We start from the raw sequence: 57671 nt of genomic DNA, 5'->3' as shown, positions 1-57671 counted from the left end.
TCGGCTGCGTGGCGGCCGCGGCGGTTGAACCGCAGGATGTCGGCGATCATTCGCCAGAACGATGGACTCAGGGCATTGGTTCGTTGGGCGAATAGCCCACGCAGGCCGCTGCCCTGGTACTCGAAATCTCGCTGGGGGTCGCGGACGCTGAAGCTCATATCGCTCGGCCGCGAGGCCACGTTCAGCATGTCGAGTAGCCGGCAGAAGTTGGGATACGTTTTGGTGTTGAACACCATGAACCCGACATCCACCGCGGCTACGCTACCCGCGTGTTCGACCTCCACCGTCAGGGCATGTCCGCCGGGCGAGGGGCTGCCGTCGTATAGCACTACCTCGTGACGGGTGGCCAGGAGCCGCGCCGCGACCGCGCCGCTCACTCCCAGGCCGATTACTGCGATCCGCATCTACGAGACCTCCCCGAGATGCATGAGGTCGTCAGTCCGCGGTAGGTCGTTCGTGCTTCGCATGGAGTCCCCATCGATAAAGAGCGTCAGTGGGAGACTTTAGGCGTGGCTGGTAGTTTGACCACATCATGGTTGCGAAAAACTCGCAGCTCAGGTTTACTAACTCTCTGCTTACGATTTGGGGAACCACGGAAAGAAGGTGTTGGTGCGGCGGGCGTAGTCTTCGTAACCCGGTTTGCGGGACTTGAGCGACTTCTCCAGCAGCGTGACACCGGAGACCTTCAATAGTAGCAAGCTCATCACCACCGGCCCGATCAGCGTCCACCACAGGAAACCGGCCTCGAGCGTCGCGGTGTAGATGCCCCACCAGACGAGGAACTCGCCAAAGTAATTGGGATGGCGGGTGTAGCGCCATAGCCCCTGGTCCATTACTTTGCCGCGGTTCTCCGCAGCGGCTTTGAAACGGCTCAGTTGCCAGTCGGCTACGGTCTCAAATACTAGCCCCACGGCCCAGATTGCCAACCCCAGGGTCGCGAAAATGCCGAAGTTTCCACCGCGGGGGATACTCGTTTGCACCGGCATCGCTACGATCCAAGTGAGTAAAGCCTGCAGCCAGAACACCGTGAGCAGACTCACCAACCAAAACGACCGACCCCAGGAGTCACGCATTGCGCCATAGCGGCGATCTTCGGGCTCACCCCAATTGCGCCAGGTGAGGTAACCACTGAGCCGTACCGCCCAGACGGTCACCATGGCGACCAGCACCCACGAGAGTGGCGTCCAATCACAAGTCAACGCGGTACGCCATGCGACTACCGCAAACCCCACTGCCCAAAACAAGTCGACGATGCTCACATCGCGCTTCGCCAGACTCACGAGCCACACCGCGGTGTGCAGGCAGGCGACGGTCAGCAGGTTCCATAGCAGTAACGACAACATTAATAGTTCTCCAGTGTCTCCCAGAGATTCTAGGTTTTCAATCCATAACGCAAAGCTCACTTGCCATGAACTTGATCGATGCAGCAGAACGACGATGGCTGCCCGATAGTGTAATTCGCCTGGGGATTCGCCGTCTGCTTGGCAAACGTGCCGACCTTGAGTCCAACCGCGCGGCGAGCCTACAATCGTTTGTGCAGACGCTCCGCGAGTCGCCGCTGGCCGTGCATACCGAGGCCGCCAATCAGCAGCACTACGAGGAACGCCCGCAGTTCTTCGAGCGCGTGCTCGGTCCGCGGCTAAAGTACAGTTGCTGCCTTTATCCCACGCCCGATTCAACGCTGGCAGAAGCCGAACTAGCCATGTTACGACTGACTTGCGAGCGGGCCGGGCTGGCTGGCGGACAGCGGATTCTCGAACTCGGTTGCGGCTGGGGTTCCCTTTCGCTGTGGATGGCCGAGCAGTATCCGACGGCGGAGATCCTGGCCATCTCCAACTCGCATCGCCAACGTCAGTTCATTCAGGCCAGGGCGGAGCAGCTCGGCATCGAGAACCTTACCGTCGAGACGGCCAACATCATCGATTATTCACCGCCTGGTCAGTTCGACCGCATCGTGTCGGTCGAGATGTTCGAGCATCTGCGTAACTACGAACTGCTGTTCAAGCGGATCGCCACATGGCTGCGGCCAAGTGGTAAACTGTTCGCCCATGTCTTCTGCCATCGCGACGAGCCCTACGTTTTCGAGACCGACGGCAAGGACGACTGGATGGGGCGGCATTTCTTCACCGGTGGCACGATGCCCTCGGTCGATCTGTTCGCCCAGTTCGATCGGCACCTCCGCGTCGCCCAGCAGTGGCAGGTCGATGGGATGCACTACTGGCGGACCTGCGAACATTGGCTCGCAAACCTCGACAGCAATTGGGACGAACTGGTCAGCGTGCTGGCCGAAGATCTCTCCACTCGAGAGGCCAAAGTCATGCTACAGCGGTGGCGAATGTTCTTCATGGCCTGTGGCGAACTGTTCCGTTTCGAAGGGGGCAAACGGTGGTTCGTCGGGCACTACCTGTTCGAACCACAGGCCGTGACTTCGCCATCCGTAGCTTCCGAGCAAACAGCGGAACCAGAACTCGTTCCGCAAAGCAGCTAGCCACGCCACCCGTATAAAGAAGGACCCAATGTTAGTCGCTCGAATCTTCCTGGCAGTTGTGGCAGTGCTTTACGTGTGCCTTGGCATCTGGTGCGCCGCGGCTCCCGAGACGACCTCGGCCAAGGTGGGGCTCAGCCGGGTGGGGGAGGGCGGTAAATCCGAGTTCTTCACCGTCTACGGCGGGCTCGAGGTCGGCATCGGCCTGGCCCTGCTCGCGCTCGCGGCCACCAGCGGGACGGCTATGGCGGGATTGATGGCCTGTCTAGCGATTCACGGCGGGCTGGTCCTGTTCCGCTCCATCAGCTTCGCCCTGTACGATGCCGCCCATGGTTTCACGCTCCGCCTGGCGATCGGCGAATGGGTGATCTTTCTGGTCAGCCTGGGATTGTACTTCTTTCTCCGCCAGCTAAGTCGATAGCCACGGCTTCCTAGTGCGTCGCCCGATTCATGTACTCCGCGCGCCACTTTTCAAAATCGCGACCTACGCTTTTGGGGTCGGGCGTGAGTGTGGCAAGATCGTCGGCCGTCGCACCGTGCCACACTTCGACCACACCGTCCGACCACGCCGCCACGATGTCTCGGCCATCCGGAGCCCAGTGGGCCTGAATCAGCTTTGCCTTGCGGTCGCGAAGCACCAGTAGCTGGTTGGCTTGGGGACTGGTGAGGTCCCAGATCATGGCTTTGTTGTCCATGGCCCACGTCAGAATCCGCGTGCCGTCCGGACTGATGCTTACTCCGCGGATACGCTGGCTATGCCCTGCTAGCGTAGTGAGCAGTTCGCCCGATTCGGTATTCCAGATACGTACCTTGCTGTCAGCATAACCGACTAGGATGTACCGACCGTCGCCCGAGAAAGAGCAACTCGTGGCGTTGCCGGCCGGGTCGATCATCTCGTGCAGTTTGGTGCCGCTGTCGGCGTCCCAAACAATGATCTCCGAACCCATCGCAGACGTTACGATTCGATGGTCGACGGGGCTGAAGTCGATCATTACCAGAGGCTTGCCATGTGTAAGGCGACTCTCCAACTTGCCGGTCTGAATGTTCCATACGCCCAGGCTCTTGGCGTTCATCTCAAGAATGGCCACCAGCTTCGAATCGTGACTATAGACTGGCCAGCCGCACGCGTCGGCACCCTTGAGCGATAGAAGCTCTTTGCCGGTGGAGACGTCAAACACCCGCATGGCGTCCCGCTGAAAGGCGACCAAGCGTGAGCCATCTGGCGTAAAAATGCCCGAGGAAAGCACCGATGGAAAGTTCAAGACGTTCGACCGCAACCCGCCACCGGCGCCGCTGATGAGGCTCGCAAAATCATCCGACTCCGGATCGATCGAGATACTTGACACACCTGTGACGGTGTCCCAAACGTGCAACACGCCCTCGGCGTCGAGCGTGGCGGCGCGGCGGTCATCGGGATGCAGGTCAACCGCCACTATCTCGGCTTCGTGCTGGGTGAACTCGATGAGGCGTCGATGGTCACTGAGACTCCACACCGAGGCGGTCGTGTCGTACGATCCCGTCAGTATTCTGGAGCTCGATGCATCGATGTCCATTTGGTAGACCACGTCGTCGTGTGCCTGGAACTCGTCGGCCTTCTGCTCGGGTACGCAACTCCAGATCTTGGCACGGCCATCTTCCGAAGTCGTCAGCAACATCGTTCCATCATCGGAGAAGTCGAGGCTGTTGAGCCACACACCATGCCCGTCGAACTCGTTGATTAGGCGGCCGCTGGCGACATCGTAGACATTCAACCCCTTGTCCCCGGTCATTACCGCGAGGCAGCTTTCGTCCTTGCTGAATCGACACTGAGGAAACTGGGGGCCTTTGAAAGGTTCGCCATCACCCGGCAACTGATGGGTCACCTCCTGCGAATCAATCTCCCATAGGTAGTGATGACCATCGGCCGTCAGAGTGGCGGCCAGCTTACCCGAGGGCGAGATCTTTTGATAAGCGACTTTGCCCTCACCCGGCGCACGATATGTCGCGAGCCGTTCTCCCTCGGGCAGCGACCACTTCTGAATGGTACCGTCGTTCGAGGCCGACCAGACCGAATCGCCCGAAGGCGGAAAGTAGATGTCCACCGTGTTGCTTTCGTGCCCCTTGCATTTGTGCAGCAGGTCGACTGTCGGCGAGCGAGCGTCCCACACGCGCAGCGTCCCATCCATGTGACCAGTCACGAGATACATCTCGTTGGGGCTCCAGCTGCAGGTCCAGGGCGGACTCAGCTCCAGGTCGTCGCGGCCGCGACCCACGACGTCTTCGGAATCTACGTCGTACACTATCGCAGCGTTGGAGAATGGGAAGCTGGCGAGTTTCGATCCGGTGGGACTGAGAGCCACCGTGATGGAGGTTTCGCTGCGTCCCGTGTAACGGGCCTGCTCCTCGCCGTATGCGACCGAAAAGCGTTTGATCTCCTCCCGCGCATAGTAAAAGTAGACCGACGCGTTGTCGGCAAAGAACCCTCCGTACAGGCCGCCGGGAAGGTCCCAAGGCAGAAATTCCGTTGCCACCACCGCGGGTCGCAACGCCCAGAATTCAGTTGTGGAGGAGGGAGCGGCAGTTATTTTTTGCGGAGCGTTGTGACGCCGCCAGGCAAGATCGGCCAACCGTGCCCATTCCCAATTGCGATATTTGGCCGGCGCCGCCGTGAGCTTCATGCGTGCCTGGCTTGGCTTGTCCTCCTGCAGCAGCTGATTGGCCCGCGGAATGTCGGAGTTGTACTGCGATCGCTGCGCGTCCTGCTTGGCTCGATCGGCACGCTTCTCGGCCTCCAGGGCGAGTTGTGTCAGATGGTCGTTTCGAATCGCCGCAAACGCTGCGCCGAGGAAGCCCAGCACCAGGAATGAGGCGATTAACGCGGCGATCCCAAACGACAGGCGGTGACGCTTCACCATCTTTTTCAAGCGATAGCTGGTACTCGGTGGTGCCGCGATCACTGGGTCGCCGTCCAGGTGACGCTGGATGTCCATCCTCAGGCCATTGGCCGTCTCGTAGCGTCGCGTTCTGTCCTTCTCGAGCGCCTTCATCACAATCCAGTCGAGCTCACCGCGTAGCAGGCAGCCGAGTTCCTTGGGTTCGGTCTTGCGTTTACTGGCAATGGTTGGCAGCGATAGACTCTTGCTCAACCGAGTGCTTGGCTGGGGAGGGTCTTCTTCGCGGATGATGCGCATCAACTCGTCGATGGCCGCGCTGCGAAGCCGTTGGCGATCGAAGGGTGTCTCGCCCGAAAGTAGCTCGTACAAAAGGACTCCCAACGAGTAGATGTCGGTCCTGGTGTCGACGTCCCATTGGTTGAACCGCGCCTGCTCAGGACTCATGTACTCGAACGTGCCCAACACCTGGCCGAACTCGGTGAACATCGTCTTCTCGGTCAGCCGCTGGTCGATCGCCTTTGCCACGCCAAAGTCGATCACTTTTGGCACCGGCACATCGTCGTAGTGGGCGACCAGCACGTTCGATGGTTTGATATCGCGATGGATGATCCCTTTCTGATGGGCGTGTTGCACCGCCTGGCAGACCGGGACGAACAGCTTCAAACGCTCCTGGGGCGATAACTGATGGTTGTCGCAGTACTCCGTGATGGGCACCCCTTTAACCAGTTCCATCACAAAGTAAGGCCGGCCCGTGTCAGTCATGCCGGCCTCGAGTGCCCGAGCGATGTTCGGATGGTCCATCATCGCCAGGGCTTGTCGTTCGGCCTCAAATCGGGCGATCACTTGCCGGCTGTCCATGCCGGGCTTGATGATCTTCAGGGCCACCCGGCGTTCGATGGGTTCGGCCTGCTCGGCCATGTAGACGATGCCCATCCCGCCCTCGCCAATCTGCTGCAGCAGCTTATAGGGCCCGATGGTGTCGCCGACCGTCTCGGTGACCGCAGGCAGGTCGACCGTACCGGAGTTCGTTGAGCCGCCCCCCAGAAAGTCGCCTGCCTTGGCGTCCGCGTCCAGCAGTCGCTCGACACGTTGTCGCAGGGCAGAATCTTCCCGGCAAGCACTATCCAGGCAGGCTGCTACGTCTCCAGGTGTGCACTTTTCCCGCGCCGCGAGAAAGATTTCCTGGGCTCTAAGACTAGTGTCGCTCACGTTACTCCCCCTCAGAAGTCGCATAGAGGATCGCCTACTCTTCAATGCCCCGTTTCAACGCTTCGTGCGCCAGAGTTCCTCCAAGATTCTGTAAGTTCTCTGCTCGAATGTCAGTTGCCGTGCTCGCCGTTTTGCAGGCGATCGTAAAGCCACGCCCTGGCAAAGGCCCAATGTCGATCGGCCGTTCGGCGAGGAATCTCCAGCGCCGAGGCCGCCTCCCCCTGCGTCAGCCCAGCGAAGAACCGCAGTTTGACGAGCTTGGCCGCCACGGTGTCTTCCTCTGCGAGCGCGCTGATTGCTTCGTCCAAGTCGAGGAGAATCTCGTCGGGTGTCGAAAGGGCCAGTTCCACCTGGTCCAAGTCGACCTTCTGCCAACCGCCGCCGCACTTGAGGCGATCCTTGTCGCGGGCTCGATTAATGAGGATCCGCCGCATTGCTTCGGCGGCCGCGGCGAAGAAGTGTCCTCGGCTGTCCCACGAAGGTGATTGGCCGTCGCCCACCAGCCGCAGGTATGCATCATGCACCAGCGCTGTTGCTTGCAAGGTCTGCCCAGGCTTCTCTCGCGCAAGCCGCACTTTGGCAAGTTTACGCAACTCGTCGTATACCAACGGCAATAGTTCGTCCGATGCAGTTGGATCACCCGACACCATTCGCGACAAGATTTGCGTCACTTCGGCCATGCGGGCGATTATAGCCGATTGCTCTCGCCAGCAAGGCACTTCCCCGGTATCGGGCTTGATGGAGCAATCGTGGCGATGCATTTGCTACACGCGATCTGCGTGATCGCGGAACTCCGCCGAGTTGGCGGTTAAGTGCAGGTGGTGGGTGTCGTTTTGGGCAGCGGGCTGGCTTTGCTGCTGCGCTCGAAGAAAAGAGCTCCAGCCACGACGGCGGCGATCACTCGGCGGATTCGTTGGTAATCGACTCCGCCCGTTGCACCGTGACGTGCAGGCCCCACTCCTGCTTACCGCCAAACGAGGCAGTGGCCTTCTCGCCAATCGGCACCGTCTTGGCAAAACGCCCCTCGAGCGTATTCACTTTCACTTCCATCGGTTGCCCCGCATCTTCGGGCTTCGAAGCGTCGACGAAGCGTAGCTTGGCGGCCACGTCCACCAGCACTCGGTTCTCGTCGATGGAAAGCACCGTGACTTCGAACTCCGAGCCTTCGGTAAGCTTCCTCGTGATAGGCAGTGCCACGTCACCATCGTGTACGACGGCCACGGTGTAGGTCTCATCTTTGGAGTCCGACAACCACAGTCGTTCGCCATCGCGAGTGGTTAACTTGGGCGTATTGAACGACAACGTCTCCGAGGCCACCCCGACCACGACCGTGTATCGGTTGTCGGAAGGGGAGAGCGACGACAAATCGGGCTCTCTGGTAATCTGCACCGAGTCGGGCAGTTGTTGTTTGTTGGCCCCCACGGGCGCGGCTACTGTCTCCGGTGCTTCCTCCATATCGGGAAGGCTCGCGCAACTCACCCACACGACACCCAGGTGCAATGATCCGTAGAGAAGAACGCTTTTCATGTTGACCTCGCCAGGTGGTGCAAGCTTGGGGTGGGCGAACAGTGCAGAGTCCGTACTGGACTGCAATTACTCGTTCCCACAAGCAAGGGCAAGATCATCCCGCAATGCATCACGCCGGCAGTGCTTGCTTGCAAGCCCGGCGAGCCCTTTGGCTGGCCGTCGCTCCAAATCGCAGCAGCGCCAGGCTACCAAGGCCCAGCAGTACCAGCGACGAGGGTTCCGGAACCAGCACCACCTGCACGGGGGCACCGCGGCCGGTGGCCACGTGCAGGACTTCGCGGCCCGCGGCGGCCGATTCCAGGTAAGCCTTCTGTGCGTCGGTAGCCAAAGCGTACGAGATCGTGGCGCCATCCACCGCGTTCATGGTGACCAGGCCATTTGCCTTCGTTCCGGTGAAGCTGAGTCCAATCCCGTCGTCGGCCAGGTAGATTCCCTCGCTGCCGGTGGTGCCGCCCCCAAGTGCTCGCAAAATGGGCTGGAAGCTAAGCTGCTCGGATGTGCTGCCATCGCCGATGCCGTTGCCATTGGTCAGCAAGAACTGACCCCTGTGGTCGAGCGTGTAATCGAACGAGCCCGTCGCGGTAATCGTTTCGGTCGCGGGATCGACTCGCAGTCTGATCGGCTCGAACGTGGTGTAGATGTTCTCAAAAGCCAGGTCGAGATTCGGTTGCACCAGGCTAAGAACTGCTCCCGGCGATCCTTCGTGCATTATTCGACCCTCGCCGTAGGGATTGCCAATGGCGGTGCCGTAATCGACATAGCCTGGCGGACCCGTTTCTTGGTGCGTCAGTACCAGGCCGTAGTCCAACCAACGCATGACTTGAACCGGCGAGTCGAACTGAATGTATCGCCACTCGGGCGTAGAGGTCGAGATTTCGGAGGCTGCCAGTGTGCCTTCGGCAACGACCGTGGTCGAAAGCCTGCCATCGTACAGCAGCCGGCGTACCTGCACGGTGACATCCCGGCCCGACCCGTGCCCCTTGAGCAGTAGCGACACTCCACCGAAGGAGGCCGACTGCTCGGTAACGAACGTTTGCACCGTGTTGTCGCCGAGGTCATCGAGCCGGTTGTAGGTCGTCTGGCTCTGCGCCGCGGCAAACCCGTGGGCAGCGACCCCGGCCAGCAGTCCTATACAACAAAGCCTCGAGTTCATCGTTCTGCGCGAAAGGAGAGATACAGGACCCATATGTTCAAATTGTCGCCTCACGCGGCGACGGATGATGCCAGTATAACTCGATCAAGCGGCCGCCGTCCCCAGGCCGCACAGCTTCTGCCGAGCGCGACTCGCCCCCGTCTATGGATGGAAGTATTGGTACAAGTTCCACCATCTACATTCATGGGCCCAAAACTCCCCCCGTGTCGGTGCTCCGAAAATCGAAAATCCACTTGTTTTGCCGGCCAAACCACTCGGGGGGGCGACAAAACCCCGCGAGTTGTTCCACACATGGTCAGCGAGCTGTCCCAAAACTCGGAGTGGTACCAAAACGTGTCCCAAAAATCGGGGAGGGATCCGAGAGACGGAAACTCACCAATTCACTCTAATCCAACCCGACCCCAGGCCCCGCACTCTGGACGTACGCAACCTAAAGCAACTCCATTGGAACACACCCACGAATGAATGCAACGGCGACTTTCTTACAGAGGACTGGCGGCCATGAGCTCGCCCAATCGACGGGTGAAGATTGGATGAAGATTCAGGCGCTTCGCTCGCAAGTCGAATAAACTCCCTGTACCGCGCGAACCTAGGGGCGCAACTCATGGGTAGACGTGGGCGGTACTGATTCGATTTACGGAGGAGAGTAATGCGAGCTTTAACAATCACCCAAAACCTTGCGCGGGTCGTGCGCATTCAGGATCATCTTTGGCTGCTTGCCGTGATGGGCTCTGCCCTGGCAGTTGGTGTGTTGGGTACAAGTACTGCGAGGGCGGAACGCGTGACGCTGAGCTTCAGCGCCGAGCGACCGGAGGCAACCTCTGGCGGGTACAACTTGAGCAGCTTGGTTTCAATGCACCTATTGGGACAGTATACGGTGACCAACCAACTCACCGCCTTCCCCGACATTTCGGCGGACTCTGGACTGGCGACCTGGGCCGACGCCAATCCACTGGTGACAGGCGAGCTCACCTACGATACCTCGCAGCCAGCTGACGTGCTGATCGAGTCTCTCGGGGTGTATGAGTCCGAATACTTCGGTTTGGACTTCGATATGCCGGGACTCGGAGCGGTGAACGAGTCGGAAAGCAACGGACCGATCCGAATCTCAAATTACATGGTTGGCGATGGCATTACGGATCGACTGTTGGCCACGCTGGCAACACTGGACGATCTGCCAGCCCTGCCCAACGAGGTACCTCCGTCATCGAGCGTCAACTTGAGCCAAACGTTCGCCGGCACCGCGATCGCTGCGCAGCTCCCCCCATTCCCGCTAATAATCAAGGTCACCAAATCGCCGGAGGTGCACCTCGAGGAAGCCAGCCTACTGATGGTTGCCAACGACAACTCGATGTTCGAAACGGCCGAACTGCCACTCGAACTGAATCCGGACGACTTTCAGACGCTGTTCAGGATGTCCACGGTATCGGACTTCAACTACGAGGTCCTTCCCGAGCACTACAGCGACCTGGCCCAGTTCGAGATTGCTGAGCAATTTGTGGCCGACCACCTCACCAGCCTGTCGCTCACCAGCATGATCGACTGTCGCGTCACCTCGTTGGCCGTGTCGGCGGTGCCCGAGCCCAACCCGCTGTGGCTGCTCCTCGGGGTGGCGATACCACCGCTCTGTCGGCGAAACCTCGCGGCACTAGTCCACGACTAACTGCGATATCCCGTCTCCGTAACCTCACCACACCGCGTCGATTGGCAAGCTGCGGCTCCGCGGCAGTAGAAACCTGTGTCGGACGACGTGGTTCAGCTTGCTTCAGGTCTTCTCGAAGCTGGTGAGGAGAGCTGCCCCGACTGCGCGTTCGGAAGTTCCCAATCCGACAGAGGTTGTGACAACCTCAGCGGCCTAGATGCCAGCGCGTTTGCGGGAGGAGAGTTCCAGTGCTGTCGCGAAGCACCTAGCTTGAGATCACATTCGGCAACCCGCTACAATAGGATTCTGCTTTACTGAAGGTCTCCTTCAGTATGCCAGGATTACTGAAGAAGTGTCTGTCTAATAACAAGTTCTGTCACCAAGGAGTCATCCACATTGCATCGCATCATTTTGTATGCAGCGACGCTCGTGCCCGTCGTCGGGTGCAGCTCTAAGTCTTCCGACACAACATCTGAGGCAACAGAGGATTCGGCAATGGTGAACATTGACCTCGCTGACGACACGTTCAAGAGAATCCTGAAAAAGCACGGTGAAGACGTGGATCCGTCAAAGATACCAAAGCCGCAGCAGACCGTGATGCTTGTCTACCATTCTTACGGCATACTCGGAAACGGCGGCTTTCAGTATCTCTTCGAGGGCGACTTTCCTGGTGATCCCGAATTTCTACTCACTCGGCAAGCTTATAAGACGATTGGTGCGTCAGACGCGTCGGCCGCTTTCGAGAAGGCGTTTGCAGTCTTTCCGAATTCAACGCCGCCGGCGGATATTGATCGCCGGCTCGAAATGTGGCAATCGAAATACAACCTTCTCGATTCCATGAAGGATAAGAGTTCGCCGGATTCAATGTACTTTAGCGCGATGGACGGCGTGATGGAAAAACTCAACGGATATATCAAGGCAAACGAAGCAGAATTTGCGTCGTTGCCCAAATAGGTGACAGAACAATCGCATGCACCCGACCGGAATGGGCCGTCGGGCTTTTTTTCGCGAAATCAAAGTCACTCGCGCCCATTTCGGCGGGTGATGCTGGTCGTTATGGGTCTCGTCGACAGCTCTTCAACTCCCCGCGGTGTGAAGATTTAGGAAGCCGGGGCCTCGAGGTTACATTTTGGGTGTTTAGCAGCATCCCATCATGTGCCCCCAGGAGGCCCCGTCCTGTCGCTCTTTAGCTCCCAGAAACGCTTGAATAGGCCGGGTGTAAAAACTTCGCCGTAGAATTCACCCTGCAGTTTGATCTAATGGAACTGCCGGGCGTTGCGTGGCTCGTTGTTTGGCAATTGGGAGGTGAGTAGGTCGGCGGGGGGCCGAAGAGTTTTTGTCCCACCTGCGGGCCACCCTGGGGGAAACTCTTGCTGTGGTTTCATGGATGCGAGCGGTAAGTCGTTTGTATCAAAAGACTTATGCAATTGCTTGTCGTGAAGCCCTGCCGGGTTTTGGTACCACCAATGGAAGTTCCCCTGCGAGACATCGGGACCAAAACTCTAAGTGGCTTGAGGGGAAGGGTTTAGGGCGAAGGGGGTCTATCCCCCCTGGGGACAACGGGTGGTTGCGATTCGGCTGGATCGGAAGCTGCCCATCCAGCTTGGCGCCCCGGGTGCTAGCACCGCGGGCGAATCGCTCTTTAGTGGGATCTGTGAATCTGATACTACCCGCAGCAGCAACTAGCGCGGCGACGGACCGTTGCGCTGACTCGAATAATGAATTCCAACTGACCCAACGGAATTGGGAACCCTGAGCCATGTCCAAACCGAAGTCGCGACGTCGTGTACTGCTTCCAGCAATTCTGGCAACGACCCTGTTGGCGGGTGGCGGCGTGGGAGGTTTTCTGTGGCTGGGGACCGGTGGTTCGTCGTTGAGCGAAGAAACCCAAAACGACCTGGACGCCGGGTTTGCATCGGCCCAGGAAGAGCAGACAGAGGAGCAGGGGAACGACACGCTGGAAGGCCTGGCCGGGGCGTTCAAACGCGAACAAGCAACCAAGGCCCAACCGACGGAGGTAGAACAACCGGTCGAGAACGACTCGGCCGAGAGTCTGGCAGTGGATACCAGTATGGGTGAGCTCGACGCAGTGCCCGAAGTGCCAGCCGATCGCTATGCAGCGGCCGACGCGCCGGTGGAACCGGCTCCGGTACCTCCGTTGCCTGCAGTCGATGACCGCTACGCGGCATTGGAGCCCACCGAGGCGGCCGATGCATCGCTCGAGGAGATGTCGGACGAGCCGCACGGCGCCGACGAACTGGTGGCCCGAGGTCAATCGCCAGTAGGTGCTTTGCCTGCAGCCGAGCCGATGGCGTCAACCAACCCGCTGCGCGGAGGTAGCGAGAGTGCGAGTCCCTTTGGCAACGATGCACCGACGAGTGCAGCACCGAGCGATGGCGGCCAGGCGTTGCCGGCCAACAATCAGGCGGCACAGAACGCTTTCACTACTCCCGTAGCGATGCCCATGGAGCAGACGCAGGGCGGTTACCGTCAACTGGAAACCCCGGTGGAAGCACCGGCGCCGGCCGACAATCCGCTCCGCACGGCTTCGGTGCAGCCCGAGCCGGCTGGTTTCGATGGTGCTCAACCGCTGGCGGCGGCGCAACCAATTGGTGCACCGCCTGCCGAGGACGGCTACGAGCCCGCCCCCATGGACTCGGCTCCCATTCAGTCGGCTCCCATCGAGCCGATGGTCGCTGAGCAAGACAACTATCGTGGTGGAGGTTTCTCGGAGCCCGCGGCAGATGCGTTTGCTGCGTCGGCGCCGGTCGAACGTGCTCCGGAGGGAGCTTCGTCCCCCATGGAAGCGTACGACGCCCAACCCAGCTACGGCCAATCTGGTGGTGCACAACCGGTTGAAGCTCAACCCAGCTATGAATCGCAGAATTCGTTCACTTCGCAACCGGCCACGATGCCCAGTGGTGCGGCGATCGATGAAGGAACCGGCCGACCCGGCGAGCGCGCGTTGGAAGGTCCGCAGCGTCCGTCGCTGGTGTTGCAGAAGTTTGCTCCGGAAGAGATTCAGGTTGGCAAGCAGTGCAAGTTTGTGATCAAGGTTCGCAACATCGGGCAGCGTCCCGCCGACAACGTGGTGGTCGAAGACGAGGTGCCGCAGGGCACTCGACTGGTGGCCGCGCAGCCGCAGGCCGAGACAAGTGGTCCGAGCCTGGCCTGGCAGTTGGGCACGCTGTCGCCCGGTGAAGAGCGGACCATGGAAGTGGAATTGATGCCGACCGAGGAAGGCGAAATCGGCAGCGTTGCCAAGGTAACGTTTGCTTCGCACGCGTCGGCCAAGACACGCTGCACGCGGCCACAACTGGCACTGCGCATGAGTGCCCCCGGCGAGGTGCTGATCGGCCGCCAGCAACGCATCACCATTGAACTACATAACCCCGGAACCGGCGACGCCACGAACGTGATGCTGCTGGAAAACGTGCCGGAGAACGTCCGTCACCAGGCTGGCCCAGCGCTGGAACTGGAGGTCGGTACGCTGCGTGCCGGCGAGACACGTCGGCTGGAACTGGTGCTGACCGCCGAGAAGCCTGGCGTGGTGCAGAACGTGCTCACGGCCCGTGCCGATGGCAACTTGCAGGTACAGCAACAGGTGGACTTCGAAGTGATTTCGCCCGCCCTGTCCGTGTCGGTCGATGGACCTTCGCGACGCTACCTCGAGCGACAAGCCACCTACACGGTAAATGTCGACAATCCCGGCACCGCCCCGGCGAAAGACGTGCAATTGGTAACCAAGCTGCCCAAGGGTATGCAGTTTGTACGGGCCAACAACTTGGGTGAGTACGATGTCGCGACGCACAGTGTGTATTGGTCGCTGGCCGAGCTACCCCAGGGACAGCAAGGCTCGGTAGAGTTGGTCGCCATGCCAATTCAGTCGGGCGATCACGCCATTGAAGTGGAAGGCCGAGCCCGCGAAGGTTTGGAAGATCGTACCACGCAGCCGGTGCGGATCGAAGGTCTGGCGGCCATCATGTTCGAAGTGCACGACGCCCAGGACCCGATCGAGGTTGGCGGCTCGACCAGCTACGAAATTCGCGTGGTGAATCAAGGTTCGAAGGCCGCTTCTAATGTTCAAGTGACCGCACTGATTCCGCCCGGCATGACGGTGACCGGCGCCCAGGGCGAGACGCGTCACCACGTGGAAGCCGAGGGCGTGGTGTTCGAGCCCCTGGCGCGACTGGCGCCGAAGGCCGATACCGTGTACCGTGTCGACGTGCAGGGTAAGAAGCCCGGCGATCAACGGGTGTTGGTCGAAGTTCGCACCGACGACATTACCCAGCCGGTCCGCAAGGAAGAGAGCACCCGCGTGTTCGGCGAAGAGTAGGGGCTACGCGACATCGCGCTCGCGCAAGGCGGCAAGATGGTATCCCACACTTTCGGCCAGCATGTCGGGGTGATATCCCCCTTCCAGCAAACTGACGATGCGCCCGCCGGCATGCACGGCGGCCACGTCTTGCACCGCGAAGGTGAGCGACTCGAAGTCCTCGCTTTCCAATCCGAGTGAACCGACGGGATCGAGCCGATGGGCATCGAATCCCGCGCTCACCAGCACGAGCTGGGGCTTATGTCGATCGGCGTAGTCGCTCAGCGCATGCGTGAAGTCGGCCAGGTAGCGATCACGCGAAGTGCCATACGCGATGGGCAGGTTGAGCGTCGTGCCGAGGCCATCGCCGGTGCCCGTTTCGTCCGCCGCCCCCGTGCCGGGATAGAACGGCGAGCGGTGGATCGAGAAGAATGCCACGCGGGGATCGTCGTAAAACAGGTCCTGCGTGCCGTTGCCGTGGTGGACGTCCCAGTCCACGACGAGCACCCGTTCGAGCCCGTGATTCTCGATGGCCTCGCGGGCGGCCACGGCCACGTTGTTCACCAGGCAGAAGCCCATGGCGTGAGAATGTACGGCGTGGTGGCCCGGCGGTCGGGTGAGGCAAAGCGCCTGCGTCGTTTCGCCAGCCAAAACGCGCTGCACGGCGTCGACGGCTGCCCCCGCGGTGAGCATCGCCACCCGGTACGAGGCCGGGGAGACCAGCGTGTCGGGGTCGGGCTGGCCACCTCCCTGGGCGCAGAGCTGCTGGATGCTCTGCAGGTATTCGGCATCATGCACCTGGGCGACCAGCTCGAGCTCGGCGGGCTGCCAGGCGTCGATTCGGTCGCCCCGCCAAATGTCCCGCGAGTCGAGATAATCGGAGACCGTGGCCAGGCGTTTGGCGTTTTCGGGGTGGGCCCCGGTGTGGTGATCGAGGACCTGGAGATTGTAGTAGATGAGTGTCATGAGACCGTGTGCGCCCGCAATAAAACCAGGGTAGGCCAACGATTTGCTGATAGAACCGGCTTTTTCGCACCCTCCGAGGGCGTTGCCTGCCGGCGACGTGCTAGCTCAATTCTTGATTTTAGGCGGTTTGGTTGCTAGTCTGGAAGGAGTGGCAGCCGGCGTAAGTGGTTGCCATTTTTCACTTTATCGTGCCTGTCCGGGGAATACGACACCCTGGGGCGGGGCACCCCTGTTCGAGGAACTGCCGTGCTATTTGTTCGCCATCTTGCCGCTCGCACTTTGTCCGGTCGGTTGTCGGTATACTCGCTCGCGCTCATCGCTGCAGTGGTGGCCGCACCGTGTGCCCGGGCTCAGTTCCAGTCGTTGCCGATCGACGAGTCGGCCAAGCGACTCGGCATGACCCGCGCAAAGAGCTATGCCCGAAGCCCGACGGATGATGCCGAACGCAGAAGAGAGTTCGGTCTATTTATTAAGAACTACTACTTGCCACTGATGACTCAATACGACGCGGCGTCGTTGGGCGAGTTGGCGAGGCTTCGCAGCGACTATGTTCGCAGCTTCCTGCGCAATGCCGATCCAACCGTGGCGAAGGGGGTGACCACCGTTACCCTTCCCGTCGTCAAGCAAGTCGTGGAGGCCAGGTGCCATCCCGCGGTGCGATACAATGCAATGCTGCTGATCGGCGAACTCGATGCGGAGTACGCGAGTCGCGGAGGCAGTAGCGAACCGAAGCCACTGCCAGAAGCCAACGAGTACCTCACGAAATACGTTTCGGATGGCATCAACGACGCTGGTACCCCGGCACCATTGATTGTGGGCGCGCTGATCGGGCTGGAGCGTCATGCCGCCGCGTACGAGGGATTGCCCCCAGCGAATCGTACCGCCACGGCGAACGCTCTGCTGGCTGTGCTGGAGAAAGACGACATGCCGCACGACATTCAGCCAAGCGTCGCGCAATGGATGAAAGTAATTGCCGCCCGCGGTTTGGCAGGATTTGGTGCACTAGGCGATGGCAATAAAGTGCACCTGGCCATGATGAAGGCCATTGGCGATGAGGATACGCGACTGAACACGCGAGTTCGCATCGCCGAGCAACTGGAAGCCTATAAGGCTGCATACCAGTCGGCCACTGGCATCGACGAGCAAAAGACCGCCCAGACCATGCTGCAGTTGGCCACGGACATCACGTCGGACGAGCAGGAGAGGGCCGTGGAATTCGAAGAGAGTGTCTTGGGCCCCGGTGGTGGCATGGGCGGCATGCGAGGCGGATACCGCGGCGGATTTGGGGGAGGATTCAGCGGCGATGCCGAACTGCCCAGCGAATATCAGGCCCGTCGCGTACTGCTGCGTCTGAGCGGCTTGAAGAAGGGCATCGAAGCCGTGAAGCCCACGGTAAAAGATGCCCGTTTGGTTGGCATGCTGGATGACGTGGTGAAGGCCATCAACCCGGTGATCAGCCAGGCCGCCGATCGCGACATCGTCGAACTGACACTGGCCGACAACATCAAGCAAATGGCCGCTTCCGTTGCCGACACCACGGCCGCACTTGGCGTGGAGGCCGTCGAGGCACCACCCGAAAGTGACGAGGAAGCCGCTGAAGAGATGATGGAAGAAGGCGCGGCCCAGCCCGGGGCATAGACTGCCTCGCAAACTTCTACTGCTCCAGCCCGCAGGGCTCTGCGGTCCGACCGTGTTTGCCGTTCGGCAGCCCTACAGCGAGGGCTGCGTGGAAGCCGGCTGCCGTGTAGCGCTGGTAACCAGTGCGTAGGCACCGAACAGCAGCGACATGTAGAACAAGTCGCCGGCAATCATCTTGGCGTAGAACGGAATGCCCGCGGCGTAGCACGCTGCCAGGCCCGTCAGGTTCGACGAGTAAAGCATGTTGCTCCCGCCCAACGCATCTACGGCCCACACGGCGAAGTTGGTGGTCAGGAAGAACAAGGCCGAAGGCGCCAGCGCGCCGACCGTACCACGCGTAATGGCTTGAAGCTTAGTTTGGCTGGATCGCAACCAAGGACCAAGTACCGCTGGCAACAACATGGCTGCCCACACGGTGGCCATCACCCAGCGGCTGCTGTGCACCGGCTCGGCGAAGTCGCTGATCGCGAGCGCCGCCAGCGGCACCATCGCGGCGATCAGCCGATTGCGAAAGTAGAACCCGGCGAACAACGCGGTCGCGGCCACTGGCGTGAAGTTCCAGTCGGGGCGGCCCATCCGGCCAACCACGGCGATGACAACGAGAAGAACGAAGACCAAGTGATCGCTGTTGAGTTGCAAGAACCGTCGCACGGCAGAATCCTCTTAAAAATCAGGTGCCAAAAAGCTGTTAGCCAGCTTTCCCTATTATTCGTATGTGGCGAACTTCCACAAGACACGGTCGCCCGGCTTCACGGGCTCGACACCGATACTTCGCTGGGCGAGTTCGCCGTTGACTTCATACAGCCAGTTTCGACCGTCCGAGCCCTGGCTCTCCAATCCCGCTAAGCTGATCAACAATGCAGAATCCCCTGTGCCCTGGTAGCTGAACTGCCACCGCGAGTCGGCTTGCTCAGCGGCCACCAACGCGTCGAGCACTACCATTCCAGGCTGAAACGCGACCGTAACGGTTGGCAGGGAAGGTTCGCCCGAGGTGAGCAGCGTGATGCCCTCGGCGGGGGCGATGTCCGTTTTTGCGGGCTGGGCGTTGCCGTCGGTGCTCACCCGAGTGACCGACTGCTTGGCGAAAAAATTCACGGCCAGCACGATGCCCAGCACCCCCAGCAGCAAAACGGCGATCAGCCAGTTTTGCTTGTTAGAAGGGGAGGTTTCGGCAGCTTGGGGCGACTCGGCCATGACAACTAGTTGGCCATACATGGTGGACCCTGTCAATCGACCCATGCGTAAAATGGAACTGCAGCCAGACGCAGCACAAACTCGCAAAGGGCCGTTGCCTCCTAGTTCCCGCGATCGTTGTAGGTTACCTTGAACATCACATTGGCGAGTGTGGAGGAATGACTCGCCCCGGTCCTTGTCGAAGCAATCGCCATGACGGCTTTTCGCCATACCAAGCTCGACTTTCCGCTGACAGGCATTGCACGTTTGTCGCTCGACCATGCCGAGCACAGTCTGAACGTGCTCTCCCGCGATCTGCTGGAGGAAATCGACGCGCACCTCGACGCACTTTCTGAGCGAACGGATATCGTAGGCCTGGTGATTACCAGTGCCAAGCCTGGCAGTTTTATTGCCGGCGCCGATCTGAAAGAGTTCGCGGCGTCGCTGGATCAGCCGGCCGATGTGATCATTGCTGTCAGCCAGGAAGGCAAGGACCTGTTTCGCCGCTTGTCGACCTGCAGCTACGTAACGGTGGCCTGCATCGATGGCATTTGCGTTGGCGGCGGTTTGGAACTGGCCATATGGTGCGATCGTCGCATCGTCACCGATAACCCCAAGACACAGCTCGGCTTCCCCGAAGTGAAACTCGGACTGTTCCCCGGCTGGGGGGGCACCGTCCGCACGCCGCGCGTCATTGGATTGGCCAATGCCGTGGAGATGATCACCAGCACGGCGAACTCCAGCGGCGTGGAAGCCTACAAGATGGGGCTGGCCGACGATATCGTGCCGGCCGGCGAAAAGGTGGAGGACCATCTGTTGGAAGCGGCAGCGCGGATGATTCACGCCGACCGCGCAGCGGGCACCTATCTTGCCAATCGCGAGAGGTGGAACCAGCCGATCGCGATGACCGAAACCGAACTCGCCTTCCTGGGCGCGACGGCCGTGGCCATGATCCAGAAGGAGACAGGCGGCCACTACCCGGCCCCCGTGGTGGCGTTGGAGTTGCTGCTCGAGTCTTCCATGGTCGATGCCGATGCGGCGTCGAAGATGGAATCGGAGCAGTTTGCCCCGCTGTTTGGTTCGCCCATCAATCGATCGCTGCTGAACGTGTTTTTCCTGCAGGATCGCAATAAAAACGGAGCGGGAGCAAGTCGCAAGACGAAGGAGCAGAGCCTGGGAGTGATTGGCGCCGGCACCATGGGCCAGGGCATTGCAGCGGTTGGTTTGCGGCGCGGCGTGGACGTGCTTCTGGCCGACAACCGCTCCGATGCCCTGGCGGCCGGTGAAAAGTCGGTGCTGAAGGAAGCCGCCTACGATCGCGAGAAAAAAGGTCCCGACCTGGAGAAGGTGCTCGACCTGGGCCAACACCTGGGGACCGTAACCGAGTCTACCGAAGTCGGTGGGTGCGACATTGTGGTCGAGGCGATCATCGAAGACGCGGCCATCAAGCAGAAGTTGTTCGCCGGAATCGAACCGATCGCCAAGGACAGCACCGTGCTTTGCTCGAACACGTCGACGATTCCCATCACGAAGCTGGCTTCGGGCTTGAAACACCCCGAGCGGTTCTGCGGACTGCACTTCTTCAACCCAGTGCGGAAGATGCCGTTGATCGAAGTGATTCGGGGCGAGAAGTCGAGCGACGAGACCATCGAACGCGCTGCGGCATTTGCCCGGCAGCTGGGCAAGTTTCCCGTGGTGGTGAATGATGGTCCAGGCTTTCTCGTCAATCGGCTGTTGCTGCCCTACATGAACGAAGCAGCCGTGCTGCTGGGCGAAGGCGCTACGATCAAGGCGATCGACAAAACGGCCAAAGAGTTCGGAATGCCGATGGGCCCCATCGAGTTGCACGACGTCGTGGGGCTGGATGTCTGTCTGCACGCTGGCAAGGTATTGCAGGAAGCCTTCAGCGATCGCGTGGTGCCCACGCCCGTGGTCGACAAGTTGGTTTCGGCCGGTCGGTTGGGGCAGAAGAACGGCAAGGGCTTTTTCGACTGGAAGAAAGATAAACGTGGCCGCTGGAAGAAAGAGCCCAGTGCCGAAGCCGATGCCATCATCGCCCAGCTGGCCGATTCGGCGAGCCAATCCCACGATTTGACCGATCGACTGTTGTTGCCGATGCTGGTGGAAGCAACCCGCGCCGTGGAAGAGGGCATCGTGGACGACGTTCGCGATGTCGACCTGGCCTTGATCATGGGCATTGGCTTCCCGCCATTCCTGGGGGGCTTGTTCTTCTGGGCCGACCAGGTGGGCGCCGACACGATTGTTGAAAAGCTCGAGCAACTCAAGTCGCTCGGCAAACGCTACGAACCAACCAAGATGATACTCAACCGAGCCAAAGAGGGTTCGAAGTTCTACGCCCGTTGAATCCGAATCGCTGATCCTGAAACCTGACCCACGCTCCTGTCCCCGATGCCTACTCCCGTCGTTATTGATGCTTGTCGAACCGCGATTGGACGGTCGCACGCCGAGATCGGTATGTTTCGCGATGTGCGAAGCGACGACCTGGCAACGGCGGTGGTGCGGGCGTTGGTCGAGCGAACGGGTATCGACCCCGCGGCGGTCGAAGACGTTTTGATCGGCAACACACAGCAGCAAGGCGAGCAAGGCCTCAACATGGGGCGCATCGTTGGGCTGATGGCCGATCTGCCGTTCGAGACCGGTGGGGCCACGATCAACCGGTTGTGCGGCAGCAGTTTGCAGGCGCTCAATCAAGCCGCGCATTCGATCATTGCCGAAGCCGAAGACGTGCACATCATCGGCGGCACCGAGCACATGCACCACATTCCGATGGACGCTGGTGTGGATCTCAATCCGCGGTTGTTCAAGAACACCAGCAAGGGGACCTTGCTGATGGGAGTAACCGCCGAGTTCCTCGCGCAGTCGGGTGCTATTTCGCGCCAGGAGCAAGACGAGTTTGCCTTGGCCAGTCATCAAAAGGCCTCCGCGGCGTTTGAGTCCGGGGCGTTCAATGCGGAGATCATTCCCATCTGGGGCCGGGACGAAGCAGGCAACCGAGTGCAATGCACCCGCGACCAGTGCGTACGCGATGACGCCAGTATGGAAGCGCTGGCGGCGCTCAAGCCTGCGTTCATGCCGGGTGTGGGCACCGTTACCGCCGGCAATAGCTCGCCGCTGAACGATGGAGCATCCGCCGTGCTGGTGATGAGCGACCAGCGGGCCAGTGAACTCGGGCTTAAACCAATGGCCAAAGTGCTGGCCACGGCCGTGGTGGGGGTCGATCCGGCCGTGATGGGCACCGGACCGGTACCTGCCACGCAGAAAGCACTGCAGCGAGCGGGGCTGACGCTGGACGATATCGACCTGGTGGAATTAAACGAGGCATTCGCCGCGCAGTCCATCGCCTGCATTCGCGCGCTGCAGCTCGACGAGTCGAAGGTCAACGTCAATGGCGGGGCGATCGCCATCGGCCATCCCCTGGGCGCCAGCGGGGCCCGCATCGCTACGACGCTGTTGCATGCCATGCAAAGCCGTGATGCAATTCTGGGCCTGGCAACCATGTGCATCGGCCTGGGGCAGGGCATCGCCACGGTGTTCGAGCGTCTGTAACCACCGCAGGCGGTGCTATCGTAGCCAAAGTTTTTTTGGCCACATCCGGAAACTGGTGTTGACCCGTTTCTCGCCGGCAGGTAAATACGCCCCCGCTTGTCTTAGTGCTTTGCCACATACTCCATGTAAATGGCGTGTGGCGACGCACCATTGGCTTTTCATAAACCCCTTATCCAAAATCTGGTGACTTCGAACTTGCACCGCTAACGGTATTCGCGGCGCGAATGCCAGCAGCGAATGGTAGTTCGAAACACCTCCCCAGGACCTAACGCAAAACGTCTTCCGTAATTTCTCGGAATCGACTACCGTTCCCCACGCCACGGATGGCAGAGCGAGGACGGTACGCTGCCGATGTGATCCATCGCAACAAGGAGAGTTGAGTTGAACGCGACACGGATGTCTAGAATCGTAATGCTCTTGGGCCTCGGTCTGGTGGTCGGCATAGCCGGCCAGGCCGCCGCTCAGTCCACCACCACCAGCGAAGCGGCCCCGGCCCTGTCTCGACAGGACGTTGACGCGTTGCTCGCTCAGGCGAAGCAGGCCATCGGAACGGGCGACCTTGCCCAAGCCGATAAGCTGGTCTCTCGCGCCGAGCAGGCACAGGTCCGCTATCCCCTGTTTCACTTTGGCGACACGCCCAACTCGGTGCGTCGCCAACTGACGCAGGCACAGAACGCCGAGCAGTCGCAGCTCGATCCGTTCCCCTCCGCGGGACCGGACGTCGCCGCTCCCACGCGGATGGTCGACACCAATGTGATGCCGGCCACTGCCGAAAGCCCCTATGGCAACTATCGCGAGGAGCTGCCTGGTTCGCTGCCGCAACTGCGGCCCACGAACCCGGTGCCCCCGATGAACGAACTGGAAGAGATGGCTCCCTCGGCTTATCCCGCCACGGCTCAGCCCGAAAGCTCTCCCACGACGCTCGACTTCGTGCCGGAGAGAAACCGCTACGCCAATCCCACTGGCATGATGCAAACGGGTCCCAACTATCTGGAGACCACGCAAAATCAGCCAGGCGTCACCGAACTGCGAATCGCGCAGGTGCCCCAGCCCACCGCGTCTACTCCTGCGGCCGAGGCTCTCCCGGCCAGTGGTGCTGAGTCGCTGTTGAAAGCGGGTGAGTCGGCTCTGCGAGACAAGGATCGCGAGCGGGCACTCGAGTTGTTCCAGCAAGCGAACGCCAATCGGGGTGATCTGGACGAAGTTTCTCGCGGTCGGCTCGATAGCCACCTCCGGATGCTGACCGCCGCGCCGCAGCCTTTGGACGTGGCTCCGAATGCTTCGCCGGTCGAGCCAATTGATACTCCCCCGGCCTCCGGATCGTCGGATCTCGACAAGCTCGAGGGCGAGCAGTTGGTGCTGGCACGCAAGCTCTACGCCGATGTGAGCCAGGTACAGGTCGACGCCAAGAAGATCCTGCAGAAGGATCCCAAGCAGGCGATTAAGATGCTCGACGAGATGGAATCCGAAGTCTCGAAGAGTGCTTTGAAGGACGAGACCAAGCGTGGTCTGTTGGGACGCATCAAGATCACACGCAACGACGTCGAGCAGTATTTCCGCGAGCATCGTGCTGAGCTGGAGCAAGACGAGCAGAACAAAGCCATCCTGGCCGAGATCGACCGCCGCAACGAGTTGGAACTCGAAGTGCAGCAGAAGATCGCCGAGTTGGTCAACGAGTTCAACAAGCTTCACGAAGATCAGCGTTACTACGAGATGGAGCAAGTCGCTCAGCGACTTCGCGAACTGGCTCCCAACGAGCTGATCACCCAGCAGATCTGGCAAACCGCCAAGAACCTGCGTCGCCACAATATCAATGGCGACATTGGCGAGCGGAAAGAAGGCAGCTACTGGCAGGCGTTCGCCGACGTGGACGAAGCCTCCATTGCCACGACTTCCAATGGACGCGAGATGGTGTTCCCCAAAAACTGGGAAGACATCGCCGGTGGCCGCAAGGGACGCGGCGATCGCAACCGCCATCGCTCGGAGAAAGAGCTGCAAATCGAAGCCAGTCTTCGCAAGCCGGTGATGGTGCGATACCAGAACGAGCCCCTGGCCACGGTGATCGACGACCTGTCGAAGGCCACCGGCGTCAACATGGTGCTCGACCTGCGTGGTTTGAATCAGGAAGGCGTCTCGAGTGACACCCGAGTGTCGCTGAACGTGAATGATGAGATCTCCCTGAAGAGTGCTTTGAACCTGATTCTCGAGCAGTTGCACCTCAGCTACGTCATTAAGGACGAAGTGCTGAAGATTACCAGCGAACACCTGAAGGAAGGCGAGATCTACACCAACGTGTACGATGTTGCCGACCTGGTGATTCCGATTCCGAACTTCGTGCCCGATAACAACATTGGTCTGCAGGGCCTGATCAACAGTGCTCATGCCGCGATGGGTTACGGTGCCGGAGCGTTCGGCCACGGTCCCATGTCGTTCGTCAACGCGGACGCTACCGAAGGCAAGGTGCCTCCTACGGCGCTCGCTCAACCAAGTATGCCCGGCGGCGGTGCCGGTATCGGTGCTCCCACCAACCTGCCGATTGGCGGTGGTCCTGGCGGACTCGGTGGTGCGGCCAATGCCGACTTCGACTCGCTGATCGACTTGATCATCTCCACGGTCGCCAGCGACACCTGGGTGGAAAACGGTGGACCCGAGGCGGAAATTCGTCCCTTCCCCACCAACCTGAGCCTGGTCATCAGCCAGACGCAGGACGTCCACGAGCAAATCGCCGACCTGTTGGAGCAATTGCGTCGTCTGCAGGACCTGCAGGTCACCATCGAAGTGCGGTTCATTCGCCTGAGTGACAGCTTCTTCGAACGTATCGGTATCGACTTCGATGTGAACATCGAGAACAACCAGCCGCCAGGAGGCACCCTGCAACCCGGTCAGGCCTACGAAGGTGAGTTCCCGAGTTCGGTGGTCGGTCTGGTCGACGGCGAGTTCCCCAACTTCACGAACGACCTGGACATTCCGTTCCGGCAAAACAGTTTCGGCCTGGCGGTGCCGACCTTCGGTACGCCAATGGACGTCAGTTCCTTCGGCTTCGCGATTCTCAGCGACATTGAGGCTTACTTCCTCATCAATGCTTCGCAGGGCGATACTCGCAGCAACGTGCTCAACGCTCCCAAGGTCACGCTGTTCAACGGTCAGCAAGCCTTCGTCGCCGACACCTCGCAGAGGCCATTCGTCATCAGCGTGGTGCCAGTGGTGGGCGAGTTTGCCGCCGCACAGCAACCGGTGATCGTGGTGCTCAGCGAAGGTACACTCATGACCATCCAGGCCGTGGTGTCCGAAGACCGACGCTACGTCCGACTGACGGTGGTGCCATTCTTCAGCGAGATTGGCGACGTGCAGGAGTTCACCTTCGAGGGAACAACCTCCACCAGCTCCTCCAGCAGCACGACCGACGATGCCGAAGGTAACACGCTGCAGGACGACGAAGCCGAGGATATCATCCGCAGTGGTACGACTGTTCAGCTGCCGACCTTCCAGTTCGTCAGTGTGACAACAACGGTCAGTGTGCCCGACGGTGGTACGGTGCTGCTCGGCGGTATCAAACGGCTGAACGAAGGACGTAACGAGTTCGGTGTGCCGCTCCTCTCGAAGGTGCCGTACATCAACCGCCTGTTCCGCAACGTCGGTATCGGCCGCGAAACCGACAGCCTGATGATGATGGTCACACCACGCATCATCATCCAGGAAGAGGAAGAAGCGAAACTGCTCGGCACCGCGATTCCGTAGCGGACCGAGAAAGAAACGCACGATACTCAACTCGCGCCGTCGTCGGGTCTCTGGGCCCGGCGGCGGCGTCTCCGTTTATACACCGACCAACAACCACGCCCCGCGCGCACCTTCCCCGTAGCCACCGTCGCCAGACGGTGGCCCCCACCATCAACGCCGCTAGGTGCCTGGGGTCGAGTTCCACGAGCCCCCAGCAATCAGCCCACAATCAACCGAGCGAAAACTCCTCACGGACCGCGTGGCGGTCCGGCTATTTCAGCTGATTAATTTTGGGACAACTTCCGGGATCTAGATTCGGGGGCCCAAAACTCCCTGGCCCTTTCGTCGGCGACGGCTGGCAAACCACTGCTTTTTCCGACGCTTTTGGTGCCTGTGAAGAGTTTGTCCCCCCGCGTTGTTCCCCGCATGGTTCAGAGGCCGGTTCCGAAGTTGACTCAGCGCGTTGTTTCTTGATCACCCCAATCAAGTCGTCGCGAAATTTCTGCAGCGCCTCCCAATCGACCACCAGGCCGGGCGACGGCTGTTTGCCATACCGCGCTGGGTTGAGCTTCTCCAGATTCCTGGCCGACTGCTGCCACGTCTGCCCCCGCGGCGGCACCCACTTCGGCGGCACCACTGGCTCGTCCATCGGCGGCAACGTCTCCGGTTGAGCCTCAGGCGGTGCTACGGGAGAATTTGGTGCGGCATCGTTGGAAGAGGCGCCGGAAGCATCGTTTGAAGAGGCATGGGCGGAGTCCGTCGCGGCATCGTTGGTGGCAAAATCGCTGGTCCTTTCCCCCGGCGCATAATCTCTCGGCCACCACGCAGGTTCGTAGGGTGGCAGGGTGTCTCCCGGCTTCGCCGCCAACTCCGGCACCAGGTTCACGAACGCCTGATCGATCTTCCGGCCCAGATACGCCTCATCTTCCCGAAACACGGCCGCACAGAGCACCGCATCTTTCACCTGCCCGGCAAGTTTGACCAGCTCCACACGAGTGAGCGTCACTTTATCGGCCGCATTGGCCGCATCCCGTCGCGCTTGCCGCTCGAGCCGCCGTTTCTCCTGCCGATCGAGCAACCACGCCGCGGCCCGCCAGTGCGTGTCCGCCTTCCGCTGGATGGCTTGTAGCGGCCGGAGCTGCACCGCCATCTCCGCCCGCCGCACGCGGAGGTCAAAATCTTCGTCAACCGTGCGCTCCCGCTTAATCGTCTTCCGGTCGCAATCGACATAACGAGCAATGCTCGCCATGCTCACACCAGTCGAAATCAGCGCGATGATCTCGCCTTTTTTCACATCGTCCAACACTCGTGGTCGTGCCATTTTTCGGTTCTCCAGCTCTTGGGGGAAATAAACATGCGTACAGTACTCACCGCATCCCCGTTATAGCCCGCGGAGTGTAAAAAAATGAGCACAAACCAAGCACAAACGCCCGGTTTTCACGTGGATCCAGTCGTAGCCGGATTCGCAAGAATTCGGACCGCAGCGTGCCTGGGGACGAACTCCGCGAGGTGCCAGTAGTGAGAAAAACAGAAGGGAACGGAGAGAACAGAGGGCGACAAATACAACAGAAGGCAACGAAGAGGTTCTGACGGAACTGGAGATGGTGGAGGCGATGCCTTCTAGTCGTCCATCAATACACCGGGGCCGCCGCGTATAGCCCGCCAGGTCCGGAAGACGATCCAGATATTCACTGGTATGCAGATCACCAGTGAGATCACCAAGGAGATAGCAGCATCAGGAAGTTTCCAATTCGGGTTGATGGCGGAGACAACGAAGTAGGTTATGGCAAAAATCGTCCCGTCCAGCAGCGCTAACGGGAAGAAGACGATATCGAAGAAAGCAATCTCTATCCCGATGATTCGCCTTGCTGAGTATCGAAAATCGTGAAGAGCCATTGCTCCAACGAACGCGCTTGCCAATCCAGTTAGTAGCGCAAGCCAAAAGGACAAGACAAATGGCCAATCAAGCGGTGGTGGATCTCCCATGAGTCCGTACACGGTGACGGCGCCAGCCACGGCTGAGATCGTTGCCAGGATGGCGCCTACGACTGCCTTGTGGGAGAGACGTGGCAGCCCGTCGGCTTCGTTGCCTCTCGTTGGGCCAGTTTGCTTTTGCTCGGCGGCAAGGTTCCGCAGCTTAAACTCTCGCCTCACGTCGGAGTTGAACAAGACCGCCAACGCCCAGATGCCCGCGGGTATACCTATCGCCGCGGCCAACGATAGGGGCAGCAGGGAAACAGCGGACGCAGTAACGGCAAGTTCAAACGCGTCAAACCTCTTGATCTGCAAACCGCTGACGATTTGCAGGACTGCCAACACAATCGGAGTGACGATAAAGATTCCCAGAATCTGCCAACGAATTTGTGGGGGTGGCACATGTTGCAGATATTGGCCAGTACAAAGAATGGCCTGTCCGAGGTTAATCACGCCGGCCATGATGAGTAGCCTGCTTGGCCATCGAATCTGCTCCGCGGTCGACCTAGCGGCGGATGCGGCCTGCTGAAACGCATGGCGAACGTCCGGCTTGCTGAGCACCACCAGCGCCCAGATAGAAATCGGCAGACTCAAAATCCAGAACGGCCCAGCCGGCAGTGGCAGCAGCGCTAATGCACAGGCGGCGGTAGCCCAACCCAGCGACGAAAGGCGCAGCATGCTCCAGGCACCAAAGGCGATTATCAGCGATAACAAGAAGTTGATTCCTAGCAGGGCGATAATTGGAACGGCAATCAATACTAGAGGAAACGATTGCGACGCTTCTCGTAGTTGATCCACGATCCACAGACATACTGCGATTCCCGCGATGATCTGAGTTAATGTCGAAAGCGCTCCTACAACCATGAGGCCTACGGCTGGTCGTTGAACATACCGGCGAGCTGCCTCCATTTTGTCGGATTCACCGACTGCTGCATTCGGCATGCGCTGTGGTTGTATCTGGTGAGTGGTTTCGGAGATCGACTCCACATCCGTCTTCACGTCGCTGGCGTGCTGATAGCGTCGCTCCGGTTCTCGCGCCAGCGACCGCAGTACCACCTGGTCGAGCCGCACGTCGATCTGCGCCTTTTTCGACGGCACTTCGAAGTGTCCGATCGGAGCTTCGCCAGTGAGCATCTCATAGAATACGACGCCCAGCGAGTAGATGTCGGCCCGGTGGTCCACGGCGTGCGAACCGTCCAACTGCTCAGGCGCCATGTACCGCAGCGTCCCCATCACCTGATGCGTTCCGGTGAGCGTAAACTCCGCTTCGGAGCGAGTGGTCAGCTTCGCGAGCCCAAAATCGGCGATCTTCACCCGACCGCGTTTGTCGAGCAGGATGTTTTCCGGCTTGATGTCGCGATGCACGACGCCTTCGTCATGCGCATGCTGCAGCGCGTTGCAGACCTGTGGGACGATCGCCAGGGCCTGCTCGGGGGTCAGTTCGCCGCTTTGGATCAACTGCCGGAGGTTGGCGCCGTCGACGTATTCCATCAGGAAATAGTAGAGTGGCCGCACAGATTGATCGCCGACTTCGGCATAATCGATTTCTCCAAAATCGTACACTCCCACAATGTGTTGATGGGTCAGCCGAGCGAGTGTCTTGGCTTCTCGATTAAATCGCTCGGCAAACAGGGGGTCGTGTGTCGCCTCGGGGCGGATGATCTTCAGTGCCACCAGCCGGTCGAGATTGGTTTGGCGAGCCAAGTAAACCGCGCCCATGCCCCCGTGTCCCAGCATTTCCAGAATCTCGAGCTGCGGAAATTTACCTGCCCATTCCGCCGGCCGTGGGGGCATGAACCCGCAAGCGGGTGAAGGACTATCAATCGTTGCCGCTTCGGAGTCCGACATCGGCAGGTCGGTGCGAACGTCCGCTTCGCTTTCCATCCCGGCGGCCACTAGGCATTTGGGGCACAAACCGGCCGGGGCGTCCGATGGCAGCTTGACGCCGCAACTTGGGCAATTTGGCGGGTCGCTCATCACGGTTCTCCGATTAAAAGGCATCTTCTACCCTTTATTTAACGGAATCCTGGCGGGGCGTAACTCGGTTTTTTGCTTTATTCTCCCAAGGCCGCGCGGGTGGCACAGCTGGCTTGTCGTGGTTTGGCTTTTTCAAACCCTCAGCGAGTCGCACATTTTTCTACTCGTTCGCCAGCTTGCGGAGGACCAGCAGTGCTGTGGGGGAAGCCACAGTAGCTCGTAAAGTTAGATTCTCCAGCAAACCAATCCGGTGGCACGGCCGATCACCTCGGCAGTCGTCCTCTAACAAAGGCCACCGATGGTAGCACGAGAACGTCAACTCGTGAATCTCGCCCTGCTGGTCGAAGTGCCGGACCGTGTTTGGCCCAACTAGCTGCTCCGACTCACTCCATGGGTCCAACCTCGACAAGCCAGCAGTGGCACCAGAAACGTGCCGGCAGTGCCACCCCGCCCGATGGGGCTCTTGGGGCGTTGCTTCACGGCAGGTCAAAACACGGGCAGTGCCCGTGGCACACGCGATAACAGTGCCACCCGTCCGTTGCTTTCGTACCTGTGGGGAGCTTCTTACAAAGCATCAATACGGGTCTTTTGCCTACTCGGTTTTAATGGGATTCGTAGCTGTACCAATTACATCGGCCTGCGGTAACATACGCTCAATTAGTTGTTGCCCTTGAGGTGTGATCAGAGTTCCGCTGATATCTAGTTCCTTCAAGTCAACCAGTCCTCCCAGCACGGTAACACTAGCATCTGTAATTGATGTGTTGGATAGGTGAAGGTGCCGAAGCGAGGTCAAATCTCTGAGATGCAATACTCCTTGGTCGGAAATAGATGTGTCATTTAACGCCAAGCTCTCCAACGAGTTGAGGGATCCAATCCAGTCGAGGTCGTCGTCGTTGATTGAAGTTTCTGACAGTAACAAGTGCGACAAGTGTGGCGTCTTTGGTAGGTTCTGTAAGCGATCAACCTTAAACCGGCCAGGTCCCATGTCTGCAATCAGAGTTACTTCGTCAGTGTCATCATCAAAAATGACAATGGCACCGGCCTTCTGCCACTCACTTACCAAACGATTCTGTTGGTAGTATTGCAGCCCGGCCCTAATCACGAAGAAAATCATGACACAGAATAGTGTCGTAATGGCAAATTGTGTGCGAAGTGACCATCGCAATTGGGCAAATTTCAAAAAGAACTGTCGCATATGTTTTCAATACAGTTTTTCTTGACCACGCGCGGGTGCCACTGGCTTTTGCCAGTGTAGGCTAACTGTGTTTGGTCTGCACACTGCTGCGGTTAATCTACCACACCTACCTTCGCTCCTTCAAAGTGCCGAACTTGTTGGCGATGGGGCTCTTGGGGCGTTGCTTCACGGCAGGTCAAAACACGGGCAGTGCCCGTGGCACCCGTAGATTTGAGGCCCGGCCAGCGGCACGCGTCCGGTTCTTTGCTTCTGTGGGAGTTAAAGTGCCACTTGCGTTATCGTATCAGGAAGACTTCCAACGTGGCATCAATACGCGCCAGCCCGTTTTGCTAACGCTTCGAAGGCGATCTTTAGCCTCTACCCCATCGACACCAAGGTTCTCCGCAACTTCAACAGCAATGCGGTAAATTCGCTCGGCGACGCGCGTTTCGCCTTGTTCCTCCGCCATCTCACCAAGGAAGAGCATCGCTTTTATGTCCACCTTATCGGTATACACCTTCAACGCTTTCTTCAGCCATTCCTCAGCTTCTTTGCTATCACCACCGTTCATGGCCAATCCGAACAGATTGGCGAAGGTCTTGGCCATCTCGCTATCGGCGTTCAGCTTCCTGCTAATCTCCAATGACTCAAGGTACCACCGCCTTGCACTATCAGGATCGCCACGGCTATCCGCTACGACTCCCAACTGATGGTAGCTTCCTGCAGCGCCAATCTCATTGCCATGCGATTCCCCAATGCGAATCGACTTCCATAGCCACTTCTCCGCAGTTTGGTAGTCGCCCTTGGCATTCGCCACGGCGCCGAGGTTGTTGTAGGTGCTTGCTGCACTAAGTGTGTTCCCGTTTTTCTCATCGAGTTCAATGGATCTGACGTACCATCTCTCCGCACTTGCAAGGTCTCCTGACTGGTAAGCAGCTAAACCCAGTTGATGATAGCTCTCACCGGCAGCAATTTCGTTACCCAATTCTTCTCTAATGTGAACTGACTTCCATAGCCAGTCAGCAGCAGCGGAGTAGTCGCTACGGCGAATTGCGGCTGAACCCAAATAGTGGCATGTCGTGGCCACCTCGGGTTCATTTCCATTTCTCTCGTACACCGCAAGCGACTTGGTATACCAGCTTTCTGATGCGGAATAGTCATTTTGCCAGTAAGCAATCAAGCCGAGTAGTTGATAGGCGTCTGCAACCCGCGTATCGCTATCCTGGTCGTAGAGCTTAGCCGCTGGCGCGCAGTATCTCTGGGCCAACTCAAGATCTCCCTGCTCGAAAGCCTCAATCGCTTGTCGATACAGACCCGCCGCACCAGACTCTTCGGCACCATCTAAATGGGGGCTTTCCATCGTGTTGACCCTGTAAGTGAATCTTTGGACGAGTTTCGGTACCGGATGTTTCCCTTACAGGAACACGGCAAATCATACTACTCGGTCCTTGAGTGCATGCTTTCATAGCAAAATCCCGGGCAGGATTGGGCTTTGCCAATGCAGGCTAACGGTGTTCAGCCTGCACACTGCTACGGTTAATCTACCACACCTACCTTCACTCCTTCAAAGTGCCGAACTCGTTGTCGATTGGGCTCGGCGGGGGATTGCTGCATGGCAGGTCAAAACACGGGCGGTTCCCGTGGCACCCGGCAAGCCAGCAGTGGCACCAGGCGAGACGGTTGCGTTCAGTCAAGTTATACGAGCGCGGGCGCCATCCACGGCTAGCGAACTAGCACTGCTAGCGGCGGCCATCCTGCCGATGGTGGCCATTGGTGTTAAACCGGCCAGGGCGATTCTGCCGAAGATTGACCTGATGTGATCTATCTGGTACTTACCAGCGAAAGTTGGTGGGAACCTTGTTTCCGGGCCGCGTTTGCTAGTCACACGAAGTGGGTAGTTCAGGATGTCCAAGTGCTATAGTGTTCTGTTCTTGCTGGGCGTGATGTGCCTGCCCGGTTGTTTTGCCTTGAGCGTCGGGGGCCGCACCGAGCAGCCGATGACGATGGCTCAAGAGATCTCCGAACTGCGAAAGCTGCGCGACCGCGGGACGATCTCCTACGAGGAGTTCGAAACGGGCAAGCTGACGCTGCTTCAAGGCTATCGGCCCGACGAGCCAAGCCTGGTGAATCCAGCCGAAACCCAGCTGGCCGACTACCCCGCCCCGATTGAAACCGCGCAGAAGTGAAGCAGCGGGGCGGCAAGCTACGCTGCCAAGTCGCTGTCTCTGGCTAGCTTCCGCGAATCATCGGAGTTGGAGTTTGGCGCCGACACCGCCTGGCGATACAGCAGCGTCTGCCGGTCGAGCCGCATCGTGGCGCGGTGGTCTTCCGCCGACAAGAGCAGCCAGTCGCCCACGGCCACCTCATCCGCCGACACACCGGCAGCGACGGATGGCTCCCGTCGGTCGTCAAGCAGTTGCTGCTAAAGAAACGGCTTCCAGCCGATCGCCCGCCGTCTTTGATGGTCCATCTTCGTGGAGCCTTATCGGTTTGGAGCAACCGACGCACCGGGTGCGGAAGAGGTTCGCGAGGACGACGGATAACACCACACGCAGCGGCGCGGCGGTGGATGTATTTACAGGAGGCAACAGAGGACGCGAACTAAGAAGTCGCGTGACCCTTAACCCAATCACGCGACCGTCCATCAGCAAGGCGGGCTACCGCATGCTTTGAGGTTTGTTAGTTGGACGGCGGCAAACCCACCTGTTACAGTGGTGGACTGCAGCAGAGGGGGGGGCTGGGGGCGACGCGGGCTTGATGCTGCTTTTCTGCTTTCTGAGCTTCACCATCACTTGTCTAAGGGGCGTACGGATGTTCAACAGGTCACGGCGTTTCTTCGGCCCACTTTCTGCGGCGACGGAATCAGGTCGTATCACCGCTAGTCACTGGATCGCTGATCGATGGCGCCATAGCGCATCGCCAAGCTCCGCAAAGCGATTGTCCGGCATCGAAGCCCTGGAGCCTCGCATGATGCTCGCGGCCACGATTCAGGAAGACTTCCGCGTGCCGAATGTGCTCAACGCGTTTTTTGCTCTTCAGGATTCGCCCGATCTGCTGGCGGCCAACTACTTCGATGCGGAGACCAACCCACCGCTGATCGGCTTGCCTGGCGGCAATGCACCTACCGAACCTCGCAATGGCGACGGGCCGGAACCCCCGGGCCCGGGCGAGAACACGTCCGACGAGCACTACCAGGGCATCGCGCGTTCGTTTGGTGTCGGCACTCCGTATCTTTACCAATCGGGGTCGGGCTCCGTACTCGAGAATCCAGACGACTATCCCGACGAGGAGAAGTCGCCCGAGCCGCGAGGCAACGTCGTAGTCATGAAAATCGATTCGGCCGCCGATGATGGCGAACGACTGGGCGGAAATCGATTTACCGAGCGTACCGACAATGCACTCGATCCTCCGTTCGGCAATCCCCCGCCCGAAGACCGCGTGGTCAACAACGTATTCTTCGAAGACTATGGCCACGTGGGCGGCCTCGACACGTCCGGACAGATACTGGCCGTCTCGCTGGAACGTGCACTCGACGAGAATTACCAGCCCACCGACGATATCACCAAACCGCACGGCGTGATTCGCTTCTACGACATCTCGAATCCCGTGTCCCCGCAACTCATCCCCAATGTAGAAGTGATTGCGCCCTACCTTTCCAATTCGTTCGACGGCTCTCAGGGCGAGGCGGGCGTCGTGGCTTTGACCAAAATGGACGACGGCACCTTCCTGCTCGCCCTGTCTGCCAAGAACAACATTGATGTCGTGTTTTATCGTTCGAATCTCACCGACTTCAATGCGCCTGGCTTCAACTTTGGGCCGCTGCAGCAGGAGTACTTCGACCCTGGTCAACTGGTTCCGACCCCTTACATGACCACTCGTCCTTTCGCCTTCTTGAGCACCACTAACATCGACGGTCGCGAGGGTGAGATTGGACCAGCGGATGCACCGTGGCCCGTAAATTACATTGAGAGCACATCGGGCAATAGCGTGCCGAGTTCGCACCAGAGTTTCAATTTTATCACGCAGACCAACGGCGATTTGTACCTGATCGGGTCGCGAAACGATTGTGGTGGCGGTCCGGGCATTATCTGCCCTATCGGCGACGACCCGGACGACTACATCGATCTCTATCGCGTCTCGGTGACGCCCAGCGGGGGCGACTCACAGCTAGGCAGCATCTCCCTCACCCTGCATGGAACGAAGGAGGTAGAGCTCGAGGAGGGGCATTTCGCCCACGTCGGAGGCAGCCACGTTTCGCCCACCGGCGAGCTGCTGTACTATTCGGGCGAGGGTTACAATCATGAAGACAGTGAAGCCAATCGCCTCAACATAGGCGAGTTTCGATCGAAAACCGTGATGATCGGCAACGAGCCCATCCGCGGCATCGTGGCCAGCACGTACCAGGGGGTGTTCACCAAAACCGCTCGCGCAGGAGCCGGACGGTTTCTCGAAGCCGGTAACCTGACGCTCATCGAGGATGGGGCGGAGACGATCCTGCAGGTTGCGGCTGGCGTGCCGGTGCGATTCGATGCCAGCGTGCTGCAAGCGTTTGTCGAGTTTTACGACGAGCCCTCGGCCCGCACCAATCAGTTGATGGTCGAAATCGATGACCGCAGCGAGATTGGCGTCCTCTGGAATTTCTCGAAGGCCAACGACACCGGTAACTCCGAGTTCAACGACGACGCCGAAGAGGTAAGCTACTGGCTGCCTCGCGGCACCATCGCCCGGCTGTACGAAGACAACGTGGCCGACACCGCCAGCGACAAGATCGGTACCCTGGCCGCTCCCAGCCTGTTTTCGCCCGGTGCCGACGATTCGGTACTCAGACAGGACATCGATCCCGACGTCCGCGACGAAGTCACCGCGATGCAGTTCATTCGTGCCGGGCAGCCCAATGTGCCAGGCGGCTTCGACTTCCCAGGCTTTGAGACGCTGACCACGGTCAATCCTCGCTTCGAGTGGAGCAGCGTCCTCACCAGCGGCAGCACGAGTACCCTCGACCAACTGCTACCTGCCACCACGCTGGACGATCAAAGCTTCTCGGTGGCTTTCGATACCGAGGGCCGCCAGGTGATCACGCTGCGTTACCTGCCCGCCGGTGGCCTGATTAACGATACCTCGACCGCAACACTGCTCGCCGCCGGCTACCCGGCACTGCCAGGCGGGCCGACTGTGCCATCGGACTGGGCCGAACTGACAATCACCGTCGAGGTGCAGGGCGCGGTGAACACCAACCCGGTATTCACCACGCCAAGCAGTGTCAGCATTCTCGAGAACGAAACCTTCGTCACCACGGTGAACGCCGTGGATAACGATGTACCGGCGCAGACGGTCACCTACGAACTCGACGATGATTCGGACTCCGCCTTCTTCAACCTCACGCCCGATGGCCAGCTCTTGTTCAACTCGCCGCCCGACTACGAGTTGCCCACCGATAAAGGTAAGGACAACATCTACGACATCCGAATCTTCGCCAGTGACGGCAACGGCGGCAGCAGTTCCTTGAATTTGGGCGTCGAGGTCATCGACATTGTCAAAGCGGCGGACGACACCGCCGTGACCGACGAGGATACCCCCGTGGTGATCGACGTGCTGGCCAACGACTTCGAAATGGGGGGCACGCTCAGTGTCTCCCAGGTTGGCAACGCCATGCATGGCGGTGTGGTGATCAACGCCAACAACACCATTACGTACCAGCCGGGCGCCGGCTTCAGTGGCGAGGACCACTTTAACTACACGGTCAAGAGCACCAACGGAGCGATCGACAGCCGGCAGGTCACGGTGACCGTCAATCCGGTGAACGAGGACCCGACCACGTCGAACGACTTTGCCAACACGGTGGAAGATTTTTCCGTCGAAATCGACGTGCTGGCCAACGACTCGGATCCCGATGGCGACAAACTTGTGGTGACTTCCGTATCGCTGCCGGAGTTCGGCCTGGCGCTGATCAATCCCGACGGCACGATCACTTACATCCCGAACCGCGATTTCGATGGCAGCGACAGCTTCACCTACCTGGCCAGCGATGGCAATGGTGGCAGCACCAGTGCAACCGTCTTCGTCGAGGTGAGCCCCGTACTCGACGGCGATTACAACGAAGATGGAGTAGTGAACATCGCCGACTACGTCGTCTGGCGGAACACGTTGGGCGCGGCAGGCGAGCCCTTTGCGGGAGCGGATGGCGATGGTAGCGGGCTGGTCGATGCGGAGGACTACGTAGTTTGGAAGAACCACTTTGGTCAGACGGCGGCGCCCCCCATCGCGGCCTCGCTGTCTGCCCGTGTCGCGTCCGAACCCACGACCGCTGGTTCGCCAAGTGCCGAATCTCCAGCACCGGGCGATTCCTCTCAAGCCGCGCCAACTGCGGGTGGCCTCAGCTTAAACGGTCTGGACTCCGCCAAGCGGGAGAAGTCGGATGACCCCGGCATGGCAGTCACCACCCCGAGCAGCACTTCTCCCTCCGACGCCGGACTCCTGCTGCTATGGCAGCAGGCGGATGACGACCTGGACGACGACTACGGGCCATCGGATCTCAGCACGCTCGACGAAGCGTTCGCCGCCGAGAACCTGTCCACGGAGATGGATTCGATGCAGGCACGTCTTGGAAGTGACTTGTAGTCAGCTCGACCCTGGAGCAACCGATACCTGCGGGCCGGACAAGATTCGCGCGCAGCGAACCTATTACACCGTCCTCCCCGAACACAACCCTCTTCGTGAAAATGCGCGCATGAGCGCAGAGACTCAAGTTATTGAGAGCAAGGGACCTACCGATTCGGAGTCCCTTTGGGTCTATTCTGATCGAAGTATAGGCTTCCCTGAAAAACTAGTTCTGGTTAACAGAGAGTGCGAGTTCCACACGCTCGCGCGCAAGAATCACAGCCAATCTGCGCGCTGGTCGGCAAGGGCCACAAACATCGGCCTCGCATGCGAGTCTTGGTGGCCAGACGCCGCATGAGGTCTACCATCGCTTGCGCCCGGCGAACCGTCGCCCGCGACTGGAGTTGCGTCGGCGTTGGCCACGGGGTTCTCCTTGTGCCAAGCCGCAGACGCTGGAGGCGGGGCAGCCCGGGGGAACGTTTTCAGTTGACTGTCCACTTCCACGAAGGCCAGCGGCATCTGCCGGTTGTTTCTCTGAAGCGCGCCGCGCAACTGCGTGCCGCCAAATGCAAACTGTGCTACCGCTGCGCGCCGATGTCGTGATCTTGCTCATATCTCACGTAGCGACAGTTAAGTTATGGCTTTGATCCGCTTGTTGTCCACGGACTTTCCGGTTATCAACTTGCGTATCTCGATGTACAAACCACTGAACTAAATATCGCTGGCCTAGTACTTCGACTGTTTTAGATATTCCTTCTCTCGAAACACAATGCTGCTAATCGTTTATGCTGCATCCAGTGATAGAACTTGGCAAGCTGGTTTCTCTGAAGACGTCGCTTTCGTTCCCGGGCGAGGCGTGCCGGTTGGTGGCAGGCGCATTCGTCGTGGAGAATCATGGCGATTCCCTCTCGGATTTGAGGGATGGTAATGGCCGGGGTCCATTTTTTTCCCCCGTCGTGCTTCACACACGATAAACCAGGTTGCGACGAGCGAAAGCGTTTGATGATGATGCCAGCCCTTCCAGTTGCGAACTTCGTAGTCGGCCAAGCCGGCCTCGCTCTTGCTGCGCTGAAAACACTCCTCGATACGATGTGCCGCCTTCGCCACCCTCGCAAATTCTTTCAACGGCGTCTCTGGACTCGCATTCGACAAATAGTAATCGTGCTCCACGGCGCCGTCCTCGCTTGTGCGACGAACAACCACCAGCGTTTCCGGTGGAGCTTCTCGACGCTGATCAGTGCGAGGCGCGACACGGCGTTTGACAATGTCGACGCTCAGCGGACCTTTTTTCCAGCACGAACCTCGATCTGTGTCCAGTCGCTGTCCAAAAGAACCTCACGCCAGGTCTGAACTTGTTGCCACGGACGCTTGGGGGGATGGCCCTTTCCCGAATACGTCGGGGGACCGGTATCGAGATCTCGAATCAGTGTATTGGAAGGAATCGCCAGCAAGTACGACTCGCCCAACTCCTGCAAATCTCGGCGAAAATGGTAAGGACGGCCCATCTCGTCGTCGCCGGCAATCCATTGGTGAGGCAGCAGCGTTCCTTTCTCGGCAAGCATCTGCAAACACAACGCATGGCGACTACGATAGCGAATCTCCTTCGGCACCCCCGCCTTCTGTCGTCGAGCTTTGTCTTTGGCCCAATCTTTGGGAAGATACAGCCGCATATCCACCAAAGCGTGCTCTTGGCTCGAGGCATATCCCATGTAAACGCCAATCTGGCAGTTGTCGATCTTGCCCAGTCGTCCCGACCATTGTCGCTGTACCCCGACCGATGCGTTTCCCTTTTTAGGAAACGAAGAGGGGTCGAACACAATGACACCGTCCGCTTCGCCCAGGTGCTCTCCCACTTGCCGGGCGAGTTCTTCCCGCAGCGGAGCGTCGTCCCAGTTGGCGAAGCCGATAAAGCGTTGCAAGCCGATACGCACCTGGTCGTGCCGATAAGCGATCGACTCGACGTTCTTTCGCTTCACGTCCGAGAGCAATCCGTGGACATAAGTCGAAGCATGCTCCACCTGCTCAGATCGCACCAAGTGACAGGTAAACGGCTCCATAAATCGTTCCAAACGCTCGATTACATCCCGAAAAACGGCCGGAGCGACCTCACACTCAGCCAACAATTCATCCCTTCGCACTTCGAAACGACGTTCCATCGTCAATCTCCTTCCATGGAAGTTCGATCACCGGAAGGAGTGATACCAGAACGGGTTATGGCGATGCAATACAAGTAAAACAGTCGAAGTACAGAGTGAACTGTATATCGCTGGTCCAGTACAGGGATAGTCAAGCGCCACCGAGGTACTGGTTGAGAACGTATGATAAAATCGCTGGAGATAAACCAATGCTTCCACGCTTGTGAGCCTCCCGCACTCTATCTAGGGTGTTTAAATCTGGTATCTCCTCGAATGCTGCATCTATCTGAGTTGTGACCAGATGCTTCAGCTGAGATTGGACAGGCAACACGAGCATGTCGTTTACTGATAGGCCCAGCAACTCGCAGTACTTAGGCTGCACAAGGAACATGAATTCAAATCCATTGGGCAGCGGTAGCAAGAACCCGTAACGCCGCAAGTCTTCAGTTCGCTGGTATGTACGCACTGTGACATCATTGAGCACCACCTCTCCGTACGGCTCTGGAATACTCCGGATCCTGCTCAAGTCAAACTCGAATGGAACACAGCTGAAGGCGGCCTTAGGATCGTACTTCTCAAATATATTGGCGTCACGGACGATTGCCGCAATCAGGGCTGGTTCAACATTGCCGCCAGGATGTCTTTTTGCATGGAAACACTGAGTGCCGTCGACACATGGCGTGTACGATGTTAGTAAGTCGAGCGTTTCGGCCGAGGGTTCAAACTCCTGGGCCAACTCTGAGCCGATCTGATTGAACCAATACAATCCGAACAATGCTTTTGCTGAAAATGGCACTCCTAGTGAATAGCGATCCTCTTCCCATTTTAGCGAGTCGGTTGTATCGATAAATGAGTAGGGACTTTTGAGAACCTGACCAAGTTTGACGAACGATTTGTCCAGTGCACTCAGCTCGTTCTGTTCAACGCGAAGGTGAGCAGTAAGATACGGGTGCGTCGCCTTCCGACCATACGCCCAAGTGGCGTGATAGGTTGCGCGAGGTCCGATAAGCTCCACGGTAGCTCCCGATACTGTAGCAGTGAAATCTAGAACATCTTTTGTGAGGGGAGTAATTGTTGAGTCGGGCAGGCGCAGCGTGGTCGGGGCTAAATTACGACAACCGGCGAAAACGTTGATCACGCCATCAAGTAATTTGCCAACGGGTTCTGAGGCGACGACGAATGCATACAAGGCAGTGAATTTACTCATGCAATGGCAATCCCTCCACCAATCGGAATAATTGCGGGGCTTTGCTGACTTCTCGCGGACGAATACGCTGCCGCAGAGCGAGCGAGAGCTCTTGCCGACGCAAACGCTGGTTGTAAAGTCCCCTGATTTAGAAAGCGAAGAAGAGCCGGATTTCGAAAGAGTTCCCGGACGGCAACTACACTGGTAAGCACGGCCAACCGTGTCTGCAATTGTATCTTTTCAGTGTACAACACTAAACCGCCAAAGTTGTAGAATACTGCTGGTTTAGGGACGAAGATCAGGTTGGTCGATGGTATCCACTCGTAGCCCGGAAAATACCCATACGGGAAGAGCGAGGCCGAGTACATCAGGAGTTGAACGGGCCCAGCCTGCAAACCATACTCGGTCAGCGGTTTGATCTCCAGAAACTTACGATCGACATGATTTAAAATGTCCGGCTTCAATCGAGGGTTAAGCCCAACTCGAGCCCATCGACCAAAGGTGCAAGCTGCCCGCGTCCTGCCGGAAGGAAGTACCACTGTCCCGGCACAAGCGGTTGGGTGGTCCAGGGCATAGACCGCCGCAGTTTCTCGCTCAACAGGTCGCCAGTAACGCTCCGCGAACGTTCGCAACCCACTTGGATCTACTTGGCTCACTGGATCGCCGTGCGTATACAAATACTTGTGGTACGACTGCGGGTCGGACACCACGCCTGCAAAGGGATCGAGCCGATTGAATCGCCCGGTGGCTGGGTCGTAGAACCGAGCCCGCAAACGCTGGAGGCGGGGCAGCCGGGGGATCGGTTTCGGTTGACTGTCCAGTTCCACGAGGGTCAGCGGCATCTGCCGGTTGTTTGTCTGGAACGCGCCGCGCAAGTGCGTGCCGTCAAATGCAATCTGTGCTACCGCTGCGCGCCGATGTCGCGATCTTGGTCATATCTCACGTAGCGACAGTTCGATGGTGGATTTGATCCTCTTGTCGTCCACAGACTCATTCGGTTTGAATTTGCGATCTCCGATGTATAAAGGAATGAACTAAAGATCGCTGGACCAGTCTTCGGGTTGGAACAGGGCAAATGCTGAGAACTCATCTTCAGTAAGATGGACCGCATGATCAGGTGCAAACTCCCCAAATGCAGTTTCGAAGGCATCTACTGCAAACTTATCATCCGTCAACAGTAACAACAGTTGAGAATCGTTGGCTGGCAGAGAAATTGCCAGGGCCTCGAAAGCTTTTTCGCTGCTGGTGTCGTCGCAGGGGGCGCTAGTTGAAAGAGCGACGGGCCAAGTCGGTGCAGGGGAGGAGCGATCGCTGGTGGCCACAGACCCGGATAAAACCGGCTGAGGGCTCGTAGTCGTGGAAACAATTGCCACTGCGGGTGGCACATAGGCTCCCAGGTTGTTGCGCCAAACGGTGTAGTCAGCAAGCATCACAACGCCATCGCCATTGCCGTCAGCCCGCAAGTCGGTAGTGGAACCAAACGACTCGCGCCACACCGAGTAGTCTAGCTGATCAACGACAAAGTCGGAGTTGTAGTCGCCCATCAAATCGCTAGTTTCATCACCTCCAGGAGTGCCGTGCAACGTGCGTGAGGCTCGCCAATTGAGGCCGTCGTTGTAATCGCCATCCGTATCAACGACCACCAGCGAAGGCCCCATGCCGTCAGGCGAAGTGGGCCAGGCCTCTTCGCCCAGATCGTCGCCATCTTCATAGGCAAAGGACTGAATGATTGCTGCTTCGCGATCTTCTAGCAATACCGTCTCACCACCATTACTCAAGCGACCAGACCACTGCCCAAGAACGCGCACTGAGGTCCCGTATCGGAACTCGAACGCCGATTGGTTCTCAACTACCACGGCCCGTTCCCCAGGCGCCAAGACGGTGGGGTCGTGAAAGGCAAACTCCACGGCAGTAGTCAATTCGACATGCTGTAGTTCGATGGGTTCGGCCGACGTATTAAGAAGTTCGACAAACTCGAACTCTTCGTTGTCGGTAAACCCGGCGGCGATTTCGGCGGCGCTCGGCGCCAAGGGGTTGTAGTGCAACTCGGTGACACGGAGGTTTGACGAGTTGGCAGGAGTCTCTACGGTAAAGGTAGTTGCGTTGATCGCAGACCATTCTCCCTGATCAAGTGCCCGGGTGCGAATTGTGGTTGCTGCCGTAAGATCGATTGGCTGGCCGGTGTATTGGATGGCCGAGCCGCTGATCGCTCCACCGATTTCTCGTGGGTCCGATCCGTCCAGTGTGTAGTAGATTGTGCCTGATGGGGCAGAAAGGACCACGTCGAACCCACTCGGTACCTGTCCACCGTGTTGGTTGTATGTGGGAGCATCGGTATCTGGATACAGATTGAAATCCCGAAATTCCTGCAAGACGATGTCCGAACGCTGCGGCAGGTAGGTGTTAAGTATCCAATCGCGCTCAGTGGTCCACTCCGCAAGCGTAAGCGGCGTACTGTGCTTTGTATCTCCCCAGCGCGCCGACTCGCCAACGATTGCGCGCTCGACGTGATCTGCGAGCTGCTGGTAACGCTGAACCAAATTATCGGGCGTCAATGCACCATCGTTGAAGAAAGCCCGATGAATTCGATCGGCGAACAAAATGCGGTACTCTTCGTTTGTTTGCAGATTGCTATGCGGTTGCCCAGCGTTTCTACTACCGGTGAAATCCTGGTCGAGCGTGGTGGCATCAAGTGGAGATCGGCCCCGGTTATTTCCGATGGTATTCTCGAAATCCCAGGTGAAGAACTCGAAACCAGTGGTAGTGGCCGGGTCGCGATTGCGTCCGGCCCAGAAGTTCTTAAAAGGCCAATCCCAGTTGCCGCCCCACACGTTCAGCATGATGTAGTCCACGTAGCTCTGCACGTTGAGCAGCGGCGCGATGGCGGGATCGCGGGTGCCGTCGAGATCTTTTCCCTGTAACTCCATGTAGTCAGTCAGCGACGAACCTGCCAGCGCCGTTTTGGCAAACATTGCATCCCACGCGACAAAATCACCGGCCTGGGCTTCTGCCACGTGGATTGCGTCCCAGTTGTCGGCATCGCCACCAAAGTAACTCGCCGCAAACTCGCTATCTGGGCGCTCGACCGGATTGTAGAGCCCCCAGTACACCCCGTTTATGTAGAGATGCACGAAGGTGCCGTGAGCACTGGGGCTACCAATCGCGCGTTGCAGGCTGCGTCCGAATTCGTCGCGGGTGTACTGCTCGGTATACTTCGCGGCATCCCACGTATATCCATCGTTGGCGCCCGCACGTAAGACAATGGTATTGAACTCGTCGACGGTTCCGGTATCACCGAAAAGCGGAAACTCGAGCTGGGAAGGTCCGTATTGGTTCTTGAACAGCAACCGGAAGGAATGCTTCTTCGTAGCACTGTGGCTGCGAAAATATCCGCCCTGAATCCGAAGACCCGCGTCCACCTGAAACCCCTGGCTGCCATCGGGATTGATCAGTTCGATGGAAGTAGCCCGCTCCCATGCAACGCCGCGTGAGGTGGAGTTAGTGTAGATACCATTGGTGCCAAACAAATCGTCGATATTTGTGACAATCGACATGGTGGGAATCGCCTGAAGGTCGTCCTTGATCGAAGCGGCGTAAACACCGCCGAACTCGTCTCCGCCGACCGAGTTGCCATTGTCGTCGAAAATGCCGATCACGTCGGGATCGAGTCCGTAGTCGGCGGAAGTGGATCCCCAGTTCGTCGGGAAACCGGCGTCGAGCGTGGCCTGGAAGTCCTGACTCACCACGTCGTCGACAAAAATGTAGGTTTGCGTGTCGACATTGGTTGGAAGATAGTCGGTCTTAAACGCCGCGGCACGAAGCACGGTAGTGTGGTCGATGCCCAGGGCCGTGGTGTATAGGATGCCGGTCGCTGGCGTGGGAACGTTGCCGTTGGTGGTGTAATAGATTTGGGCACCAGGCGTATCTGTGGTGATCTCAACCTGGAAGGGAGCATTGTAAAAGCCACGGTCGGCACTGAACGTAGTGTCCGAAACTTGGCCGGTCAGTCCCTTGTTGTTGGCACTTCCGGGGGTTGGCACGTCGAAGTAACTCAAGGTCTGAGTATTGGCTACGCCGTTCAATTGTGGGTTGATAAGGAGGTCGTTGTCGCTGGCCGATAGATTGAGGCCGTGAATGGCCAGCACATTCTGGCCATCTTGCAACAGATGGAGATAAGGCGTCACGTCAATGGTTTCGAATCCGACCGCGTCCAAATTGTTGCGTTCGGCTGTGGCAACGGAATCGAAACCGAGATTCGCCGGAGCATTGCGTTCGGCGATCTTTGTGCCGTTGAGATAAGCGACAAAACCATCGTCGTACTGCATGTTCAACAGCAATGCGTCGAGAGGGGTAGTGCTGTCGTAGGTAAAGGCCGTGCGCACGTAGACCCCTGCACCGACGCCAAACATCGCACTTTCCAGATCGGTCTGGAAAATCTGATCGTAGTTCACAATCTCGCGGCCCATGACCTGTACTTCGCCAAGCGAAAGCACGTCGGCTTCATCGAGATTGCCCCCTCCGGCTGTACCGGAGAGGTCGGGGTCGGGCGTGCGGGTAACGCGCACGGTTTGTCCAATGATGGGGCCGCCGCTGAGCGCGATAAAGTCGAGTTCGAGCGTCTCAGGCCCCGAACTGACGGAGCCTCCTCCCAGTACGTTCTCGGGGTTAAGCAGCGCGGACGTGAAGACAACCGTGGAAGTAGAGTCAAGCACTTCAACAGTAATGTCGCGTAGCCGTGACTGACAGCAGCCGTCGCGATTGTGGAGGATAACTTCTTCCAGTAGAAAGACATCGCCTAGATCGACCTGCCAGGTAGCGGGCAGGTCTAGTCCGGCAGCCGTGTGGGTGAAGTTAGTCGGGTCGCCATCAATGGCCAAGTCGGATCCGAAAGACCCAAGCTGCGAAGACTGCGAGGTAATTCCGTCGGGCGCAAGATTGGTTAGCTCGCTGCTACCGTCACCTTGGGTCGGATCATTCTCGTACCCGACGCCGAGAGTCGCAGCCAAGGTGACTTCGTTCGGAAACGGAGTGGTTAAGTTGGTATTTTGCGTGCCCTGTGTACCGCTCTCGACAAACACAAAGTCACTTGCATTGTCGTTATCTTGATTGCCTTCGCGGCGAATCTGGTAAACGCCATTGACGAGAGGCGTCCCGCCTCCCTCCCAGGGCAGGTCGTCGGCAGTCAAGTTAATACCGCCGATAGTAACGTCGAAGTTGCTCAAATCGGCACTGCTGTACCCCCAGGCGACAAAATCAACGACGTTGCCCGCGTCGTCCATCAGAATCGTCCACCCGGGATTGTCGTCGTCCCATTCGATGTTTCCCAGTCCGTCGGTATTGTCATCGGTCGTCAGCACTTGCCCCGCGGCAGTGTTGCCGGGGAGATTCCACAGGAACATCTCAACACTGTTAACGCCGCCGTCGGGGCCAGCAGGATCGTTGAACGCGACGGTCCAACCATTCGTGTCGATGCTTTGGTCGGTTACGTTTTGTACTTCGATCCAATCTGGGTTGTTTAATCCTAGCTCAGAGATCAGAACCGTAGATTTGGGGACAGTTACCTCAGAAGTCCACGCTGCGTCATCGAATGCAGATTCTGTCCACGTGGTTCCCAGTAAGTTGTCATTGGGAATCAAATAGCGCACCGGCGAACCAGATTGTACGAACGCGAAACTGTCTTGCCCAATTCCGTACGAGACGTCGGTTAGTTGGCCCGGGTACTCTGGAGAAAACTCGTAGACGACCTGCTCCGCGGCATCGGTTAACGCTAGATACCCGCCATCCACAGCGAGGCTAAAGCTAGTATGCAGATTCCCACCTGCGTCAACGTAGTCTTCTGTTGCCTGGCCTGAGGCGAAAACAACCAGGTATTCACCTGGATCGAGGACTGATTGCGGAAGGCTAGGAAACGTCCACTTGTCAAGCGCAGCATCGTTATCGGTGAGATGCCACCCGGCCAGATCGATAGCGGCGGCGCTCGGGTTATGGATTTCGATCCAATCAGGAAAATTTCCATCACCATCGGAGACTGCATCGTCGTTGCTCGCCATGAACTCAGTGATCAGCGGCATGCTAGATAGTACGTGCCGTGCCTCCAATCGCTCGACACTTAGCGACCGACTCTGGAACTGCTTTCTCCTCAGTGCCATGTTTCGTGTCATATCAAAAGCGTCCTAAGGAGTTGGTCGTGAATCCGTCGCAGGAAAGGCTGGTCGGCATTCCATCTCAGATTGCTTGGCCCACGACACCACACGATGCCGCTTGAATCGCATGCTTTGGAAGTTCCAGGTCTGCAGCAACATCAAAAGTAAATTCAAGCAATGTGATTTGCTAAGCTGTAACTAGTTGGTTGTAGGGCTTGCCTGTCGAGCTGTGCCTGCAGGCCGATATAGATAGCCACAGTACCCATTCTCAGTACCCATGTAACAAAGCATACTCGACCCAAGAAGCACTTAGCGACTCCGTTAGCGGAGTTTACGATAAAATGGGGAGCTTGTATTGAGAAGCAGAATCTACAATTCTACAATAATGAAGCGGGATTTGCTGAGAAAAGCAATCTCGCCTTCCTTCAGTCGCGATGTCAACAAGGGGTGATGGGAACAATCCTTTAGGTAAACCTCTTCTGCCCCATCGTTTCCATCGTGGTCCCCAAGTGTGACGCGGTGCGCGCTGATCCAGCCCCCTTAACTGAGACCATGCCGAGATGAATAATCACGGCGTCAGGACGTAACTTTGAGGAGGTCATTGATGGCACGAGGCAAGAAGTACAGCCCCGAGGAGATTATCCCCAAGCTTCGCGAAGCGGAGGTGCTGATGTCCCAAGGGACGACGCAGGAACTGGCGGCTAATCAGATTGGCGTCACGCCTACCTGTAAACAACACTCTTCGTGAAATCCTCTCTTTCTCTCTGAAGCCAAGTCGTTGCTGGGAATGGTGTTGGCGATTCGGAGTTGCGTTCGGTCGGGCGTCCAACGAAAGTAATCTGCTGCGGATTTGGTCATGGGAGGTTAACAGCGAAGTGCGGGCTTCTGTCTAGCAAGCGATAAATAACGCTATTGTTGTTGTTCAATGATCTCGAGCGACTGCTTGTGCTGCAGAATCCGCTTGATCGAGCCATCAGGCATCCGCTCTTCTTTAACCAAGTAATAATGCTCGTCGTATTCTTGGCGTTCGGCCAAGCGTGTAGCCGACTGTTGTCCACGCCAATCGGACAGATCGATTGGCTCCCACTGCTTCGACTTCAGCGAAGCGTAGGCTGCATCGATTATGGCATTTACAACGTAACCGTCGTAAAACGACTCGGTCGGTTTCCCGCCCGCGTCGATGGAATCGAGCATGTCGGTAAACATATTGGGGTAGCCCAGCGCCGCCACTTCGTCGCCTACTGGAAACAACCACCCCTGATTCGCTTCCGATTTTTCCGCGACGTATTGCGAAGTTGCTCCCGACATGTACATCTCGTATCCGGTTCGTAGCCAGTGATTAAGCCAGATGGTCCCCTCAGCCCCGCTAACTTCGTCGCGCAGATCCATTCCTCCACGGAATGTCCAGCTGACTTCGAACTGCCCGATGGCACCGGTTTCATACCGTACTACGCCGATGGCGTGGTCTTCGGTTTCGATCGGGTGCACTTGCGTATCGCCCCAGCACATGACTTCCATGGGGCGCACTTCTTTGCCAATAAACGATCTCGCAATCTCGATGCAGTGACATCCCAGATCGACGATCGCACCACCCCCCGCCAGTTCTTTGTTCCAAAACCATTCACTATGTGGACCGGAGTGGGCTTCGCGCGAGCGGACCCACAGAATTCGCCCCAGGTCACCCTGTTGAACCGAGGCGAGCGCACGCAGAGTCTTGGGCGTATAAACTAAGTCCTCCAAGTAGCCGTGAAATACGTTGGCTTGTTCAACCGCTTCGAGCATGCGCAGGGCTTCGGCTCGGTTCCGGCCAAGTGGCTTGGTACACAGCACCGCTTTACCTGCTTCCGCCGCTGCCACCACGGCCTGTTCATGAAGGTGATTTGGCAAGGCGACGATTACGACGTCGGTCTCCGGGTCACAAATCGCATCGGTCAGGTCATTCGTCGGTCGGGGAATTCTGTGCTTCGCGGCAAGCGACGCCGCCCGCTTGAGAGAGCGGGAATAGACTGTGCGGATCTCGTCGCGTCGGCGATGGCCATGAAGCGTTGCGGCGTACAGCGAACCGACTAGACCAGCTCCAAGTAGTGAGATATTACTCATTTGTTTGTGCGCTAGAACCTTCGGTTAGTTTGGAATCAGCACTTCAACAACGCGGCGCGGACACGATCGTCCGACCAAGTTTCTAGTGGAGCATAATTTGGGTGTCTGCCGTTCTGAATGAATGGATCGTTGTGCCGCGTGTTGTAGCAGCATATTAGCGACCATCGAGGATTGTCACTCGTATTCTTGTCGGAACGATGCAGGAGATTTCCATGGAAAAACAATGCGTCACCAGGCTGCATTTCGCAATACATCAGTTCGAGCCGCTTCAGAGCTGCTTCTACGTAAGCTGGATCGGCACCTTGTTGTTCTCCGGTGTTGGCATGATCGATACGGCCCATTAGGTGTGACCTTCTGAGCACTTGCAGGCAACCGTTGGCCTTCGTGGCTTGGTCAACAGCTATCAGGCAACTCGCCATGTCTGGGTACAGACAGCCAAACTGATACCAGTAACCGTAGTCTTGATGCCACTCCCAAGCGCCACCCACGCGAGGTTCCTTTAACATCAGCTTGTGATGGTAGTGATATATTTCGTCGCCCAGCAATTCTTGCATCCGCTGAGCGATCCGCTCGGAGCGTGCGACGGCAGCGTAGGGCGAGTCGTCGGGCAATTCGTTCTGCAGTGCAAGCCGTGTGTTACCTCCCGTCGCGTCCTTGCGGACGTAGGACTGAGCGAGCATTTGGTGATCGGCACGGGCAAACGCGAGCAATGCGGATATCTCATCGCCATCAAACAATTCGCGAACAATCAGAAACCCGTCGCGTGCGAAATCGGCACGTGAAATGTCAGAGAGAAACATACTTTCACTCGGTGCGCGGGAAGCCACCTACATGAGCCGCCAACTAGACTTGTCTCAAGCTTCAGGGAGGTGATAGGGGATCAGTACGTATCTGTCGGTAGTGAGTTGGTTTCTTCGCGATCAACGAACCGACCGAACTTGGTGATCTGACCCGGCGATAGAACAGGCGTAACGCCGAATCGTCGATCAACTTCAGTTTAGCCAGTTCTTGGGACCGCGGCCACCTATCGACGGGCGACTCCAAGGGGTGCCGAAACACTCGAGAAATCTTGTTGCACCTTGGTTGCGAAGCGTTACCTTGTACCTCTGCAAGCCGTGCAATAAGTAACAAGGAATGGGGATCACAGCGATGGCGACAGCGTTAGAAGCGACAGTCTAACGGTACAGTCTTTCGAATGCTCACCCATGACCTTCGAAACACCGAACATAAGAGCCTCTATCTCGTGTCAGAACACTGCCGCGAAAGCCCAAGACTTGCTTGCAACCGATCGCAGACCAAGACTCGAGCCGTGTGAGGTGTTGGCGGTAGAGTTCTCCTTGTGCCAGGCCGCAAACGCTGGTGGCAAGAACGCGGGGGGTAGATTTCGGCTATTTCGCTCAAGCCCGCCGCTTCGCTACGTGCTGCTGAATGCGAACTACGATTCCAGTGCCCGCCCATGTCGCGATCTTGTTCAAAAGCTCCATCCCGTTCCGGCAGGAATAACTCACAGGATTTCTTTAACCACCCGTCCGTGAACGTCCGTTAAGCGGAAGTCGCGGCCTGAGTGGCGAAAGGTGAGTTGTTTGTGGTCAATTCCCATCAGATGAAGCAGTGTGGCGTGGAGGTCGTGCATGTGCACTCGGCCATCTACTGCTAGGTGGCCGATTTCGTCCGTGCTTCCGTGGTGGTGGCCGGGCTTCACGCCACCTCCGGCAAGCCAAACCGTGAAGCCGCGGGGGTTATGGTCGCGCCCGTCGTTGTTTTGCGAAAAGGGTGTGCGGCCGAATTCGCCGCCCCACCAAACGAGCGTATCTTCCAACATCCCGCGCTGCTTCAGGTCAGCTAAGAGCGCGGCTACGGGTCGATCGGTGGCCAGGGCGTGCGTCGCGTGTCGCTTCATTTTCGAATGTTGGTCCCAACGCGGATTCGACGAGTTGTCCGCGTAATTCACTTGAATGTACCTTACTCCTGCCTCCGCGAGTCGGCGTGCCAAGAGGCACTGACGGCCAAAACCGGCCGTCGCCTTCTCGTGCATGCCATACATCCGCTTAGTCTGCTCGGTCTCGCGATCGAGCTGAAACAGCGTCGGGACAGCCGTTTGCATCCGAAAGGCCAATTCGTAGCTTTGGATCGTCGCCTCGAACTGATCGAAGTGCCCGCGACTGGCCTGCAACTGGTTGAGCTGCTGAAGATGGTCGAGTTGATTGGCCTGCCAATCGGTCGAACGGTCACTTCGTGTAGTGTGTGCGATGGGGGCGTCGCCGAGCGGTTGGCCGGCGCGGCCGATGGGAGTGCCTTGATGGATGGCCGGCAGGAAAGCGCTCGAGTAGTTACGTGGTCCGCCGTTGACGGGCGACGGACCGATGGTCACAAACCCGGGCAGGTTCTGGTTCTCCGTTCCTAACCCGTACGTGAGCCACGACCCGACCGAGGGGCGGACAAGATTTGTCGCCCCGGTGTGCAGGAACAGGGTAGCTGGCCCATGCGCGACACCCTCGGTCTGCATGCCATGCAAAAAGCACAGATCGTCCACATGTTGGCCAATGCAGGGAAACAAATCGGAGACAGCACTTCCGGTTTCGCCGTATCGATGGAAGCTCCACAGCGGGGCCATCAGCTTCCGCTTGGTCATCTTCCCTTTCGTACCGAAGCGAACCCCTTCAAAGTCGATTGACTGGCCGCTGCGGCGGATGAGTTCCGGCTTGTAGTCGAACGAATCGACGTGGCTCGGCCCCCCGGCCATGAACAGGAAGATGATGCGTTTGGCCCGTGGCGCCACGGGCGTAGTGCGCGGCAGCATCGCGGTGTTGCCGCTGGCGCCACCCACCACCAGGTGCGCCAGCGCCATGCCTCCAAAACCACACGCCGTTCGGCGGAGCATTTCGCGTCGCGTGTAGTACGGTGTGTTCATTCGAGCACCCAATGCTATCTAGCGAATGAAACGGAAATCGATCGACGCAAACAACATTTGGCACAGCCCTGCGTAGACGCTTTGATCCGTGAAGTCTGGTGCTCGTCTTGCGTCACGAAGGTACGCTTCGGCGAGCCGGCCTTCCTCGGCCGTCGGGGCTCGATTCAGCACGCGACGAAAGAGAGTCTCAATACGATTCGTGTCGACGTCAGGACCTTCGCCTACATTCTCGAACAACACCAACTCGGCCGTCGCGGTCGACGACTCGATAGTCAGAGGACTATTGAGCATGAACAGCGCTTGGGCTGGAAGAATGGTCTGTTGCCGACGGCCGGTCACAACGTTGGGATTCGCGCAATCGAATACCGAGAACGCATCGAGCTGCTCGCTGCGGAACCGCGGCACGTAAACACTCCGCCGCTTGCTATCGAATTGGTAGCCATAGTCGTACTCCGTCAGCTTGCGGATGGTGGGTCCGCCGCGCGTCACGTCCAGTTGATCGCTCACGGCTAGCATGGCGTCGCGTAATGCTTCAGCGTCGAGATGACGCAAATGGGCGCGCGCCAAAAAGCGGTTCTCCGGGTCGATGGCCATTGTCTGGTCGGGGGCGACCGTACTGCGGCGAAAGGTATCGGTAAGCACTAACTGCCGCACCAGAGTTTTGATTGACCAGCCTTGCTCCGTGAATTGCCGAGCCAAGTAATCCAGCAATTCGGGGTGAGTCGGAGGGAGACCCGTATTGCCGAAGTCGTCCGGCGTCCGCACTAGCCCCTTGCCCATCGTGAAGTGCCACACACGGTTGACGATGACACGCGTGGTAAGGCGGTTTTCCGGCGAGGCAATCCACTCAGCCAACTGAAGCCGACCACTTTGGCCCTGTGGAATCTTGCAGGAAGCCTGACGGGGATTTGCTATCGCCGGGAAGCCTCTCGGCGCGATTTCGCCCAGAAGGTCGACGTCTCCGCCGAGCCGGACGTGCGTATCGCCAACCTCATCGCCGTCGCGAACAGACATGGCCATTGGTTGCCGCGGCGCAGACTTTTTAGCGATTTGAATCTCGGCTTTCAAGGCGTCGATTTCTTTGCTGAGATCAACATTTTTTTCGGCCTTTAGACTCTCAAGTTTTTCGCGGAGTTGGGCTACACGCTCCGAGTGCTGGCGATACGCTTCAACTTCTGGCGCCATCTTGAGCGGCACCATGTTGGGCGAGCCTACGTTGTCGTGCCGTACCGACTTTGTGCTGGTGAAAAAGCCAGCCAAGCGATAATAGTCGAGCTGAGTAACCGGATCGAACTTGTGGTCGTGGCACCGCGCACAGCCTAGCGACATACCCAAAAACGCCCTACCTATTGCCTCAATTTGCTCGTCGGCTACTTCCATGTCCAACAGTGCTTTGTCTTGAAGCTCGTAGTTAATGGCTCCTAGCACCAGGAAACCCGTTGCAATCTGTTGTCGATCGCGCTCGTCGGGCGAATTGGCGGGCAACTGGTCGCCCGCCAATTGTTCGACGATGAAACGATCGAATGGCAAGTCGCGATCGAAGGCGTCGATGACATAATCGCGATACCGCCAAGCTTCAGGAAACATGATGCTCCGCCCACCGCCACTCGACTCGGCGAACCGTGCGATGTCCAACCAATGACGTCCCCACCGCTCCGCGAACTCGTGGGAGTCGAGCATCTGGTCGACTAACGCGCGATAAGCCTCCGGCGACGGATCGGCCTCGAATTGCCTCTGCTGGTCGAGGGCTGGCGGCAAGCCCGTGAGTACAAATGTCAGCCGCCGCAATAGTGTCGCGGGCTCGGCGAGTGGCGCAGCAGAAAGCTCGCGCTCACGGAGCAATCGTTCGATACGCTCATCGATAGCGGCCGCCGCATCTAGATCACCTTCCGGTGCAACCTCTGAAACTCCCCCAAGCGGACGAAAGGCCCAGTGGTCTTCCGGCCCCGCCGCAATCACGACTGCCGTCGTGCAACAGGTGCATAGCCATGCAAAGGACAGGAAGATCGCGTTTCGCACGTGTCGCCTCGCACAGTGTCGACTCAATGGTCGAGCCGGTGACAAGAGTTGTTTCGCCAGCAAGCTGAAGAAATGGTAACAATTCGTACCTTGCGATGCAAATTTTGTTTTCGTGCCCCCCACTAATTGCGGCAACGCATGTTTGTGCCACGTCTAAGTGCTTGAGTAGGGATTCGATTGACTGTATTGAGAGGAAAAGTGGGATCGTGCCCTCTAGGAACAAGCGGTGAAGACCAAACGGAGAACACCCGATGGCAGGCAGCGCGACTTCTGTCGCTCCCGCAGGGATTTCTCCATTCCAGAAGCTTGTTTGAGCTATTGTCGAAAGTCGTGTTCTTGAATGAATGAGAAAGGTGGCGCATCCTGCTGATGTACTTCACTACTTCAGCGGCCCCGCGCGGGCACAAGGGATACGCCATGACCAAGCTTAAGACAGACCGACGCGAAGTGCCAGTAGACGAGCCGCTCGATGCCGAGGTGGTTTCATTTCGCGCGGCATTCGACCAACGAAGCCCCATCGACCAGATTGTGCGGGAAGGAGCCAGGCGGATGTTGCAGTCGGCCATTGATGCCGAGGTGGACGACTTTATCGCTCGCCACGCCCATCGTACCGACGAACAAGGTCGGCGGCTGGTGGTCCGCAACGGCCATCTGCCGGAACGGGAGATTCTCACCGGTGCCGGTCGAATCCCGGTCACGCAGGGGCGTGTTCGTGACAACGATCCCGACCACAGCAGGCGGGTCACGTTCGCGCCCACGCTACGTGATGCTGGTCGATACAGAACCTAAACGCCAAAGATCTCCTCTCTACTACCTCCACGACAAGCGTTTGACACATCACTTGTCGCAGGTATTTGGCGTTCGTGGAAGGGATTCCCAAGTGGGCCAAATGACTAGCATGCAGCAAACGGCAACTAGGTCAAAGTTCTCGACGCGGCAATTCGTCAGGTAGAGAGTGGGAGAGTTTACCTCACACCATCCACGCTTGAGCCCAACACTTTACTCCCCCAGGAACTCTCAGAATTCGCCACGCCCCCGTTTGGCCCCTAACCCAGTCAAGAATCCCTCAGAAACAAAACACCCAGGCGAGTCTCGCCTGGGTGCGTGCTGTGAACCAGATTGTCGGTGCTTTCCGCGGTGCGGAGAAAAGCTCCCCCGGCAGGACTCGAACCTGCGACAAGGCGGTTAACAGCCGCCTGCTCTACCAACTGAGCTACAGGGGAATGGGCCCCGCCCGGCTGGCTCGCAGCGGGTGGGGTGAACTCCTAAGTATAGCCCCGATTCGGCGGCTTTCAATACCGGCTGCCGCAGGGCAAATTGGCCTGTTGGGGGCCAGTACCCCTGGCGTTGCGGCCCAGGGAGCGATATAGTACTGGGCTGGCCACTATCTAAGATTCGTAGCGGTTACTTGAGGTTCGGTTACATGGCAAAGAAAAGCGGCGGAAAACGCAAGAAAAAGGTCGAAACGGTGTTCCTCGTCTGCGAGGAGACCGGCGATTACAACTACACCGTGCGGCGGAAAATGGGCGGCGAAAAGCTGAAGCTCAAGAAGTTCTGCCCCCGGCTGCAGCGCCACACCATGCACAACGAGAAGAAGAAGTAGCCAGCGCCGACGCGCTCCGGCCAGCGTGGGTCCGGGAGCCGAACAACGCTGCCCGCTGTCCCCTTCTCTCTTTCCATGCCCAAGCAATGGCGCATCGCGACCTATGACACGGCGGTTGTCGAGCGGCTTGCGCAGTCGGCAGAAGTTACCGAGCTGGTCGCCCGGCTGCTGGTAGGCCGCGGAATCGATTGCCCCGATGCGGCCCGCCGATTTATCGAGGCCAAGCTCAGCGACTTGCGCGACCCCAGCGAGCTGCCGGGGTTGCCGCGGGCAGCGGAGCTGATCTACGACGCCGCGAAGGCGGGCAAGCGAATTGTCATCTATGGCGATTATGACGCCGACGGCATGACGGCCACTGCCATTCTGCTGCGGTGCCTGCGACTGCTGCACGCCAAGGTGGAGTACTATGTGCCGCATCGGCTGGAAGAGGGGTACGGGCTGAGCATCGAGTCGCTCGACGAACTGGCCAGCCGCGGCGCCGAGATGGTGGTGACCGTCGACAACGGTATCGCGAGCCTCGCCGAAGCCGATCACGCCCAACAGTTGGGCATCGATCTGATTGTCACCGACCACCACCAGATGGCCGAGCGCCTGCCCGCGGCCACGGCTATCGTTCATCCAGGGCTGCCCGACTCCGACTATCCGTTCGCGGGGCTGTGCGGCGCGGCTGTGGCGTTCAAACTGGCGTGGGGCATTTGCCAGTTGGCCTCCGGCGGTGCTCGGGTGCAGCCGGCGATGCGGGAGTTCTTGTTGCAAGCGACCGGTCTGGCGGCCATCGGCACGGTAGCCGACGTGGTTCCCTTGGTAGACGAGAACCGCGCCATTGTCTGCAATGGCCTTCGCAGCCTGTCGGCAAGTCCGTCGATTGGCCTCGCGGCGCTCAATCAGGTGACGCAGCTCGACAAGAAACCATTTATCTCGGGCGACGACATTGGCTTTGCAATTGGTCCGCGACTCAACGCAGCGGGGCGACTGGGGCAGGCGGAACTGGCCATCGAGTTGCTGGCGACCGACGATCCCAAGCGGGCAGCAGAGCTGGCCCGATTTATCGACGAGCTGAACAGCGAGCGACAGCATCTCGAGCGGAGCGTATTGCTCGCCGCGCGCAAGCAAGCGAAGCGTCGATTCAATCCACAAGAGGATGCCGCGCTGGTGCTGGCCGACTACGGTTGGCACGCCGGTGTGATTGGCATCGTGGCCGGCAAGTTGGCCGAGCAGTACAACCGGCCGGTGGTGCTGATTTCGCAGGACAAGCTGGGCATTAAGCCGGCCATGGGCTCGGGGCGGAGCATCCCGGGCTTCGACTTGCATGAGGCGTTCGCCGCGTGCAGCGAGCACGTGCTGAGTCATGGCGGCCATGCCGCGGCGGCGGGGCTGCGGATCGACGACAAGGCGATCGACGCGTTCCGCCAGGCGTTTTGCACGGCCGCAGCCACTGGGGTGGCCGACGCCGCGCGGACTGGCCAGGTGGACATCGACGCCGAGGCGCCGTTCGCCGCGCTCACCCGGCAGACGATCGAAGACATCGAAAAGCTGGCGCCCTTCGGCTGTGGCAATCGCCGCCCGATGATGTGTACTAGCGACGTC

Annotated in this window: 37 protein-coding genes, 1 tRNA gene and 2 pseudogenes (2 of these 40 running past the window's edge); 15 read left to right on the top strand and 25 right to left on the bottom strand. The window is 58.6% G+C overall.

Annotated features, from left to right (window positions below; all coding sequences use genetic code 11):
* Together NG895_RS00875 and NG895_RS00870 are read right to left on the bottom strand one after the other, a co-directional pair.
* A protein-coding gene (locus NG895_RS00875; protein ID WP_252850547.1) for an NAD(P)/FAD-dependent oxidoreductase crosses the window boundary here: on the bottom strand, nt 1–404 show its 5' portion. Its footprint begins 901 nt before the window's first position; the window shows 404 of its 1305 coding nt (coding positions 1–404); the start codon lies at nt 402–404; the stop codon falls past the left edge of the window.
* A gap of 171 nt (nt 405–575) precedes the next feature.
* Entirely contained in the window at nt 576–1343 is a 768-nt protein-coding gene (locus NG895_RS00870; RefSeq protein ID WP_252850546.1) for a DUF1295 domain-containing protein, read from the bottom strand.
* A gap of 65 nt (nt 1344–1408) precedes the next feature.
* On the opposite strand from NG895_RS00870, the gene NG895_RS00865 reads away from it, so the two are divergent.
* Both NG895_RS00865 and NG895_RS00860 read left to right on the top strand, forming a co-directional pair.
* Nucleotides 1409–2488 (top strand): SAM-dependent methyltransferase, encoded by a 1080-nt coding sequence (locus tag NG895_RS00865; protein WP_252850545.1) that lies wholly within the window; start codon nt 1409–1411, stop codon nt 2486–2488.
* Between the two features lie 28 nt (nt 2489–2516).
* A complete protein-coding gene (locus NG895_RS00860; protein WP_252850544.1) occupies nt 2517–2906 on the top strand; it encodes a hypothetical protein in 390 nt (129 codons plus the stop codon).
* 10 nt (nt 2907–2916) lie between these two features.
* Here the strand turns inward: NG895_RS00860 and NG895_RS00855 are convergent, their stop codons facing one another.
* From NG895_RS00855 to NG895_RS00840, 4 genes are all read right to left on the bottom strand, one after another.
* Entirely contained in the window at nt 2917–6567 is a 3651-nt protein-coding gene (locus NG895_RS00855; protein WP_252850543.1) for a protein kinase domain-containing protein, read from the bottom strand.
* 110 nt (nt 6568–6677) lie between these two features.
* Nucleotides 6678–7328 carry a sigma-70 family RNA polymerase sigma factor gene (locus NG895_RS00850; protein WP_341871423.1) on the bottom strand — a complete coding sequence of 217 codons (651 nt, stop codon included), beginning with the start codon at nt 7326–7328 and terminating at the stop codon, nt 6678–6680.
* Nucleotides 7329–7464: 136 nt separating this feature from the next.
* Nucleotides 7465–8094 carry a hypothetical protein gene (locus NG895_RS00845; protein ID WP_252850542.1) on the bottom strand — a complete coding sequence of 210 codons (630 nt, stop codon included), beginning with the start codon at nt 8092–8094 and terminating at the stop codon, nt 7465–7467.
* Between the two features lie 109 nt (nt 8095–8203).
* Nucleotides 8204–9247 (bottom strand): PEP-CTERM sorting domain-containing protein, encoded by a 1044-nt coding sequence (locus NG895_RS00840; protein WP_252850541.1) that lies wholly within the window; start codon nt 9245–9247, stop codon nt 8204–8206.
* A gap of 649 nt (nt 9248–9896) precedes the next feature.
* On the opposite strand from NG895_RS00840, the gene NG895_RS00835 reads away from it, so the two are divergent.
* The 3 genes from NG895_RS00835 to NG895_RS00825 all read left to right on the top strand — a co-directional run bounded on the left by NG895_RS00835 (nt 9897) and on the right by NG895_RS00825 (nt 15225).
* Nucleotides 9897–10910 (top strand): hypothetical protein, encoded by a 1014-nt coding sequence (locus NG895_RS00835; RefSeq protein WP_252850540.1) that lies wholly within the window; start codon nt 9897–9899, stop codon nt 10908–10910.
* A 375-nt stretch (nt 10911–11285) separates the two neighbouring features.
* Nucleotides 11286–11843: a DMP19 family protein gene (locus NG895_RS00830; protein ID WP_252850539.1), complete on the top strand. Its 558-nt coding sequence runs from the start codon at nt 11286–11288 to the stop codon at nt 11841–11843.
* An 805-nt stretch (nt 11844–12648) separates the two neighbouring features.
* Nucleotides 12649–15225, top strand: coding sequence for a hypothetical protein (locus NG895_RS00825; RefSeq protein WP_252850538.1), 2577 nt, complete (start codon nt 12649–12651; stop codon nt 15223–15225).
* Between the two features lie 3 nt (nt 15226–15228).
* Here the strand turns inward: NG895_RS00825 and NG895_RS00820 are convergent, their stop codons facing one another.
* Complete coding sequence (locus NG895_RS00820) at nt 15229–16170, bottom strand: histone deacetylase family protein (RefSeq protein ID WP_252850537.1); 942 nt, start codon at nt 16168–16170, stop codon at nt 15229–15231.
* 246 nt (nt 16171–16416) lie between these two features.
* Here NG895_RS00820 and NG895_RS00815 point away from each other — a divergent pair, with 246 nt between their 5' ends.
* Complete coding sequence (locus NG895_RS00815) at nt 16417–17808, top strand: hypothetical protein (protein WP_252850536.1); 1392 nt, start codon at nt 16417–16419, stop codon at nt 17806–17808.
* Between the two features lie 72 nt (nt 17809–17880).
* Here NG895_RS00815 and NG895_RS00810 read toward each other — a convergent pair whose 3' ends face one another.
* Complete coding sequence (locus NG895_RS00810) at nt 17881–18459, bottom strand: DUF6580 family putative transport protein (protein ID WP_252850535.1); 579 nt, start codon at nt 18457–18459, stop codon at nt 17881–17883.
* A 54-nt stretch (nt 18460–18513) separates the two neighbouring features.
* Nucleotides 18514–19023 (bottom strand): DUF4430 domain-containing protein, encoded by a 510-nt coding sequence (locus NG895_RS00805; RefSeq protein ID WP_252850534.1) that lies wholly within the window; start codon nt 19021–19023, stop codon nt 18514–18516.
* A gap of 171 nt (nt 19024–19194) precedes the next feature.
* Here NG895_RS00805 and NG895_RS00800 point away from each other — a divergent pair, with 171 nt between their 5' ends.
* The 3 genes from NG895_RS00800 (at nt 19195) to NG895_RS00790 (ending at nt 26286) form a co-directional block, all read left to right on the top strand.
* Nucleotides 19195–21345: a 3-hydroxyacyl-CoA dehydrogenase NAD-binding domain-containing protein gene (locus NG895_RS00800; RefSeq protein ID WP_252850533.1), complete on the top strand. Its 2151-nt coding sequence runs from the start codon at nt 19195–19197 to the stop codon at nt 21343–21345.
* Between the two features lie 45 nt (nt 21346–21390).
* Nucleotides 21391–22548 carry an acetyl-CoA C-acyltransferase FadA gene (fadA, locus tag NG895_RS00795; RefSeq protein ID WP_252850532.1) on the top strand — a complete coding sequence of 386 codons (1158 nt, stop codon included), beginning with the start codon at nt 21391–21393 and terminating at the stop codon, nt 22546–22548.
* 396 nt (nt 22549–22944) lie between these two features.
* Nucleotides 22945–26286 (top strand): general secretion pathway protein GspD, encoded by a 3342-nt coding sequence (locus NG895_RS00790; RefSeq protein ID WP_252850531.1) that lies wholly within the window; start codon nt 22945–22947, stop codon nt 26284–26286.
* 250 nt (nt 26287–26536) lie between these two features.
* On the opposite strand, the gene NG895_RS00785 is transcribed toward NG895_RS00790, so the two are convergent.
* The 4 genes from NG895_RS00785 to NG895_RS00770 all read right to left on the bottom strand — a co-directional run bounded on the left by NG895_RS00785 (nt 26537) and on the right by NG895_RS00770 (nt 32750).
* Complete coding sequence (locus tag NG895_RS00785; RefSeq protein ID WP_252850530.1) at nt 26537–27586, bottom strand: hypothetical protein; 1050 nt, start codon at nt 27584–27586, stop codon at nt 26537–26539.
* Between the two features lie 299 nt (nt 27587–27885).
* Nucleotides 27886–30216, bottom strand: coding sequence for a protein kinase domain-containing protein (locus NG895_RS00780; protein ID WP_252850529.1), 2331 nt, complete (start codon nt 30214–30216; stop codon nt 27886–27888).
* Between the two features lie 592 nt (nt 30217–30808).
* On the bottom strand, nt 30809–31330 hold the full coding sequence (locus NG895_RS00775; RefSeq protein WP_252850528.1) for a leucine-rich repeat domain-containing protein: 522 nt from the start codon (nt 31328–31330) through the stop codon (nt 30809–30811).
* Nucleotides 31331–31694: 364 nt separating this feature from the next.
* Complete coding sequence (locus NG895_RS00770; protein WP_252850527.1) at nt 31695–32750, bottom strand: tetratricopeptide repeat protein; 1056 nt, start codon at nt 32748–32750, stop codon at nt 31695–31697.
* A gap of 544 nt (nt 32751–33294) precedes the next feature.
* Between NG895_RS00770 and NG895_RS00765 the strand changes: the two genes are divergently transcribed.
* Nucleotides 33295–33576 carry an SHOCT domain-containing protein gene (locus NG895_RS00765; RefSeq protein WP_252850526.1) on the top strand — a complete coding sequence of 94 codons (282 nt, stop codon included), beginning with the start codon at nt 33295–33297 and terminating at the stop codon, nt 33574–33576.
* 17 nt (nt 33577–33593) lie between these two features.
* Here the strand turns inward: NG895_RS00765 and NG895_RS00760 are convergent, their stop codons facing one another.
* Nucleotides 33594–33767: a hypothetical protein gene (locus NG895_RS00760; protein ID WP_252850525.1), complete on the bottom strand. Its 174-nt coding sequence runs from the start codon at nt 33765–33767 to the stop codon at nt 33594–33596.
* 560 nt (nt 33768–34327) lie between these two features.
* Between NG895_RS00760 and NG895_RS00755 the strand changes: the two genes are divergently transcribed.
* Nucleotides 34328–38008 carry an Ig-like domain-containing protein gene (locus tag NG895_RS00755; protein ID WP_252850524.1) on the top strand — a complete coding sequence of 1227 codons (3681 nt, stop codon included), beginning with the start codon at nt 34328–34330 and terminating at the stop codon, nt 38006–38008.
* A 762-nt stretch (nt 38009–38770) separates the two neighbouring features.
* Here NG895_RS00755 and NG895_RS00750 read toward each other — a convergent pair.
* From NG895_RS00750 to NG895_RS00730, 6 genes and pseudogenes are all read right to left on the bottom strand, one after another.
* Nucleotides 38771–39157, bottom strand: a complete 387-nt coding sequence (locus tag NG895_RS00750) for a hypothetical protein (RefSeq protein WP_252850523.1) — start codon at nt 39155–39157, stop codon at nt 38771–38773.
* A 104-nt stretch (nt 39158–39261) separates the two neighbouring features.
* Nucleotides 39262–40143, bottom strand: coding sequence for an IS701 family transposase (locus tag NG895_RS00745; RefSeq protein ID WP_252850522.1), 882 nt, complete (start codon nt 40141–40143; stop codon nt 39262–39264).
* Between the two features lie 130 nt (nt 40144–40273).
* Nucleotides 40274–41329, bottom strand: coding sequence for a hypothetical protein (locus tag NG895_RS00740; protein ID WP_252850521.1), 1056 nt, complete (start codon nt 41327–41329; stop codon nt 40274–40276).
* Complete coding sequence (locus NG895_RS00735) at nt 41326–41772, bottom strand: hypothetical protein (RefSeq protein ID WP_252850520.1); 447 nt, start codon at nt 41770–41772, stop codon at nt 41326–41328. The genes NG895_RS00740 and NG895_RS00735 overlap by 4 nt, the downstream gene beginning before the upstream one ends.
* Before the next feature lie 177 nt (nt 41773–41949).
* Nucleotides 41950–42150, bottom strand: a pseudogene (locus tag NG895_RS30750) (RHS repeat-associated core domain-containing protein); the annotation flags it as partial.
* A gap of 192 nt (nt 42151–42342) precedes the next feature.
* Entirely contained in the window at nt 42343–47379 is a 5037-nt protein-coding gene (locus NG895_RS00730) for a lamin tail domain-containing protein (protein WP_252850519.1), read from the bottom strand.
* Nucleotides 47380–48055: 676 nt separating this feature from the next.
* Between NG895_RS00730 and NG895_RS00725 the strand changes: the two genes are divergently transcribed.
* Complete coding sequence (locus tag NG895_RS00725) at nt 48056–48199, top strand: hypothetical protein (protein ID WP_252850518.1); 144 nt, start codon at nt 48056–48058, stop codon at nt 48197–48199.
* Nucleotides 48200–48360: 161 nt separating this feature from the next.
* Here NG895_RS00725 and NG895_RS00720 read toward each other — a convergent pair whose 3' ends face one another.
* The 4 genes from NG895_RS00720 to NG895_RS00705 form a co-directional block, all read right to left on the bottom strand.
* Nucleotides 48361–49551, bottom strand: a complete 1191-nt coding sequence (locus NG895_RS00720) for a Gfo/Idh/MocA family protein (protein ID WP_252850517.1) — start codon at nt 49549–49551, stop codon at nt 48361–48363.
* A gap of 35 nt (nt 49552–49586) precedes the next feature.
* A complete protein-coding gene (locus NG895_RS00715) occupies nt 49587–50351 on the bottom strand; it encodes a phytanoyl-CoA dioxygenase family protein (protein WP_252850516.1) in 765 nt (254 codons plus the stop codon).
* Nucleotides 50352–51055: 704 nt separating this feature from the next.
* On the bottom strand, nt 51056–52462 hold the full coding sequence (locus tag NG895_RS00710) for a DUF1501 domain-containing protein (RefSeq protein WP_252850515.1): 1407 nt from the start codon (nt 52460–52462) through the stop codon (nt 51056–51058).
* A gap of 18 nt (nt 52463–52480) precedes the next feature.
* Complete coding sequence (locus NG895_RS00705) at nt 52481–54481, bottom strand: DUF1553 domain-containing protein (RefSeq protein ID WP_252850514.1); 2001 nt, start codon at nt 54479–54481, stop codon at nt 52481–52483.
* 417 nt (nt 54482–54898) lie between these two features.
* On the opposite strand from NG895_RS00705, the pseudogene NG895_RS00700 reads away from it, so the two are divergent.
* A pseudogene (locus NG895_RS00700) lies at nt 54899–55243 on the top strand (IS256 family transposase); the annotation flags it as partial.
* Between the two features lie 388 nt (nt 55244–55631).
* Here NG895_RS00700 and NG895_RS00695 read toward each other — a convergent pair.
* Nucleotides 55632–55704 (bottom strand) — tRNA-Asn (locus NG895_RS00695).
* A gap of 200 nt (nt 55705–55904) precedes the next feature.
* Here NG895_RS00695 and rpmG point away from each other — a divergent pair.
* The gene (rpmG, locus tag NG895_RS00690) at nt 55905–56084 is read left to right on the top strand and encodes a 50S ribosomal protein L33 (RefSeq protein ID WP_252850512.1); all 180 of its coding nucleotides are present in this window, start codon (nt 55905–55907) and stop codon (nt 56082–56084) included.
* A gap of 75 nt (nt 56085–56159) precedes the next feature.
* Nucleotides 56160–57671 carry the 5' portion of a single-stranded-DNA-specific exonuclease RecJ gene (recJ, locus tag NG895_RS00685; protein ID WP_252850511.1) on the top strand. 234 nt of this gene lie beyond the right edge of the window, so only the first 1512 of its 1746 coding nucleotides appear in the window; it begins with the start codon at nt 56160–56162; its stop codon lies off the right edge, out of view.

Origin of the sequence: Aeoliella straminimaris (genome assembly GCF_024054565.1) — a bacterium.
Classification (GTDB): domain Bacteria; phylum Planctomycetota; class Planctomycetia; order Pirellulales; family Lacipirellulaceae; genus Aeoliella; species Aeoliella straminimaris.
Note: the sequence above shows the minus strand (reverse complement) of the source record. Positions and strands in the feature narration are given on the sequence as shown.

What these genes read in the sequence shown, in the direction of transcription:
- NG895_RS00870 (WP_252850546.1), bottom strand. Translation starts at nt 1,343, where the DNA reads ATGTTGTCGTTACTGCTATGGAACCTGCTGACCGTCGCCTGCCTGCAC.
- NG895_RS00865 (WP_252850545.1), top strand. Translation starts at nt 1,409, where the DNA reads ATGAACTTGATCGATGCAGCAGAACGACGATGGCTGCCCGATAGTGTA.
- NG895_RS00860 (WP_252850544.1), top strand. Translation starts at nt 2,517, where the DNA reads ATGTTAGTCGCTCGAATCTTCCTGGCAGTTGTGGCAGTGCTTTACGTG.
- NG895_RS00850 (WP_341871423.1), bottom strand. Translation starts at nt 7,328, where the DNA reads ATGCATCGCCACGATTGCTCCATCAAGCCCGATACCGGGGAAGTGCCT.
- NG895_RS00845 (WP_252850542.1), bottom strand. Translation starts at nt 8,094, where the DNA reads ATGAAAAGCGTTCTTCTCTACGGATCATTGCACCTGGGTGTCGTGTGG.
- NG895_RS00840 (WP_252850541.1), bottom strand. Translation starts at nt 9,247, where the DNA reads ATGAACTCGAGGCTTTGTTGTATAGGACTGCTGGCCGGGGTCGCTGCC.
- NG895_RS00835 (WP_252850540.1), top strand. Translation starts at nt 9,897, where the DNA reads ATGCGAGCTTTAACAATCACCCAAAACCTTGCGCGGGTCGTGCGCATT.
- NG895_RS00825 (WP_252850538.1), top strand. Translation starts at nt 12,649, where the DNA reads ATGTCCAAACCGAAGTCGCGACGTCGTGTACTGCTTCCAGCAATTCTG.
- NG895_RS00820 (WP_252850537.1), bottom strand. Translation starts at nt 16,170, where the DNA reads ATGACACTCATCTACTACAATCTCCAGGTCCTCGATCACCACACCGGG.
- NG895_RS00805 (WP_252850534.1), bottom strand. Translation starts at nt 19,023, where the DNA reads ATGTATGGCCAACTAGTTGTCATGGCCGAGTCGCCCCAAGCTGCCGAA.
- NG895_RS00800 (WP_252850533.1), top strand. Translation starts at nt 19,195, where the DNA reads ATGACGGCTTTTCGCCATACCAAGCTCGACTTTCCGCTGACAGGCATT.
- fadA (WP_252850532.1), top strand. Translation starts at nt 21,391, where the DNA reads ATGCCTACTCCCGTCGTTATTGATGCTTGTCGAACCGCGATTGGACGG.
- NG895_RS00790 (WP_252850531.1), top strand. Translation starts at nt 22,945, where the DNA reads ATGTCTAGAATCGTAATGCTCTTGGGCCTCGGTCTGGTGGTCGGCATA.
- NG895_RS00785 (WP_252850530.1), bottom strand. Translation starts at nt 27,586, where the DNA reads ATGGCACGACCACGAGTGTTGGACGATGTGAAAAAAGGCGAGATCATC.
- NG895_RS00780 (WP_252850529.1), bottom strand. Translation starts at nt 30,216, where the DNA reads ATGAGCGACCCGCCAAATTGCCCAAGTTGCGGCGTCAAGCTGCCATCG.
- NG895_RS00775 (WP_252850528.1), bottom strand. Translation starts at nt 31,330, where the DNA reads ATGATTTTCTTCGTGATTAGGGCCGGGCTGCAATACTACCAACAGAAT.
- NG895_RS00770 (WP_252850527.1), bottom strand. Translation starts at nt 32,750, where the DNA reads ATGGAAAGCCCCCATTTAGATGGTGCCGAAGAGTCTGGTGCGGCGGGT.
- NG895_RS00765 (WP_252850526.1), top strand. Translation starts at nt 33,295, where the DNA reads ATGTCCAAGTGCTATAGTGTTCTGTTCTTGCTGGGCGTGATGTGCCTG.
- NG895_RS00745 (WP_252850522.1), bottom strand. Translation starts at nt 40,143, where the DNA reads ATGGAACGTCGTTTCGAAGTGCGAAGGGATGAATTGTTGGCTGAGTGT.
- NG895_RS00740 (WP_252850521.1), bottom strand. Translation starts at nt 41,329, where the DNA reads ATGAGTAAATTCACTGCCTTGTATGCATTCGTCGTCGCCTCAGAACCC.
- NG895_RS00730 (WP_252850519.1), bottom strand. Translation starts at nt 47,379, where the DNA reads ATGCCGCTGATCACTGAGTTCATGGCGAGCAACGACGATGCAGTCTCC.
- NG895_RS00725 (WP_252850518.1), top strand. Translation starts at nt 48,056, where the DNA reads ATGGCACGAGGCAAGAAGTACAGCCCCGAGGAGATTATCCCCAAGCTT.
- NG895_RS00720 (WP_252850517.1), bottom strand. Translation starts at nt 49,551, where the DNA reads ATGAGTAATATCTCACTACTTGGAGCTGGTCTAGTCGGTTCGCTGTAC.
- NG895_RS00715 (WP_252850516.1), bottom strand. Translation starts at nt 50,351, where the DNA reads ATGTTTCTCTCTGACATTTCACGTGCCGATTTCGCACGCGACGGGTTT.
- NG895_RS00710 (WP_252850515.1), bottom strand. Translation starts at nt 52,462, where the DNA reads ATGAACACACCGTACTACACGCGACGCGAAATGCTCCGCCGAACGGCG.
- rpmG (WP_252850512.1), top strand. Translation starts at nt 55,905, where the DNA reads ATGGCAAAGAAAAGCGGCGGAAAACGCAAGAAAAAGGTCGAAACGGTG.